The sequence below is a fragment of the Azospirillum rugosum genome (assembly GCF_017876155.1).
Taxonomy (GTDB): domain Bacteria; phylum Pseudomonadota; class Alphaproteobacteria; order Azospirillales; family Azospirillaceae; genus Azospirillum; species Azospirillum rugosum.
Genome location: NZ_JAGINP010000009.1, coordinates 111,498 through 166,388, shown reverse-complemented (window position 1 = coordinate 166,388; position 54,891 = coordinate 111,498). Strand labels below are relative to the sequence as shown.

General features: G+C 69.6%; 59 protein-coding genes (2 of these 59 running past the window's edge). 37 read left to right on the top strand and 22 right to left on the bottom strand.

Annotation, left to right across the window (positions count from 1 at the left end):
- A protein-coding gene (locus tag J2851_RS14355) for an ATP-dependent DNA helicase (protein WP_209766967.1) crosses the window boundary here: on the top strand, positions 1-944 show its 3' end. The gene continues 1,822 nt to the left of window position 1, outside the view; the window shows 944 of its 2,766 coding nt (coding positions 1,823-2,766); the start codon falls outside the window, past its left edge; its stop codon occupies positions 942-944.
- Between the two features lie 90 nt (positions 945-1,034).
- Here J2851_RS14355 and J2851_RS14350 read toward each other — a convergent pair whose 3' ends face one another.
- The gene (locus J2851_RS14350) at positions 1,035-1,982 is read right to left on the bottom strand and encodes an AEC family transporter (protein WP_209766966.1); all 948 of its coding nucleotides are present in this window, start codon (positions 1,980-1,982) and stop codon (positions 1,035-1,037) included.
- 141 nt (positions 1,983-2,123) lie between these two features.
- Here J2851_RS14350 and J2851_RS14345 point away from each other — a divergent pair, with 141 nt between their 5' ends.
- Complete coding sequence (locus J2851_RS14345) at positions 2,124-2,528, top strand: tellurite resistance TerB family protein (protein ID WP_209766965.1); 405 nt, start codon at positions 2,124-2,126, stop codon at positions 2,526-2,528.
- 4 nt (positions 2,529-2,532) lie between these two features.
- Complete coding sequence (locus J2851_RS14340; protein WP_209766964.1) at positions 2,533-3,405, top strand: NAD(P)-dependent oxidoreductase; 873 nt, start codon at positions 2,533-2,535, stop codon at positions 3,403-3,405.
- A gap of 100 nt (positions 3,406-3,505) precedes the next feature.
- On the opposite strand, the gene J2851_RS14335 is transcribed toward J2851_RS14340, so the two are convergent.
- The gene (locus J2851_RS14335) at positions 3,506-4,525 is read right to left on the bottom strand and encodes an aspartate-semialdehyde dehydrogenase (protein WP_209766963.1); all 1,020 of its coding nucleotides are present in this window, start codon (positions 4,523-4,525) and stop codon (positions 3,506-3,508) included.
- Positions 4,526-4,646: 121 nt separating this feature from the next.
- Between J2851_RS14335 and J2851_RS14330 the strand changes: the two genes are divergently transcribed.
- Entirely contained in the window at positions 4,647-4,925 is a 279-nt protein-coding gene (locus J2851_RS14330) for a hypothetical protein (protein ID WP_246500652.1), read from the top strand.
- Positions 4,926-5,004: 79 nt separating this feature from the next.
- On the opposite strand, the gene J2851_RS14325 is transcribed toward J2851_RS14330, so the two are convergent.
- Complete coding sequence (locus tag J2851_RS14325; RefSeq protein ID WP_209766962.1) at positions 5,005-5,442, bottom strand: hypothetical protein; 438 nt, start codon at positions 5,440-5,442, stop codon at positions 5,005-5,007.
- A gap of 577 nt (positions 5,443-6,019) precedes the next feature.
- On the opposite strand from J2851_RS14325, the gene sdhC reads away from it, so the two are divergent.
- From sdhC to J2851_RS14305, 4 genes are read left to right on the top strand one after another with little or no spacing between them, the layout of a single operon-like run.
- Positions 6,020-6,409 carry a succinate dehydrogenase, cytochrome b556 subunit gene (gene sdhC, locus J2851_RS14320; RefSeq protein ID WP_209766961.1) on the top strand — a complete coding sequence of 130 codons (390 nt, stop codon included), beginning with the start codon at positions 6,020-6,022 and terminating at the stop codon, positions 6,407-6,409.
- Between the two features lie 11 nt (positions 6,410-6,420).
- Positions 6,421-6,822 (top strand): succinate dehydrogenase, hydrophobic membrane anchor protein, encoded by a 402-nt coding sequence (gene sdhD / locus J2851_RS14315; RefSeq protein WP_209766960.1) that lies wholly within the window; start codon positions 6,421-6,423, stop codon positions 6,820-6,822.
- Between the two features lie 6 nt (positions 6,823-6,828).
- Positions 6,829-8,610, top strand: coding sequence for a succinate dehydrogenase flavoprotein subunit (gene sdhA / locus J2851_RS14310; protein ID WP_209766959.1), 1,782 nt, complete (start codon positions 6,829-6,831; stop codon positions 8,608-8,610).
- Positions 8,611-8,641: 31 nt separating this feature from the next.
- The gene (locus J2851_RS14305; RefSeq protein WP_209766958.1) at positions 8,642-9,418 is read left to right on the top strand and encodes a succinate dehydrogenase iron-sulfur subunit; all 777 of its coding nucleotides are present in this window, start codon (positions 8,642-8,644) and stop codon (positions 9,416-9,418) included.
- A 180-nt stretch (positions 9,419-9,598) separates the two neighbouring features.
- Here the strand turns inward: J2851_RS14305 and J2851_RS14300 are convergent, their stop codons facing one another.
- Positions 9,599-9,802 carry a hypothetical protein gene (locus J2851_RS14300; protein ID WP_209766957.1) on the bottom strand — a complete coding sequence of 68 codons (204 nt, stop codon included), beginning with the start codon at positions 9,800-9,802 and terminating at the stop codon, positions 9,599-9,601.
- Positions 9,803-9,972: 170 nt separating this feature from the next.
- Between J2851_RS14300 and J2851_RS14295 the strand changes: the two genes are divergently transcribed.
- Together J2851_RS14295 and J2851_RS14290 are read left to right on the top strand one after the other, a co-directional pair.
- The gene (locus tag J2851_RS14295) at positions 9,973-10,821 is read left to right on the top strand and encodes a branched-chain amino acid aminotransferase (RefSeq protein WP_209766956.1); all 849 of its coding nucleotides are present in this window, start codon (positions 9,973-9,975) and stop codon (positions 10,819-10,821) included.
- A gap of 118 nt (positions 10,822-10,939) precedes the next feature.
- On the top strand, positions 10,940-11,638 hold the full coding sequence (locus J2851_RS14290) for a hypothetical protein (protein ID WP_209766955.1): 699 nt from the start codon (positions 10,940-10,942) through the stop codon (positions 11,636-11,638).
- Here the strand turns inward: J2851_RS14290 and J2851_RS14285 are convergent.
- Positions 11,632-11,982, bottom strand: coding sequence for a hypothetical protein (locus tag J2851_RS14285; protein WP_246500651.1), 351 nt, complete (start codon positions 11,980-11,982; stop codon positions 11,632-11,634). The two genes, J2851_RS14290 and J2851_RS14285, sit on opposite strands and share 7 nt — an antisense overlap.
- A 102-nt stretch (positions 11,983-12,084) precedes the next feature.
- A complete protein-coding gene (locus J2851_RS14280; protein WP_209766954.1) occupies positions 12,085-12,717 on the bottom strand; it encodes a S24 family peptidase in 633 nt (210 codons plus the stop codon).
- 198 nt (positions 12,718-12,915) lie between these two features.
- Here J2851_RS14280 and J2851_RS14275 point away from each other — a divergent pair, with 198 nt between their 5' ends.
- From J2851_RS14275 to J2851_RS14200, 16 genes are all read left to right on the top strand, one after another.
- On the top strand, positions 12,916-13,308 hold the full coding sequence (locus J2851_RS14275; RefSeq protein ID WP_307419597.1) for a hypothetical protein: 393 nt from the start codon (positions 12,916-12,918) through the stop codon (positions 13,306-13,308).
- Positions 13,305-13,706 carry a hypothetical protein gene (locus tag J2851_RS14270; RefSeq protein ID WP_209766953.1) on the top strand — a complete coding sequence of 134 codons (402 nt, stop codon included), beginning with the start codon at positions 13,305-13,307 and terminating at the stop codon, positions 13,704-13,706. Before J2851_RS14275 ends, J2851_RS14270 begins: the two co-directional genes overlap by 4 nt.
- Before the next feature lie 48 nt (positions 13,707-13,754).
- Positions 13,755-14,204 carry a hypothetical protein gene (locus J2851_RS14265; RefSeq protein WP_209766952.1) on the top strand — a complete coding sequence of 150 codons (450 nt, stop codon included), beginning with the start codon at positions 13,755-13,757 and terminating at the stop codon, positions 14,202-14,204.
- A 4-nt stretch (positions 14,205-14,208) separates the two neighbouring features.
- The gene (locus J2851_RS14260; protein WP_209766951.1) at positions 14,209-15,747 is read left to right on the top strand and encodes a portal protein; all 1,539 of its coding nucleotides are present in this window, start codon (positions 14,209-14,211) and stop codon (positions 15,745-15,747) included.
- Positions 15,740-16,015: a Bbp19 family protein gene (locus J2851_RS14255; protein WP_246500650.1), complete on the top strand. Its 276-nt coding sequence runs from the start codon at positions 15,740-15,742 to the stop codon at positions 16,013-16,015. The genes J2851_RS14260 and J2851_RS14255 overlap by 8 nt, the downstream gene beginning before the upstream one ends.
- Before the next feature lie 31 nt (positions 16,016-16,046).
- The gene (locus J2851_RS14250) at positions 16,047-16,781 is read left to right on the top strand and encodes a capsid assembly protein (RefSeq protein ID WP_209766950.1); all 735 of its coding nucleotides are present in this window, start codon (positions 16,047-16,049) and stop codon (positions 16,779-16,781) included.
- 213 nt (positions 16,782-16,994) lie between these two features.
- Positions 16,995-19,349, top strand: a complete 2,355-nt coding sequence (locus tag J2851_RS14245) for an EAL domain-containing protein (RefSeq protein WP_209766949.1) — start codon at positions 16,995-16,997, stop codon at positions 19,347-19,349.
- A gap of 391 nt (positions 19,350-19,740) precedes the next feature.
- A complete protein-coding gene (locus tag J2851_RS14240; RefSeq protein ID WP_209766948.1) occupies positions 19,741-20,559 on the top strand; it encodes a phage capsid protein in 819 nt (272 codons plus the stop codon).
- Positions 20,560-20,619: 60 nt separating this feature from the next.
- Positions 20,620-20,889: a hypothetical protein gene (locus tag J2851_RS14235; RefSeq protein ID WP_209766947.1), complete on the top strand. Its 270-nt coding sequence runs from the start codon at positions 20,620-20,622 to the stop codon at positions 20,887-20,889.
- Positions 20,890-20,963: 74 nt separating this feature from the next.
- Positions 20,964-21,533 (top strand): phage connector family protein, encoded by a 570-nt coding sequence (locus tag J2851_RS14230; RefSeq protein ID WP_209766946.1) that lies wholly within the window; start codon positions 20,964-20,966, stop codon positions 21,531-21,533.
- A complete protein-coding gene (locus J2851_RS14225; RefSeq protein WP_209766945.1) occupies positions 21,533-23,431 on the top strand; it encodes a phage tail protein in 1,899 nt (632 codons plus the stop codon). The genes J2851_RS14230 and J2851_RS14225 overlap by 1 nt, the downstream gene beginning before the upstream one ends.
- A complete protein-coding gene (locus tag J2851_RS14220) occupies positions 23,431-24,096 on the top strand; it encodes a hypothetical protein (RefSeq protein ID WP_209766944.1) in 666 nt (221 codons plus the stop codon). The genes J2851_RS14225 and J2851_RS14220 overlap by 1 nt, the downstream gene beginning before the upstream one ends.
- Positions 24,097-24,615: 519 nt before the next feature.
- A complete protein-coding gene (locus J2851_RS14215; protein WP_209766943.1) occupies positions 24,616-26,646 on the top strand; it encodes a glycosyl hydrolase family 28-related protein in 2,031 nt (676 codons plus the stop codon).
- Positions 26,643-28,190: a phage terminase large subunit gene (gene terL, locus J2851_RS14210; RefSeq protein WP_209766942.1), complete on the top strand. Its 1,548-nt coding sequence runs from the start codon at positions 26,643-26,645 to the stop codon at positions 28,188-28,190. Before J2851_RS14215 ends, terL begins: the two co-directional genes overlap by 4 nt.
- A 74-nt stretch (positions 28,191-28,264) precedes the next feature.
- The gene (locus J2851_RS14205) at positions 28,265-28,570 is read left to right on the top strand and encodes a hypothetical protein (RefSeq protein ID WP_209766941.1); all 306 of its coding nucleotides are present in this window, start codon (positions 28,265-28,267) and stop codon (positions 28,568-28,570) included.
- Complete coding sequence (locus tag J2851_RS14200) at positions 28,567-29,031, top strand: cell wall hydrolase (protein WP_209766940.1); 465 nt, start codon at positions 28,567-28,569, stop codon at positions 29,029-29,031. Before J2851_RS14205 ends, J2851_RS14200 begins: the two co-directional genes overlap by 4 nt.
- A gap of 18 nt (positions 29,032-29,049) precedes the next feature.
- On the opposite strand, the gene J2851_RS14195 is transcribed toward J2851_RS14200, so the two are convergent.
- Positions 29,050-29,280: a hypothetical protein gene (locus J2851_RS14195; protein ID WP_209766939.1), complete on the bottom strand. Its 231-nt coding sequence runs from the start codon at positions 29,278-29,280 to the stop codon at positions 29,050-29,052.
- A gap of 277 nt (positions 29,281-29,557) precedes the next feature.
- On the opposite strand from J2851_RS14195, the gene J2851_RS14190 reads away from it, so the two are divergent.
- The 5 genes from J2851_RS14190 (at position 29,558) to infC (ending at position 35,017) form a co-directional block, all read left to right on the top strand.
- Positions 29,558-29,932, top strand: coding sequence for a DUF952 domain-containing protein (locus J2851_RS14190; RefSeq protein ID WP_209766938.1), 375 nt, complete (start codon positions 29,558-29,560; stop codon positions 29,930-29,932).
- On the top strand, positions 29,929-31,002 hold the full coding sequence (locus J2851_RS14185) for a quinone-dependent dihydroorotate dehydrogenase (RefSeq protein WP_209766937.1): 1,074 nt from the start codon (positions 29,929-29,931) through the stop codon (positions 31,000-31,002). Before J2851_RS14190 ends, J2851_RS14185 begins: the two co-directional genes overlap by 4 nt.
- A gap of 17 nt (positions 31,003-31,019) precedes the next feature.
- On the top strand, positions 31,020-32,210 hold the full coding sequence (locus J2851_RS14180; protein ID WP_209766936.1) for an EAL domain-containing protein: 1,191 nt from the start codon (positions 31,020-31,022) through the stop codon (positions 32,208-32,210).
- 230 nt (positions 32,211-32,440) lie between these two features.
- On the top strand, positions 32,441-34,405 hold the full coding sequence (gene thrS / locus J2851_RS14175; protein WP_209766935.1) for a threonine--tRNA ligase: 1,965 nt from the start codon (positions 32,441-32,443) through the stop codon (positions 34,403-34,405).
- Between the two features lie 84 nt (positions 34,406-34,489).
- A complete protein-coding gene (gene infC, locus J2851_RS14170) occupies positions 34,490-35,017 on the top strand; it encodes a translation initiation factor IF-3 (RefSeq protein WP_209767066.1) in 528 nt (175 codons plus the stop codon).
- A gap of 171 nt (positions 35,018-35,188) precedes the next feature.
- Here the strand turns inward: infC and J2851_RS14165 are convergent, their stop codons facing one another.
- Positions 35,189-36,301 carry a CocE/NonD family hydrolase gene (locus tag J2851_RS14165; RefSeq protein WP_209766934.1) on the bottom strand — a complete coding sequence of 371 codons (1,113 nt, stop codon included), beginning with the start codon at positions 36,299-36,301 and terminating at the stop codon, positions 35,189-35,191.
- A gap of 170 nt (positions 36,302-36,471) precedes the next feature.
- On the opposite strand from J2851_RS14165, the gene J2851_RS14160 reads away from it, so the two are divergent.
- Positions 36,472-38,310 (top strand): transglycosylase domain-containing protein, encoded by a 1,839-nt coding sequence (locus J2851_RS14160; protein ID WP_209766933.1) that lies wholly within the window; start codon positions 36,472-36,474, stop codon positions 38,308-38,310.
- A gap of 5 nt (positions 38,311-38,315) precedes the next feature.
- Here J2851_RS14160 and J2851_RS14155 read toward each other — a convergent pair whose 3' ends face one another.
- Positions 38,316-39,251 carry a DMT family transporter gene (locus tag J2851_RS14155; protein WP_209766932.1) on the bottom strand — a complete coding sequence of 312 codons (936 nt, stop codon included), beginning with the start codon at positions 39,249-39,251 and terminating at the stop codon, positions 38,316-38,318.
- 122 nt (positions 39,252-39,373) lie between these two features.
- Positions 39,374-39,559: a hypothetical protein gene (locus tag J2851_RS14150; RefSeq protein WP_209766931.1), complete on the bottom strand. Its 186-nt coding sequence runs from the start codon at positions 39,557-39,559 to the stop codon at positions 39,374-39,376.
- 204 nt (positions 39,560-39,763) lie between these two features.
- Between J2851_RS14150 and leuC the strand changes: the two genes are divergently transcribed.
- Positions 39,764-41,167 (top strand): 3-isopropylmalate dehydratase large subunit, encoded by a 1,404-nt coding sequence (gene leuC / locus J2851_RS14145; protein WP_209766930.1) that lies wholly within the window; start codon positions 39,764-39,766, stop codon positions 41,165-41,167.
- Between the two features lie 161 nt (positions 41,168-41,328).
- On the opposite strand, the gene J2851_RS14140 is transcribed toward leuC, so the two are convergent.
- From J2851_RS14140 to J2851_RS14110, 7 genes are all read right to left on the bottom strand, one after another.
- Positions 41,329-42,657 carry a branched-chain amino acid ABC transporter permease gene (locus tag J2851_RS14140; protein ID WP_246500649.1) on the bottom strand — a complete coding sequence of 443 codons (1,329 nt, stop codon included), beginning with the start codon at positions 42,655-42,657 and terminating at the stop codon, positions 41,329-41,331.
- Positions 42,658-42,719: 62 nt separating this feature from the next.
- Entirely contained in the window at positions 42,720-43,457 is a 738-nt protein-coding gene (gene truA, locus J2851_RS14135) for a tRNA pseudouridine(38-40) synthase TruA (RefSeq protein ID WP_209766929.1), read from the bottom strand.
- The gene (fmt, locus tag J2851_RS14130; protein WP_209766928.1) at positions 43,439-44,392 is read right to left on the bottom strand and encodes a methionyl-tRNA formyltransferase; all 954 of its coding nucleotides are present in this window, start codon (positions 44,390-44,392) and stop codon (positions 43,439-43,441) included. The genes truA and fmt overlap by 19 nt, the downstream gene beginning before the upstream one ends.
- 27 nt (positions 44,393-44,419) lie before the next feature.
- A complete protein-coding gene (def, locus tag J2851_RS14125) occupies positions 44,420-44,932 on the bottom strand; it encodes a peptide deformylase (protein ID WP_209766927.1) in 513 nt (170 codons plus the stop codon).
- A 115-nt stretch (positions 44,933-45,047) separates the two neighbouring features.
- The gene (locus J2851_RS14120) at positions 45,048-45,278 is read right to left on the bottom strand and encodes a hypothetical protein (protein ID WP_209766926.1); all 231 of its coding nucleotides are present in this window, start codon (positions 45,276-45,278) and stop codon (positions 45,048-45,050) included.
- A gap of 97 nt (positions 45,279-45,375) precedes the next feature.
- A complete protein-coding gene (locus J2851_RS14115) occupies positions 45,376-45,585 on the bottom strand; it encodes a cold-shock protein (protein WP_014239340.1) in 210 nt (69 codons plus the stop codon).
- 186 nt (positions 45,586-45,771) lie between these two features.
- The gene (locus J2851_RS14110; protein WP_209766925.1) at positions 45,772-47,190 is read right to left on the bottom strand and encodes a DNA recombination protein RmuC; all 1,419 of its coding nucleotides are present in this window, start codon (positions 47,188-47,190) and stop codon (positions 45,772-45,774) included.
- Between the two features lie 194 nt (positions 47,191-47,384).
- On the opposite strand from J2851_RS14110, the gene J2851_RS14105 reads away from it, so the two are divergent.
- Complete coding sequence (locus tag J2851_RS14105; protein WP_209766924.1) at positions 47,385-47,951, top strand: NUDIX hydrolase; 567 nt, start codon at positions 47,385-47,387, stop codon at positions 47,949-47,951.
- A 92-nt stretch (positions 47,952-48,043) separates the two neighbouring features.
- Here J2851_RS14105 and J2851_RS14100 read toward each other — a convergent pair whose 3' ends face one another.
- Entirely contained in the window at positions 48,044-49,228 is a 1,185-nt protein-coding gene (locus tag J2851_RS14100) for a ChaN family lipoprotein (protein ID WP_307419569.1), read from the bottom strand.
- A gap of 161 nt (positions 49,229-49,389) precedes the next feature.
- Between J2851_RS14100 and J2851_RS14095 the strand changes: the two genes are divergently transcribed.
- Positions 49,390-50,127, top strand: a complete 738-nt coding sequence (locus J2851_RS14095; RefSeq protein ID WP_209766923.1) for an SDR family NAD(P)-dependent oxidoreductase — start codon at positions 49,390-49,392, stop codon at positions 50,125-50,127.
- 208 nt (positions 50,128-50,335) lie between these two features.
- On the opposite strand, the gene J2851_RS14090 is transcribed toward J2851_RS14095, so the two are convergent.
- The gene (locus J2851_RS14090) at positions 50,336-51,112 is read right to left on the bottom strand and encodes an Hpt domain-containing protein (RefSeq protein ID WP_209766922.1); all 777 of its coding nucleotides are present in this window, start codon (positions 51,110-51,112) and stop codon (positions 50,336-50,338) included.
- 140 nt (positions 51,113-51,252) lie between these two features.
- Positions 51,253-51,798, bottom strand: coding sequence for a hypothetical protein (locus J2851_RS14085; protein ID WP_209766921.1), 546 nt, complete (start codon positions 51,796-51,798; stop codon positions 51,253-51,255).
- A gap of 194 nt (positions 51,799-51,992) precedes the next feature.
- On the opposite strand from J2851_RS14085, the gene J2851_RS14080 reads away from it, so the two are divergent.
- Positions 51,993-52,460 (top strand): hypothetical protein, encoded by a 468-nt coding sequence (locus J2851_RS14080; protein ID WP_209766920.1) that lies wholly within the window; start codon positions 51,993-51,995, stop codon positions 52,458-52,460.
- A gap of 225 nt (positions 52,461-52,685) precedes the next feature.
- On the opposite strand, the gene hemA is transcribed toward J2851_RS14080, so the two are convergent.
- Complete coding sequence (gene hemA, locus J2851_RS14075) at positions 52,686-53,900, bottom strand: 5-aminolevulinate synthase (RefSeq protein ID WP_209766919.1); 1,215 nt, start codon at positions 53,898-53,900, stop codon at positions 52,686-52,688.
- A gap of 400 nt (positions 53,901-54,300) precedes the next feature.
- On the opposite strand from hemA, the gene J2851_RS14070 reads away from it, so the two are divergent.
- Positions 54,301-54,651, top strand: coding sequence for a hypothetical protein (locus J2851_RS14070; RefSeq protein WP_209766918.1), 351 nt, complete (start codon positions 54,301-54,303; stop codon positions 54,649-54,651).
- Between the two features lie 63 nt (positions 54,652-54,714).
- Here J2851_RS14070 and J2851_RS14065 read toward each other — a convergent pair whose 3' ends face one another.
- Positions 54,715-54,891, bottom strand: partial view of an aspartate aminotransferase family protein gene (locus J2851_RS14065; protein WP_209766917.1) — the 3' portion only. 1,230 nt of this gene lie beyond the right edge of the window; only the last 177 of its 1,407 coding nucleotides appear in the window; the start codon falls outside the window, past its right edge; its stop codon occupies positions 54,715-54,717.

The window sequence follows — 54,891 nt, the reverse complement described above, 5'->3', positions numbered from 1 at the left end:
GCAGCCTGACCCGGCGCGGCGTGCTGACGGTGGAGGCTTGGCGGTCGATGCTGAAGACGCTGGCCGTGGAGACTCCGCCGCAGTTCGTGGACTGGTTCGCGGTGGAGCGGATCGACGGGCGCGACGTGGACGTGGGGCTCTACCGCCACTGGGTCGACCCGACCGTGCCCTTCGCGGAGGCGCTGGCCGGGCCGGCGCACGGGATGGTCGTGACCTCCGCCACCCTGACCGACGGCACGGGCGATCTGGAGATGGACTGGCAGGCGGCGGCCGACCGGTGCGGCGCCAGCCATTTGCCGAAGCCGGCGCTGCGCGCGCAGGTGCCCTCGCCCTTCGACTACCCCAACCGCACGCGGGTGATGGTGGTCACCGACGTGCGCAAGGATGACCTGGGGCAGGTTGCCGCCGCCTACCGCACGCTGTTCCAGGCGGCGGGGGGCGGGGGCCTGGGGCTGTTCACCGCGATCAGCCGGCTGCGCGCCGTCTATGACCGCATCGTGGAGCCGCTGGACGCCACCGGCCTGCCGCTCTACGCCCAGCATGTGGACCCGCTGGACGTGGCGACCCTGATCGACATCTTCCGGGGGGAGGAGCACGCCTGCCTGCTGGGCACCGACGCGGTGCGCGACGGGGTGGACGTGCCGGGCCGGTCCTTGCGCCTGATCGTCTTCGACCGCGTGCCCTGGCCGCGCCCGGACATCCTGCACCGGGCGCGCCGCGACGCCTTCGGGCGGCGCCGCTACGAGGACATGATCGCGCGCCTGCGGCTGAAGCAGGCCTTCGGGCGGCTGGTGCGGCGGGCCGACGACACGGGCGTCTTCGTCCTGCTCGACCCCATGATGCCGAGCCGCCTGTTCGGCGCCTTCCCGGAAGGCGTGGAGGTGCGCCGGGTGGGCATCAAGGAGGCGGTGGCGGAAACGGCGGAGTTTTTGCGGGGGTGGTGAGTGGGTGCCGTTGGGTTGCGCTGCGCTCCACCCAACCTACGCGAGAGCCTTACGGTAGGTCGGGTGGAGCGCAGCGCAACCCGACGGCGGCTACTGCGCCGGCGCGTAGAGCGCCAATAGGGCCGATAGGGTCACCACGCTGGCGATCGTGGACATCAGGATCGCCGACGAGGTGCGCTCCACGTAGATGCGGTACTGGCTCGCCACCACGAAGGTCAGGGCGCCGGTCGGCAGGCCGGCGAGGATGATGGCGGAGCCGGCCCAGAAGGGGTCCAGCGGGAACAGCGTGCGGATCAGCAGCCAGCACAGCGCCGGCTGGACGACCAGTTTCAGGGCGCTGATCCAGCCGACCTCCAGAAGGTTCGCCTTCATGCTTTGGGTCGCGAGGAACAGGCCGATGGCGAACAGGGCGCAGGGGCCGGCGGCGGCGCCGATCAGCTCGCAATAGGTGGCGATGGGCTTCGGCACCGGCACGCCGGACAGCAGCACCGACCAGGCGAGGCCGAGGACGGTCGAAATAATCAGCGGGTTCTTGGCCAGCGCCCGGCCGACGTCGCGCAGCGCCTTGGACAGGCCGTCGGCGCGGTTGTTGGCGAACTCCAGCCAGATCACCGCGATGCCGACCATGATGGCGCTCATGATCACGGTGGCGAGGATGGCGGGGGCGAGGTGGTCCGGGCCGAAGGCGGCCAGGAACAGCGGGATGCCCATGTAGCCGGTGTTGGAGAAGCAGGCGTTCAGCCCCTGCATGCACTGGATCTGCGTCCGCTCCCGGTGGATCACCCGGCCGAGGATGGCGCCCAGCGCGTAGACCGCGAGCATGGAGCCCAGGAAGGCGCCGATGAAGGGGCCGTTGAAGATCTCCGGCAGCGACCGCCGCGCCGTGCCCAGGAACAGCACCGGCGGCAGGGCCATGAAGTAGACGAACTTGTTCAGCGCCTCCGACGACGCCGGGCCGAGGATCTTCGCCTTGCCGGAAAGGACACCCGCCAGGATGATGGCGAAGACGGGGAGCGCCACGTTGAAGACAACCGACATGGGCCCGACCTTAAGGGGGAGGATGCCCCCTGTCGAGCGCCCCCTGTCGAATGATGAAGACCTCCACCTTGGGCATGGCTCCCTTGACGCCGGGGAAGGCACGGGCAAGATTGGCAGTGCCCCAAACCCGCAGGAGTTCCGATGATCAACCACCACAGCGCCCTCATCTACGTCATGGTGCTGGTGTCGGCGTGCGACGGCGACATGACGGACGCGGAGCTTGAGGCCATCGGCGAGAACGTCCGCTATCTGCCGGTCTTCAAGGACTTCGACATCGACCGGCTGACCGACGTCACGCGCGAATGCTCCGGCCTGCTGGCCGACCAGGATGGGCTGGAGACGACGCTCCAGATCATCAAGGACGCGACCCCGCACAAGCTCGTGGAGACGGCCTACGCGCTGGCCTGCGACATCGCCGCGGCCGACCCCTCCGCCTCGCAGGAGGAGCTGCGCATGCTGGAGATGATCCGGCACAAGCTGGGCGTCGACCGGCTCTGCGCCGCCGCCATCGAACGCGGCGCCCGCGCCCGCCACGCGCGTCCCTGACCGGATGAGCGTCGACTTGAAGGACCGGACGGTCGGCGTCATCGGGCTCGGCCTGATGGGCCGGCCGATGGCGCGCAACCTGGCGAAGGCCGGGGCGTCGCTGGTCGTCCACAGCCGCAGCCCCGGCCCGGTCGAGGAACTGGCCGCGGAGGGCATGAGCCCCGCGGCCAGCCCGGCCGAGGTCACCGCCCGCGCCGACACCGTCGTGCTGATGCTGTCCGACACCGTAGCGGTGGAGGCGGTCGCGGCCGGCCTGATGGAGGCCCTGCGGCCCGGCCATCTCGTCATCGACATGGGCACCACGGCGGTGGAGCCGACCCGCCGCCTCGCCGAGGCCGTCCGCGCCAAGGGGGCCGAGTGGGTGGACGCCCCGGTCAGCGGCGGGACGGTGGCGGCGGAGGCCGGCAGCCTGACCATCATGGCCGGAGGCTCGGCGGAGGCTTTCGCGAAAGCCCTGCCGCTGTTCCAGGTCATGGGCCAGCGCATCACCCATGTGGGGGACAGCGGGGCCGGGCAGGTCGCGAAGATGGCCAACCAGGTCATCGTCGCCCTGTCCATCGGCGCGGTGGCGGAGGCCCTGGCGCTCGCCAAGGCGGCGGGCGTGGAGCCGGCCAAGGTGCGCGACGCCATCCGCGGCGGCTTCGCCGAGTCGCGGATCCTCGACCTGCACGGCCAGCGCATGGTGACCGGCGACTTCACCCCCGGCGGCCGCGTGGTCACACAGATCAAGGACCTGAAACAGGCGGAGGAACTGGCCGAACAGTCCGGCATCCAGCTGCCCGCCCTGGGCCTGAGCCTGGAGCTGTTCGAGATGCTGGCCGACCAGGGCGACGGCGGCCTGGACCACGCCGCGCTGTATCGCCTGTTCGTGAAGTAAGTCTTTTGAAATCCGTAGGTTGGGTGGAGCACAGCGCAACCCAACACCCGCTGCACCGCGGACCTGTTGGGTTCCGCTGCGCTCCACCCAACCTACAAGCTCACTCCGGCAGGTAGTCCTTCACCAGAAGTTCGGCGATCTGCACGGCGTTGAGCGCGGCGCCCTTGCGCAGGTTGTCGGACACGCACCAGAAGGACAGGCCGTTGTCCACCGTGTAGTCCTCGCGGATGCGGCTGATGAAGACCGGATCGTCGCCGGCGACGTCCACGGGGGTGATGTAGCCCTCGTTGTCGCGCTGGTCGATCACCTGGACGCCCGGCGCCTTGCGCAGGATCTGGCGGGCCTCCTCCGCGGTGATCGGCTCCTCGCACTCGATGTTGATCGCCTCGGAGTGGCCGATGAAGACCGGGACGCGCACGCAGGTGGCGGTCACCTTGATCCGGGGGTCGAGAATCTTCTTGGTCTCGACGTTCATCTTCCACTCTTCCTTCGTGTAGCCGTCGTCCATGAACTGGTCGATGTGCGGGATGACGTTGAAGGCGATCTGCTTGGTGAAGGTGGACTTCTGCACCGGGTCGTTCACGAAGATGGCGCGGGTCTGGCTGAACAGCTCGTCCATGCCCTCCTTCCCGGCCCCGGACACCGACTGGTAGGTGGATACCACCACGCGGCGGATCGTGAAGCGGTCGTGCAGCGGCTTCAGCGCCACCACCATTTGGATCGTCGAGCAGTTGGGGTTGGCGATGATGCCCTTCTTGCGATAGCCGATCATCGCCTCCGGGTTCACCTCCGGCACCACCAGCGGCACGTCCGGGTCCATGCGGAAGTGCGACGTGTTGTCGATGACGATGGCCCCGGCCGCCGCGGCGCGCGGGCTGTGCACCGCCGACACCTTCGCCCCCGGCGAGGACAGGACGATGTCCACGCCATTGAAGTCGAACTTGGCGAGGTCATGGACCTTCAGGACCTCGTCCTCGCCGTAGGAGACCTCCTTGCCGGTCGAGTTCTCCGACGCCAGAGCGATCACCTCGTCGGCCGGGAACTTCCGGTCGGCGAGCGTGGTCAGCATTTCCCGTCCGACGTTGCCGGTGGCGCCGACGACCGCGACTTTGTAGCCCATGGCGGTGGATCCCTGTGATGAAAAGCGGTGCAAAGAGGGCTTGAGGTATGCGGTTCCCGACGGAATTGCAACAGCGCCCGCGTTGTGAGACGGTGCACGAACAGCTTCCAACGACCGCGACTTGACCCGCCGGCTCATGACCACGCCGCTCGAAGACATCATCGCCAAGGCGATCAAGGACGCGGACAAGTCCTTCTTCAACGAGGACTACACCAAGCAGGCGCGTTCCGTGATGACCGCGCTGAAGAAGGCCGGCTATCAGGTCGCCCCCATCAAGCCGCCGGACGGGCTGGTGGAGTGGGCCAAGGAGAACATCCCCTTCGGCCGCCTGCGCCCCGCCGAGCTGATCACCCAGATGTATTCGATGATGCTGGAGAACGTGCGGCGGTTCGACAAGTAGAGGGGACCGGCGCGGTCGCCCGGCCGGTCCCTCCCGTCCCCCCGCCCGCAGGGCGGGCGTCTCCCGTCCGGCAAAGCCGTCAGAGCGCGATGTGGTCGAAGTTCGGGACGGTCGCGAAGACGGCCGGCGGCGTCTTGTCCGCCGAGGTCATGGTGACGATCTTGCTGGTGCCGGCGGTGTAGTAGATGATGGCGGGCACCGGCGCCTTGCCCTGGGTGAAGCCGTGCTCGGCGCCGTAGCCGCCCTGGTCGCCGGTCACCTTCAGGATGACGTTCAGGCCGCCGCGGGACTTCTCGATGAAATACTGGTGGCAGCCCGTCTTGTTGCCCTTCCCGGTGCAGGGGTAGGCGTTCTGCACGATGAGGCCGGGCTTGCCGCCCAGGTTCCCCAGGTTCGCCTCCAGCAGCGCGCGTTCCGCGTGGTTGAGGAGGTTGTCGCCCCGTTCGGCGCTGCTTTCGGCCTTCTTGCGCCATTCGTTGGCGGGGGTGATGGTGTAGAGCGCGGCGTTGACCGGCATTGGACTGTCCTTTTTCTGAATTGGCTTCGGATTTTTGGCGCCATTGGAAGGAGAATGCGCCGGTATGACTTGCTGTGGCGGCGTATTCCCTGGCGCCGGTCATCGACGATAATGGATTTGAAAAGTCCTGCTTTCTGCCTGATCTCAGAATCATTGTTCGCCGATGTCCGGGACACCGCCCGCGACGGCGCCCGGAATGCCGTTGAATGTACGGCCCCGATTGCCCATCTTGGATTGCGACAGCGGACGCAGGCGTCACCCCCGCGTTGCGGGTGGGATGGCGACCGTGCCCCGCATAGCGTGGCCGGAGCGGGTTTGCAGTCACCGCAAGGGAAGCGCGGGCATCGAAAGAAATGCTGGTAATACCACGCCCAAGCAATCGGCCTTTGTTTTCAGGCACTTCCCGCGGTGCGCCATTTTGATCACGGCTAAGTCCCCGCCGTTGACTCGGGTGCGCGAGAAGCGTAATTCAATGCGCCAATCACAGCAGGGCCTAAAACTTTCGGTCTCGCACCACCCGCCGTCGCGGCAAAAAGCCCTCCTTGCCGCGACCGGCCGCCGAACAGAGGACGACGCAATGGCAAACGGCAGCGGTCGGCCGCTTTCCCCGCATCTTCAAGTCTATAAATTCGAATGGACCATGGCGCTGTCGATCACGCACCGCATCACGGGCGTGGGGCTGGCCGTGGGCACGCTGCTGCTGACCTGGTGGCTGGTCGCCGCCGCGGCCGGCCCGGAGTCGTTCGCGCGCGCGCAGAAGTTCATCGGCTCGGGCCTCGGCCTGCTGCTGATGTTCGGCTGGACCTGGGCTCTGTTCTACCACCTGGCCTCCGGCATCCGCCACCTGGTGTGGGACGCCGGCTATTCGTTCGAGCTGAAGGAAGCGGAGCTGGGCGGCAAGATCGTCGCCGGCGCGTCGCTGGGCCTGACCATCCTGGCCTGGATCATCGGCCTGGCCGTGTGGTGAGGAGACTGACAATGGCAGCCAATCTTTCCAAGAAGTCCCTGCGCAGCCCGCTGGCCGAGGCGCGCGGCCTGGGCTCCGCCAAGCACGGCACCGAGCACTGGTGGCACCAGCGCGTGACCGCCATCGCGCTGGTCCCGCTGACCATCTGGTTCGTGTTCGGCGTCATCCGCCACCTGGGCGCCGACCACGCCGCCTTCGTCGCCTGGATGAAGTCGCCCTTCTCGGCGGTGATGATGGCCCTGACCGCCGCGGTCACCTTCCACCACGCGCAGAGCGGCCTGCAGGTCGTGATCGAGGACTATGTGCACAACGAACTGGCCAAGGTGCTGAGCATCCTCGCCGTCAAGTTCGTGTGCTACGCGCTGGCCGCGGCCTGCGTGTTCTCCGTCCTCAAGATTTCGTTCGGAGCCTGACGAGCCATGGCCGCCTACGATATTATCGATCATTCCTATGACGTCGTCGTCGTCGGTGCCGGCGGTGCGGGCCTGCGCGCCACCTTCGGCATGGCCGAGAAGGGCCTGAAGACGGCGTGCATCACCAAGGTCTTCCCGACCCGCTCGCACACCGTGGCCGCCCAGGGCGGCATCTCGGCGGCGCTGGGCAACATGAGCGAGGACGACTGGCGCTTCCACATGTACGACACCGTCAAGGGGTCGGACTGGCTGGGCGACCAGGACGCCATCGAGTACATGTGCCGCGAGGCCATCCCGGCGATCATCGAGCTGGAGCACTACGGCGTGCCCTTCTCGCGCACGCCGGAAGGCAAGATCTACCAGCGCGCCTTCGGCGGCATGACCGCCCATTACGGCAAGCAGCAGGCCTACCGCACCTGCGCCGCCGCCGACCGCACCGGCCACGCCATCCTGCACACGCTGTACCAGCAGTCGCTGAAGCACGAGGCGGAGTTCTTCGTCGAGTATTTCGCGCTCGACCTGATCATGGAAGACGGCGTCTGCAAGGGCGTGGTCGCCTGGAACCTGGACGACGGCACCATCCACCGCTTCCGCGCCCAGCTGGTCGTGCTGGCCACGGGCGGCTACGGCCGCGCCTACTTCTCGGCCACCTCGGCCCACACCTGCACGGGCGACGGCGGCGGCATGGTGCTGCGCGCCGGCCTGCCGCTGCAGGACATGGAGTTCGTGCAGTTCCACCCGACCGGCATCTACGGCTCCGGCTGCCTCATCACCGAGGGCGTGCGCGGTGAGGGCGGCTACCTGACCAACTCCAACGGCGAGCGCTTCATGGAGCGCTATGCCCCGTCGGCCAAGGACCTCGCGTCCCGCGACGTCGTGTCGCGCTCGATGACCATCGAGATTCGCGAGGGCCGCGGCGTCGGCGCGCACAAGGACCACATCCACCTGCACCTGGAGCACCTGCCGCCGGAGATCATCCACCAGCGCCTGCCCGGCATCGCCGAGACGGCCAAGATCTTCGCCGGCGTGGACGTCACCAAGGAGCCGATCCCGGTTCTGCCGACGGTGCACTACAACATGGGCGGCATCCCCACCAACTTCCGCTGCGAGGTGGTCAACCCGACCGCCGACGATCCGGACCGCGTGGTGCCCGGCCTGATGGCCATCGGCGAGGCCGCCTGCGTGTCGGTGCACGGCGCCAACCGCCTGGGCTCCAACTCGCTGCTCGACCTCGTGGTGTTCGGCCGTTCGGCCGCCATCCGCGCCGCCGAGATCGTCGAGAAGGGCAAGTCGGTGTCGGCCTCGGCCGCCGGGACGGAGTTCGCGCTGGAGCGGTTCGACCGCATCCGCAACGCGAAGGGCTCCATCAAGTCGTCGGAACTGCGCCTGGAAATGCAGCGCACCATGCAGAACAACTGCGCGGTGTTCCGCACCGGCGAGGTGCTGGAGGAGGGCGTGAAGCTCATCGACCAGACCTTCGCCAAGAAGGGCGACATGGCGATTTCCGACCGCTCGCTGGTCTGGAACTCGGACCTGGTCGAGGCGATCGAACTCGACAACCTGCTGTACCAGGCCGTCGCCACGCTGCATTCGGCGAAGAACCGTCCGGAAAGCCGCGGCGCCCACGCCCGCGAGGACTATCCGGACCGCGACGACGAGAACTGGATGAAGCACACCGTCATCGGGGTGTCGGACAAGGGCGAGACGAAGATCGGCTACCGCCCGGTCCACATGTACACCCTGACCGACGAGGTGCAGGTGTTCCCGCCCAAGGCCCGCGTCTACTAAGGCGGCCACGAGCAAGGCAAGGATACGAACCATGGTCGAATTCAACCTGCCCGCCAATTCCAAGGTCGGCGTCGGCAAGACCATCAACGCCGCCAACGGCGCCAAGCGGGCCAAGAGCTTCAAGATCTACCGCTGGACGCCGGACGACGGGCAGAACCCGCGGGTCGACACCTACATCGTCGACCTGGACAAGTTCGGGCCGATGGTCCTGGACGCGATCATCTACATCAAGAACAACATCGACTCGACCCTGACCTTCCGGCGCTCCTGCCGCGAGGGCATCTGCGGGTCCTGCGCGATGAACATCGACGGGCTGAACACGCTGGCCTGCCTGAAGGCCATCGAGGACATCAAGGGCGATGTCAAGATCTACCCGCTGCCGCACATGCCGGTGGTGAAGGATCTCGTCCCCGACCTGAAGCACATCTACGCCCAGTTGGCCTCGATCAAGCCGTGGCTGCAGACGCAGTCCCCGGCCCCGAGCCGCGAGCGCCTGCAGTCGCCGGAGGACCGCGCCAAGCTGGACGGCCTCTACGAGTGCATCCTGTGCTTCTGCTGCTCGACCTCCTGCCCCAGCTACTGGTGGAACGGCGACCGCTACCTCGGCCCGTCGATCCTCCTGCAGGCCTACCGCTGGATCGTCGACAGCCGCGACGAGATGACGGGCGAGCGCCTCGACAACCTCGAGGACCCGTTCCGCCTCTACCGCTGCCACACGATCATGAACTGCACCAAGGCGTGCCCGAAGGGCCTGAACCCGGCCAAGGCCATCGCCGAGATCAAGAAGCTGATGGTCCAGCGCCGCTGATCCGACGCTTCACGGTTCGTGTCGACAAACGGCGAGGCGCTCCCGAGAGGGGGCGCCTCGTTCGTTTTCACGCCATCTGCAATGTTCGCCGCAGAAACAAACTTTCACCACAGAGACACGGAGACACAGAGGGTGATTTCTCTGTGTCTCCGTGTCTCTGTGGTGAAAATTTTCCGGCGCTTACGCGAAGTCCGGGTCGGTCGGCCGGGACGGCGGCAGGTCGTCGTTGGGGATCGGGGACAGGCCGCCGTCCTGCGGGCCGGGGGTCGGAAGGTCCGGGTTGTCGGTGATCGGGGCCGGCGCGGGGGCGTCCTGGCCCGGCGGCGGATTCGGCGGTGCGGAGCGCAGCGGCTGCGGCGTTGCGGTCGGTGACGTCCAGCCCATGGTCGAAATCTCCCTGAAGTGATCGGCGGGTCAGGGACTCAACCGTTCAACTGGCCCGTCTGCGCCCGTTGACCGATGGCGATGAGGGGGTATCCTTTTCGGAGGAGAGAAAGATTCGATCATCCATGGGCCCGATATCGAAAGGGCCGAATCAAGGAAGGGAGAAAATCATGGGAAACACGGCGGGTCAGGCGCTGAGCTACATCAACGGAGAATGGGTTGCGGGCAATCCCGCGATCGTCGGCCCGATGACTCACGCGCTCTGGCTTTCCTCGGTCGTCTTCGACGGCGCACGGGCCTTCCAGGGCGTCGCCCCGGATCTGGACCGGCACTGCGCGCGCGTCGTCCGCTCGGCGCAGGCGATGGGCCTGTCCCCCATGCTGACCGCGGGCGAGATCGAGGAGCTGTGCTGGGACGGCATCCGCCGCTTTCCCAAGGAAGCGGAACTCTACATCCGCCCCATGTTCTATGCCGAGGAGGGCTTCGTGGCGCCCGACCCGGAGAGCACGCGTTTCGTGCTGTCGGTCTATGAGGCGCCGCTGCCCAGCGTGTCCGGCTTCACCGCCTGCCTCTCCACGCGCTGCCGCCCGGCCCCGGCCATGGCGCCGACGGAGGCCAAGGCCGCCTGCCTCTACCCCAACGCCGGGCTGGCCCTGAAGGAGGCGCGGGAGCGCGGCTTCGACAACGCGATCATGACCGACCCCATCGGCAACGTCGCCGAGTTCGCCACCGCCAACCTGTTCATCGCCAAGGACGGGGTGGTGCGCACGCCGGTGCCGAACGGCACCTTCCTGAACGGCATCACGCGGCAGCGCGTGATCGGGCTGCTGCGCGACGACGGCGTCGCGGTGGAGGAGGCGACCCTGTCCACCCGCGACGTGCTGGAGGCGGACGAGGTCTTCTCCACCGGCAATTACGCCAAGGTGGTTCCGGTTACGCGGGTGGAGGACCGCAACCTGGCGGCCGGACCGCTCGCGGCGCGGGCCCGCGCCTTGTACTGGGAGTTCGCCTTCCGCTGACGCGCGGTATGCGGCCCAGAGGCCGGCTTGATAGACGGCCCGGAAACGGGCATGATTCCGGTTGACGGTGGGGCGTCGGGCTTGCTGGCGCCGCCACGATTGGGGGGATCACCACATCATGCAATTCCGTGAACGGCGCCGCGTCATCCAGGTCATCCGCACCACCTACGACCCGGAGGTGAAGCGCGGGCGCTCCGAAGTGCTGGGCAAGATCGACAAGGCGGCGCCCGCCGTCACCGACAAGCTGAACAAGGCCTGCACGCCGGAGGAACTGGCGGAAATCGCCAGCTACCTTGCCAACCGGCAGAACCTGCTGCGCAACGAGGCCGTGCGCGCCGGGGCCGAGACGCTGCCCGCCCAGATGCGCGCCGCCGCCGAGTATTTCCGGACCCACCGCGACGAGGAGGCCAAGGACTTCGCGGTGGACATCCGCGCCGCCTGGGACGAGCTGAAGTCCGCCCTGCGCAAGGCCGGCTTCGCCAAGGGCAAGGCGCTGAAGAAGGCGGCCCAGAAGAGCGCGGAGAAGGCCGCGGTGGCGGAAACGCCGGCCGTGGAGTCCGTTCCGGTGGAGGAACCGGCCGCGAAGGCGGTGGTCGAGAAGACGGTAACCGGGAAGGCCACTGCCGCGAAGAAGGCCGCTCCGGCCAAGAAGCCGGCCACCACGAAGAAGGCGCCCACGGCGCGCAAGGCGGCGGTGCCGAAGCGGACGGAGACGGCGGCCGTCGCCTTGATGGCGTCCAATCCGGAGGTCGCTCCGGAACCGGTGGTGACCGTCCCGCCGGTGGTGGCGGACGTCAAGTCGGACGCCGCTCAGTAAGCGCTGTCGAAAGCGGCGGCCGCCAGGGCGCAGGCCGCGTGGCGGTGGTGCGCCAGGGTGCGGGAGAGACGCGACAGCCACGCGTCGGCCGCCGCACCGGCGGCGGGCAAGGCGGCGCGGCGGCGGGCGGCGCCCTGCCGCGCCTCGGCGGCCAAGCGGTCGTGCAGCGAACGCGCCGCGGAGAGGGCGAGGGCGGTGTGGCGCTCGCCGCCGCCCAGCAGGGCGATCTTCAGGGCGTGTCGGGGCGGGGGGCCGTCATGGCTCCGCTCCAGCGCAGCGAGGCCCGGCCCGTCGGGGCTGTCGGAGTGGGCGCTTGCGGACGGCGGCGGGGCGTCGCGGAACATGGTCGCGTATGCTGCGCGCGCCGCGACGCCCTGTCAAGCCAAATAAAGGAAAAATAACCTAGGATCAGCTGCCCTTGATGGACTGTCCCTGTCTGGCGGCCCTTACTGGCTGGCCCAGATGATCCGCGCCATCCAGGCGACGTCCGCGCGCGGGATGTTGCGGTCCGGGTGGGCGCGGTTGATGGACATCAGCTCCACCTTCGTTGCCGTTTCCCGCATCAGCTGCTTGGCCATCACCTCGCCGCCCTTGGTGCGCACCACCACGCGGTCGTTGCGGCGGATCTGCGCCGCCGGGGACACGATGATGGTGTCGCCGTCGCGGTAGACCGGGTCCATGCTGTCGCCGGCGATCTCCAGCGCGTAGGCGTGCGGGTCGCCGATGCTGGGGAAGAGAAGCTCGTCCCAGCCCACGCCCGAGGGAAAGCCCGCGTCGTCGAAGAAGCCGGCGTTGCCCGCCTGGGCGTAGCCGATCACCGGCACCCGCTGCAGCGAACCGGAACCGGCGGCCTCGCCGACCAGGCTCACGAACTCCGTCAGGGACGCGCCGGTCGCCTCCAGCACCTTGGAGACACTTTCCGTCGAGGGCCAGCGGAGCTTCCCGTCGCCGGTGGTCCGCTTGCTCTTGTTGAAGGTCGTCGGATCGAGCCCGGCGCGCCGCGCGAGCCCGGAGGCCGACAGCCCGTTCTGGGCTGCAAGGCGGTCGATGGCCCGCCAGATGTCCGCGTGTTTCAGCATGGGACGATAATCTCATAATCCCCGCGCGACGTCCCTAGGAACCTTTTCATATTTTCCTTGACGAAGGAATAAAGTCAGTACATAACGTGAACAGACGTTCGCGCCTGCCGCGCAACAGCGCGCCCAGCCGGTCCGAATCGCGAGTGAATCGGAACCCGCGAACGCAAAGCGTGCATTTCAACCGGAAGGCTTCGACGCATGGATCTTCACCGCAGCACCCTCCGCAGCCCGCCCGCGATGGTCTCTCCATCGGCCGCGTTCGACGTCGGCGGCGTTCCGTTCGGCAGCGCCGAGGAGGCGTGGTTCTGGTCGGTCCAGGCGCAGGAGGCCAAGGCGGCCGGTGCCCGCATCACCGCCGGAAAGGGGCTGGTGCAGCGCCCGTGCGAGCCGTCCGACGTGCTGCGCGCGGTGGACCGGCTGTACCGCCGGCGCCTGCTGCTGCGCGACCACCTGCATGTGCTGGTCCATTACGGCCGCCGGCTGATGGCCCCCGATCCGGAGCGCCGCCGCGAGCAGCGCGCCCATGCCCTGTGGCGGGAGGCCTTCGCCCAGCTCGCCCCGGTGCTGCGCGAGAAGGGCATCGTGCAATGAGTTTCGAATCTTCGGACCTTGGGAACACGACCCGCCGTGCCTGGGTGGTGTTCCGCGGCGATGCGGAGCTGTGGTGGCTGCGCCTGCTGCGGCCGGGATTCCGCCACTGCTTCGCGATCCTGAACGACGGCCGGCACTGGGTGCTGATCGACCCCCTGGCGCCCTTCACCGACGTGGAGGTGCTGGACCTGCCCGCCGCCTACGACCTGCCGGGCTGGTTCCGCGAAAAGGGCATGGCGGTCGCCCCGGCGCCGCTGCGCCGCGGCCTGACCCGCCCGGCGCCGTGGGGGCCCTTCACCTGCGTCGAGGCCGTCAAGCGCCTGCTCGGCCTGCACGCGCCCGGCGTGCTGACGCCCTGGCAGCTGTACCGCCGGCTGACCGGCGCCGCCGCGGCCTGACCACCCGCTTTCCCCGCACACCCGCTTCCCAGCAGGAGAAAACCGCCCATGGCGAACCTGTTCAAGGCCCCGCGGCCGTCCGCGACCGCGGTCGTCGCCACCCCGGCACCGGCGCCGGTCCCCGCTCCCGCACCGGTCGCCGAAATGCCGGCCCCCACGCCGGCTCCCCCGCCGGCCCCTGCGCCGGTGGTCGAGACGCCGGCTCCGGCCCCCACGTCGCCCTGGTGGGCGTCGACGCCGCCGGCCGCGGAGGCGCAGCCGGCACCGGCCGCAGCCCCCGCGCCCGCACCGGCCGCCACCCCGGCGGCCGACGCGCAGACCCCGACGGCGCCGGACGCGCCCGCCGCGACACCGGCGGAGAAGGACCCGGCGAAGGCCGCGGAGGAGCTGCTGCAACGGCGCGCGCGCAGCCTGATCGGCACGGTGCAGACCTCCTGGCGCGGCGTGCTCGACACCAACGCGCTGCAGCCGCTGCGCAAGCGCCTGCTGGGGGAATGAGCGCATGAGCGACACCACGATCCGGTCGAAAGGGACACCCGGCGCAACGCCCGCGGCAAAGACGGAGACGGAGGCGCAGGCCCTGCTGGACCGCTACCGCGCGGCGCGGGAGCGCCGGTCGGTGTGGGAAGGCCACTGGCAGGACTGCTACGACCACGCGCTGCCCAACGGGCAGCCCTTCCGCGGCACCGGCACGCCGGGCGAGCGGCGCGTCGACCGGCTGTTCGACGGCACCGCGCCGGACGCGGTGGAGCAGCTGGCCTCCAGCCTGCTGGCGGAGCTGACCCCGCCCTGGTCGCGCTGGTTCGGGCTGGTGCCCGGCCCGACCCTGTCGGACGCGGAGCGCGACCGCGTCGCCCCGATGCTGGACCGCGCCGCGGGCATCGTCCAGGCGCACCTGGACCGCTCCAACTTCGCGGTGGAGATCCATCAGGCCTTCCTCGACCTCGTCACCGTCGGCACCGCCTCCCTGCTGATGGAGGAGGCGGCGCCCGGCGCGCCCTCCAGTCTGCGCTTCACCGCGGTGCCGCTGGCCGAGGTGGTGCTGGAGGAGGGGGCGGACGGTCGGCTGGACGGCACCTACCGCCGCAGCGAGCCGACGCTGGCCCAGCTGGAGCGCCGCTTTCCCGGCGCCGACCTGCCGGACGAGGTGCGCCGGCGCGGCACCGACGAGCCCGACAGCCGCTTCCCCCTGGTGGAGGCGGTGCTGCCCGACGGGCTCGCCTACCGCTGGAGCGTGGTGCTGGACAGCGGGCTGGCTGAGCCCCGCCGGCTGGCCGAGGGGCGGTTCGCCCAGTCGCCCTTCATCAACTTCCGCTGGCTGAAGGCGCCCGGCGAGACCTATGGCCGGTCGCCGGTCATGAAGGCGCTGCCGGACATCAAGACGGCGAACAAGGTGGTGGAGCTGGTCCTGAAGAACGCCTCGGTCGCCGTCACCGGCATCTGGCAGGCGGACGACGACGGGGTGCTGAACCCGGCGACGATCCGGCTGGTGCCGGGGACCATCATCCCCAAGGCGGTGGGCTCCGCCGGGCTGACCCCGCTCGCCAACCCCGGCCGGTTCGACGTGTCGCAGCTGGTGCTGGACGACCTGCGCGCCCGCATCCGCCACGCCCTGCTGACCGACCGGCTGGCGCCGCTCGACCAGCCGCGCATGACCGCGACGGAGGTGCTGGAGCGCTCCTCCGAGATGGCGCGGCTGCTCGGCGCGACCTTCGGGCGGTTGCAGGCGGAACTGCTGAACCCGCTGCTGCTGCGCGCGGTCGCCATCCTGCGCCGGCGCGGCGAGATCCCGGACCTTGCGGTGGATGGGCGCATCGTCGCCCTGCAACAGCGCTCCCCGCTCGCCCAGGCGCAGGCGCAGCGCGACGTTCAGGCGACGCTGCACTGGCTGGAGACGGCGCAGCAGCTCGGCCCCGAGGCGATGGCCACGGTGGACGCGGCGGCCACCGCGCGCTGGCTGGGCGAGGCGTTCGGCGTGCCGGCCCCGCTGATCCGCGCCGAGGTGCCGCCGGCCGCCGCGCCGGGGGGCGCCCATGGTTGAGCGCGATGGATGGGGCGCGCTCGATGCCGTTCCCGCGGCGGCTTCGCCCGACGACCCGGCGCCCGCCTTCGCCCGCTGCTTCGCCGGGCCGGACGGGGAGCGCGTGCTCAACACCCTGCGGGCGATGACGCTGGGCCGCGCGCTGGGTCCCGACGCGCCCGACGCGGCGCTGCGCCACCTCGAAGGCCAGCGGCAGCTGGTCGCCGTCATCCTCGCCCTCGTCGCCCGTGGGTCCGCGCGCGGAACCGTGCACGGGCAGGGCGCCTGATCTCCCATTTATCCACCAACTGGAGTCTCCCATGGCCGAAAACCTGCTGACCTCCTCCGTTCCGGACTCCGCGTCCGCTCCGCCGGTCCCGGAGAAGTTCCGCGACCCGCAGACCGGGGCCGTGCGCGTGGACGCGCTGCTGAAGTCCTACCTGGAGCTGGAGCGCCGCCTGTCGGCTCCCCCCGCGGCTGCCGTTCCCGCCGCTCCCGCGGCCGAGCCCGACCGGCCGAGCCTGCTGAAGATGCTGGGCGTGCCGGACGGGCCGGAGGGCTATTGCATCGCCTGCGACCACGGGCTGTTCCACCCCGACGCGGCGATCAACGGCCGCCTGCACGAGGCCGGCTTCACGCCGGAGCAGGCGCAGCTCGTCTACGACCTCGCCGCCGAGCGGCTGGTCCCGCTGATCCAGGAGGTGGCCGCGGAGTTCCAGGCGGAACGCGAGGTCGAGCGGCTGACCGCCCAGTTCGGCGGCGAGGAGCGCTGGCGGGACGTGTCGCGCCAGCTGCTCGCCTGGGCCGGCAAGAACCTGCCGCGGGCGGCGGTGGAGGGGCTGTCCACGACCTATGAAGGGGTCATGGCGATGTACCGCATGATGTCGGGGACCGAGCCGTCGGCCCTGTCGATGCCCTCTGCACCGGCGCCCGGCGGCGGCGAGGCGGAGCTTCAGGCGCTGATGCGCGACCCCCGCTATTGGCGGGAGCGCGACCCGGCGGTCGTCGCGCGCGTGACGGAAGGCTTCCAGCGCCTGTACCCCAACGCGGGCTGACGTCCGTGCGCCTGCCCCCGGAGTGGCCGCCGCTCCGGGGGCGCTGTGGCGAATGTGTCAAAATGCCGCGGAATTGAGCAAATTAATGGCGCGGTCCTTCGCGGCCGCCACTTGGTTGTTGCGCGTATGACATAAAAAAGCGAGGCTCCGTTACGCAAAGACAACCGGCCGGACGCAACCGGCCGTACGCGTGGACGGGCTGCCGGACTTCCCATGACGTTGCGCCGCAAGATCCGCTGGCTGACCTGGATCGGGCTGATCGGCTGCCTGATGGCGGCCATCCCGGCCCTGTACATGCTGCGCAGCGGCCTGATCTCCGAACGCGGGCGCCTCACCACCGCGCTGGTCGACTCGGCCCACGCGATGCTCGCCGAGATGAACGCCGCCGTGGAGGCGGGCTCGCTCCGGCGGGAGGAGGCCCAGGCCCAGGCGCGGCTGGCCCTGCGCGCGCTCGGGCGCGACCCGTTCCACGTCAGCGTCTTCACCGACGGGAACGTGCCGGCGCACTGGTCCCCGGACGGCCGGAGCGAGCCCGCCATCCTCAGCAGCGTGGTGTTCACCCCCTGGGGCTGGGCCGTCGCGGCCATGTCCGAGACGGAGGACATCGACCGCGAGTTCGCGGTGGAGGCGCTGGCCTTCACGCTGTTCCTGGCGGTTCTGCTGGTGCTGAGCTGGCCGCTGTCCGTCTTCCTGTCGGAGCAGGTGCTGGGCCCGGTGGAGGCCCTGTCGGCGCGCATGGAGCAGCTGACCCAGGGCAACACCGCCATCGACATCCCCGGCCGCGAGCGCGCCGACGAGTTCGGCGCCATGGCCCGCGCCATGGAGTTCTTCCGACGGGCTGCCGGCGCGCTGATCGAGCGCGACGAGCGCCTGTTCGGCATCATGAACAACGTCGGCGAAGCCATCGTGCTGGTCGGCGAGGACGGTCTGGTGGAGGAGCACAACCCGGCCGCCGTGGCGCTGTTCGGCGTGCCGGGGGCGCAGCTGCTGGGCCGCCGCTTCACCGACCTGTTCACCGAGGAGGACCGCGAGCGTGTTGCTTCGCTGCTGGGCGGGCAAGGCGGTGGTGGCGGCGGGGGCTGTGGCCGGACCGAGCGGGCCGAGGAGCTGGGCATCGAGCGCGCGGACCTGGAATCAGGCGGCCAGAGTCAGGGTGGACGGGCCGAGGTCTCGCTGACCGTCTCCTGCCTGGACGTGCACGGGCGACGCAGCTACGTCTGCGCGCTGGCCGACATGACGCAGCGCCTGCGCCACGAGCGGGAGCTGCTGCGGCTGGCGACGCGCGACCGGCTGACCGGGCTGCCGAACCGGGCGCTGGTCGAGTCGCTGCTGGAATCGGCGATCGAGCGGGCGCGCCGCCACGCGCGCTGCTTCGCCGTGCTGTGCCTGGACCTGTCGCGCTTCAAGCTGATCACCGACACCATGGGACACCACGCCGGCGACCTGCTGCTGCAGGAAGTCGCGGCCCGCATTTCCGTGATGGTTCGGGCCAGCGACACGGTCGGCCGCATCGGCACCGACGATTTCGCGGTGATTCTGGAGGAGGTTCGCGACGGCGAGGAGGCGGCGATGATCGCCGGGCGCATCCTGGCCGCCTTCGACGACCCCGTCCTGCTGATGGGGACGGAGCATTACGTCACCCCCTCCATCGGCATCGCGCTCTACCCCGACCACGCCGACAGCGCGCAGGAGCTGATCCGCGCCGCCGACACCGCGCTGTACGCCGCCAAGCGGCTGGGCGGGCGGCGCCACGCCTTCTTCCGCAAGGAGCTGGCCGACCAGGCGCACCGCCATTTGGCGCTCGACCGCGACCTGCGCACGGCGCTGGCCGGCGGGCAGTTCCAGCTGCACTACCAGCCCAAGGTCTCGCTGATCGACTTCTCGCTGGAGGGGTTCGAGGCGCTGCTGCGCTGGGAGAAGCCGGGCCACGGCATGATCTCCCCCGGCGAGTTCATCCCGGTGGCCGAGGACACCGGCTTCATCGTGCCGCTGGGCGACTGGGTGCTGGACGAGGCCTGCCGGCAGCTGCGCGCCTGGCTGGACGACGGGCTGGACCCGGTGCCGGTGGCCGTCAACATCTCCCCCCGCCACCTGCGGCACCATTCGGCGGAGGATTTCCGCCGCATCATCGACCGCCACGGCCTGTCGCCCGACCTCGTGGAGCTGGAGATCACCGAGGGTGCCGTGATGCAGGACATGGACCACGCGCTTGAGGTGCTGGCGGCGCTGAAGGCCATGGGAATCCGCGTGGCCGTGGACGACTTCGGCACCGGCCATTCCTCGCTCAGCTACCTGAAGCGGCTGCCGGTGACGACGCTGAAGATCGACCGGTCCTTCGTCAACGGCGTGCCGTCCGTGCGGGAGGACAACGGCATCGTCTCCACCATCATCGCCATGGCCGACATGCTGGGCCTGGACGTGGTGGCCGAAGGGGTGGAGAAGCCGGAGCAGGCCAATTTCCTGCGCCACCACAACTGCACGCTCGTCCAGGGCTGGCTGACCGGCCGCCCGGTCCCCGCCGTCCAGGCCGCCGACCTGCTGGTGAAGCGGATCAAGCAGCGGGCGTGATTTGACGGGTGGGGCCGTAGGTTGGGTGGAGCGCCAGCGGAACCCAACACACCCCGCGTCGCGACGATGTTGGGTTTCGCTTCGCTGCACCCAACCTACGTTGTTTGTTTTCTACAGGAAAAAAATCTTGACATGGGCGGCGCAAAGTCCTAGAAACGGACTTGCCAACGCCCGAAGTGTCTCCCCTCTCACGACGGGCGGCGGCATCTCCCGAACTCCCCTCACGCCTGTCCTGGAAAGGGCTGGCCGGACAACCGAAAGGCCCGGCCAGCCCTTTTCTTTTTCGCGCTTCGCCCGCGGCCGGGCATGCCCCCGGGCATGGCCGACAACCGGGTGGCGGACTGCTTCCCGCCGGACGGGATCCCGCTGAACGCGAAAGGATCAAAGTCACATGTCCACCTCGATCGCCCAGGCTTTCGTCAAGCAGTTCGAACGCGAAGTGCACGAAGCCTACCAGCGCATGGGCTCCAAGCTGCGCAACACGGTGCGCACCAAGAACAACGTCCAGGGCGCCTCCACCGTCTTCCAGAAGGTCGGCAAGGGCACGGCCTCGACCAAGGCGCGCCACGGCGCGGTGCCGGTCATGAACCTGGACCACACGCCGGTGGAATGCACGCTCTACGACTTCTACGCCGGCGACTGGGTCGACCGGCTGGACGAGCTGAAGACCAACATCGACGAGCGCCAGATCATCGCCAACGCCGGCGCCTATGCGCTCGGCCGCAAGACCGACGAGCTGATCATCGCCGAGCTGGACAAGTCCACCAACTACGCCGGCTCCGCCAGCGACGGCCTGACCAAGGGCAAGGTGCTGGAGGCCTTCGAGCTGCTGGGCGAGGCCGACGTGCCGGACGATGGCCAGCGCTACGCCGTCGTCGGCTGGAAGCAGTGGAGCCAGCTCCTCGGCATCGAGGAGTTCGCCAACACCCAGTATGTGGGGCCCGACGAGCTGCCCTGGCGCGGCACCCAGGCCAAGCGCTGGCTGGGCACGCTGTGGATGCCGCATTCCGGCCTGAAGGCCGCGGGCGGCGTGCGGCTGTGCCACTGGTTCCACAAGACGGCGGTCGGCCACGCCTCCGGCGCCGACGTGAAGACCGACATCAGCTGGCACGGCGACCGCGCCGCGCATTTCGTCAACAACATGATGAGCCAGGGTGCCGCGCTGATCGACGCGGCCGGCGTGGTCACGCTGCGCTGCCTGGAGAGCTGACGGCGCCGCGCGCTTTGCGCTTTCGCGCACCAATCCCCTGACTTCCCTGGAGTTCTTCCCATGGCCTACTCCTCGAAGGACCTGAGCGTGCTCGCCTACGCGAACGGGTTCACGCTCTGGCACTACACCACCGTCGATCTCGCCACCGAGGTCGACACCCGCGGCTATTTCAACGGCGCCGCCGACCTGCTGCGGGTCGGCGACATGATCCTCGCCAACACCGACACCGACGGCGCGCCGGTCACCGGCGTGTTCGTGGTCGGCTCCAACGCGGCCGGCGTGGTGGACGCCACCAACATCACGCCCTTCGGCGCCAGCAACGCCGACTGATCGCGCGGGGGGCGGTTCCGTCCCCGGCGGGCCGTCCCCTGTCCATCCCTTCATTCCTTCGAAGGATCGAACCCATGGCACTGACCGCGGTCGGGCTGTGCAGCCGCGCCCTGATCAAGATCGGGGCGACGGCGATCACCGCCTTCGACGAGGGCACCGCCGAGGCGGAGGTGGCCGCCGCCCTCTACGAGCCGGCGCGCGACGCGCTGCTGTCGGCCAACCCCTGGAGTTTCGCCACGCGGCAGGCCACGCTGCCGCGCCTCGCCGATATTCCGGTCGCGGATTTCTCCGCCGCCTTCCAGCTGCCGGCCGATTTCCTGCGCGCGCTGGGCGCTGGGCCGAGTGGGCGGGGGCGGGGCCTCGACTATCGCATCGCCGGGCGGGCGCTGCACGCGGACTCCGACACGGTGACCCTCACCTACATCGGCCGCCCGGCGGAGGAGGACTTCCCGCCCTTCTTCGACCAGGCGCTGATCGCGCGGCTGGCCGCGGAGTTCTGCATTCCCCTGACCGAGAATTCCAGCCGCGCCGACCTGCTGCAACGGCTGGCGGAGGCGGAGTTCCGCCGCGCCCGCCAGATCGACGGGCAGCAGGACAGCCAGCCGGGCTTCCAGGACTTCACCCTGATCGACGCGAGGGGCTGATGCCGCGGGTCACCCAGATCAAGACCAACTTCACGGCGGGCGAGGTGTCGCGCCGGCTGCTCGGGCGCGGCGACCTGCGCGCCTACGACAACGGGGCGCTGTCCTTGCGCAACCTGTTCATCCACCCCACGGGCGGGATCACCCGCCGCTCCGGCCTCGCCTTCGTGGACGGGGTGCGGGGCGACGGGCGGCTCGTCGCCTTCGAGTTCAACACGGAGCAGACCTATCTGCTGGTCTTCTCCGACGGCAAGATCGACGTCTACGAGGACGACGTCCGCGCCGCCACGGTGGACGCCCCCTGGACCGCGGCGCAGCTCGCCCAGATCACCTGGACGCAGTCCGCCGACACGCTGCTGGTCTGCCACCCGGACGTGCCGCCGCGCAAGCTGACGCGCGGCGGCGCGGATGGGCACTGGACGCTGTCGGACTGGTCCTACGTCACGGACGGCGAGAAGGTCCTGATGCCCTTCTACCGCTTCGCCGACGCGGCCGTGACGGTGACCCCGTCCGGCACGACGGGCGCCATCACGGTGACCGCCTCGGCCCCCGTCTTCGATCCGAAGCACGACGGCACGCGGCTGCGCATCCAGGGCAAGCAGCTGCGGGTCACGGGTGTGGTGTCGGCCACCCAGGTCAACGCCACGGTGGTGGAGGCGCTGCCGAACGCCAACGCGACCACGGTGTGGGACGAGCAGTCCTTCTCCCCCTTGCGCGGCTGGCCGGTGTCGGCGGCCTTCCACCAGGACCGGCTGGTCATCGGTGGGTCGCGCGACCTGCCGAACCGGCTGTGGCTGTCACGCTCCGCCGACCTGTGGAACTTCGACCTCGGCACCGGCAAGGACGACGAGGCCATCGAGTTCGGCATTCTGTCCGACCAGGTGAACGCCATCCGCGCCGTCTTCTCCGGCCGGCACCTCCAGCTCTTCACCTCGGGGGCGGAGTACATGGTGTCGGGCGACCCGCTGACGCCGCAGAACATCCAGGTGACGCGGCAGACGCGCATCGGCTCGCCGGTCGACCGCTCCGTCCCGCCGCGGGATGTGGACGGCGCGACGCTGTTCGTGTCGCGCAACGGCAAGGAAATCCGCGAGTTCCTCTACACCGACACGGAGGCCGCCTACCAGGCCAACGACCTCGCGCTGCTGGCGCGGCACCTTGTGGTGAACCCGCGCGACCAGGATTACGACCAGAGCCGCCGGCTGATGTTCGTGGCGATGGAGGACGGCTCGCTCGGCGCGCTGACCGTCTACCGGCTGGAGCAGGTGACCGCCTGGACCCGGCTGGAGACGGACGGGGCGGTGCGCTCCGTCGCCGTGGTCGGGGACGAGGTCTACGCGCTGGTCGACCGCGCCGGGCGCTGGAGCGTCGAACGCTTCGACGACGACCTGAACCTGGACGCGGCGCTGGTCGGCGAGCACGACACGCCGACCGCGGTGTGGAGCGGGCTCGACCACCTGGAAGGGCGGACCCTGTCGGTGGTCGCCGATGGGGTGGTGCGCGGCTCCACCACCGTCGCCGCCGGTAAGATCGTGCTCGACCCGCCGGCCCGCCGCGTGGAGGCGGGGCTGCCCTATACGCACCTGGTGGAGCCGCTGCCGGTCAGCCTGCTCGGCCAGGCGGGGGTGCCGGATCCCGTGCGGCTCGTCTCCGTCACCTTCCGGCTGGAGGAGACGGCGGCGCTCAGCGCCGACCTGGGGCGGGGGGTGCAGGAGCTGCCGCTGCACCGGACGGGGCCGCAGCCGGCCGGCGGCGTGCCGGCCCGCATCTCCGGCGACCGCAAGCTGCGCACGCTCGGCTGGCGGCGCGACTTCGACCGGCCGCTGTGGCGCATCCGCCAGGACGCGCCGCTGCCCTTCACCCTGCTGTCCGTGACCATGGAATTGAAGGTGAACGACTGATGGGTGGCATCACATCCCTGATGACGACGGCCCTGCCGGCGGTGAACGCTGTCGCCGGCACGGTGGCCAAGTTCAGCGACGGCTCGTCGACTGCCCAGGCGCAGCAGGCGGCCGACGAACGCAAGTACGCCTACGAGGCGCAGAAGCAGCAGCTGGAGTGGCAGCGCGAGGACGCGTTGCGCCGCCAGGACCAGGAGCTTCAACGCCAGAAGGAGGAGCAGGCCCGCCGCGACGCGGAAGCCCAGCGCGCCCGCGAGATGGACTGGCTGGCGCAGAGCCAGAACCAGGCCGCCGACCAGCTGCGCTCCAACCAGGCCGCTGATATGGCGGACAGGCAGGCGGGCGCGCAGACGCAGCTCGCCCAGATCAGCGCAAACGCCGCGGCGGAGGAGCGGCGCCGGGTGGACGCCCTGCGCCGGACCATGGCCCGCACCCGCGCGACGCTGGGGGCCAGCGGGGTCAGCGCCGCGGACGGGTCGGGCGAGGCGATCCTGCTCGGCGCCGTCAACGACAGCGCGGTCGAGCGGCAGGACGCCGACCAGATCGACCAGATCAAGCGCCAGGCGATCCAGCAGGAGCTGGACAACGCCCGCCGCCGCAACCTGCTCGAACAGGCGCAGCTCGCCGACCGCCAGCGCCTGGAATTCATGAGCAAGTTCTACTGACCGCCGTTCGGTTCGGCCACTCTCTTCGCCGTCATCCCAGCGAAGGCTCTACGGTATGCACACATCTCGCGGATGCGATAATGCATTGAGCAGCAAGGAAAAAGCCCCTCTTCCCTTGGGGGAGAGGGGTTGGGGTGAGGGGTCGTTACGGGCGGCAGCCCGGAGAAAATCTCAAACCCGGCCGCGGTGGATGGTTCCGGCCGGCCTGTGGCCGGCGCCACCCTCACCCCAAACCCCTCTCCCCTCAAGGGAGAGGGGCTTTTCCTCCACTGTATCAGGCACTTACCGCAATGGCGAAACGTGTGCATACCGTAGAGCGAAGGCTGGGATCCAGGAAACTCCGCCGTCAAGTGGCTGATGTGCCCTGGATTCCCGCCTTCGCGGGAATGACGATGGGAAAGTGCAGTTTCGTAGGTTGGGTGGTGGCGCAGCCGCAACCCAACATCGTTGCAATGGCGCGTGTGTTGGGTTGCGCTGGCGCTCCACCCAACCTACGGCCCTCGCCTTAGGGGCCCATTCATGCCCACGACCATCCAAGTTCCGCGCGGGACTCCGCGCGTGCAGTATCTTGCCGACGGGGCGCAGACGGATTTTCCCTTTCCGTTCCCGATCTTTGCGGCGGGCGACCTTCAGGTCTTCCTGGGGGCGGCGCTGCAAGCGACCGGCTACGCGGTTGACGGCGCCGGGAGCAGCGACGGCGGAACGGTGACCTTCGCGGCCGCGCCCGCCGCCGGCACGCCGGTTCTGCTGCGCCGCCGCCTGCCCATCGAGCGCACCAGCGATTTCCTGGAAAGCGGGCCGTTGCCGGCCTCGACCCTGAACCGGGAGTTCGACCAGCTCACCGCCGCGCTCCAGCAGGTGGCCGGCGACCAGGAGCTGATGCTGCGCTACACCGACACCGACCTGCCGGCCTCCAACCTGCTGCCGGAGCGCGCGCTGCGCGCCGGCCGGCTGCTCGCCTTCGACAGCGTGGGCAACCCCACCACCCGTGCGCCGGTGGACGAGGAGGCACTGTCCACCTATCAAGGCCCGGGGGCCGGCGCCGTCCGCCGCCCGATCCGCGAGAAGCTGGCCGATGCGGTGTCGGTGAAGGATTTCGGTGCGGTCGGCGACGGCGTGGTGGACGACACCATCGCCATCCAGGCGGCCTTGACCAGCGCGACCGCGGTCCATGTGCCGCCGGGCACCTACCGGATCACCAACACGCTGACCGTCGCCTATGGCAAGACGCTGGTCGGGGCCGGGCAGTCGTCGATCATCCGCGGGGCGTCGAACGCCTTCGACCTGATCCACCTGCCGGACGGCTACGCGACCCTGTCGGGGCTGCGGCTGGAGCAGGGGGACGCCGGCGTCCGGCTGTTCGGGCGTGACGGTCCCTGCGTGCACAACAGCGTGAGCGACCTGACGCTGTGGGAGCCGCGGGTCGGGCTGCTGTTCGACGGCTACACCGACCCGAACTGGCCCTGCTACTGGAACATGGTGTCGCGGGTGCTGGTGGCGCGGCCGGCGGTGCACGGCGTCTGGCTGACGCGCAGCGGCGACGGCGACACGCCGAACGCCAACCGCTTTTCCATGGTGCGCGTCTATTCGCTGTCCGCCCCGATCAGCGGCTGCGGCTTCTATGTGGAGCAGGGCAAGTACAACAACACGTTCCAGGACTGCGAGGCCAACCTGTCGACCATGGCGCTGGCCTGCTTCCGCGTCGGCGCCAACACGGACAAGACGCTGATCCTGAACTTCTACGCCGAGTCGCTGGGCGGCGTGCCGAACGTGCAGCTCGACGCCGGATCGGTGGAGACGGCCATCGTCAACCTGCTGTCCATGTCGGCCGGGCCGGCCATCTACGACCTGTCGGGCGGCCAGTACACCGCGGTCAACGCCGGCTATCCGGAGAAGAACCGCCTGATGCGCAGCCGCGTCCGCGAGCTGGTGGTGGAGGCTCTGCGCTACGACACGGAGTATGTGGAGCCGGTCACCGGCGGGCTGGTGCAGCCGGACCTGTCCAGCTCCGTCTATCTGGTCAGCGCCTATGGCGGTGACGTGGAGTTCCGTCTGCCCGCGGCGGGCTCGGCCAACGGGAACGCGGTGACGGTCAAGCGCACCGACGCGTCGGCCCACGTCCTGACCATCACCGAATCCGGCGGACCGGGGCCGGACGGGCGCCGCGTGGCGCTGGGCAACCGGTACGACTTCGTGACGCTGGTCTCCAACGGGGCCGGCTGGTGGATCGTCGCCGGCAACAGCCTGCCGGGCAACGCCGGCTTCCGCGACCAGCCGGGCGTGTTCGAGCCGGACCTGAACCAGTCGCTGTATCTGGTCAGCGCCTACGGCGGGGCGGTGACGGTGCAGCTGCCGGCGCCCAGCGCCACGCACGCGGTGGGGCGCACGGTGACGATCAAGAAGTCCGACGTGTCCGGCAATCCCGTCACCGTCACCAAGGCGGGCGGCGGCGGGCCGGACAACGCGGTGGTGACCCTGGCCTCCACCGGCAGTGCGGTGACGGTCATGTCCAACGGGGCGGCCTGGCACATCCTGGGGCGGCTGCCATGACGGACGGGCCAGAGAAGGAGAAGCTTGAGAAGAAGAAGGGCTTCTTCGCCTTCGTCCACGACTGGAACAAGCTGTCCGACCTCGTCACGCCGCGCCACCACCGCCGCATCGCCGTCTGGCTGGAGCAGCAATGCGCCGGCCCGGACCGGCGGATGCTGCTGATGGCCTTCCGCGGGGCGGGCAAGTCGTCGCTGGTCGGGCTGTTCGCCGCCTGGATGCTGTACCAGGACCCGAACCGGCGCCTGCTGGTGCTGGCCGCCGACCTGAAGCTGGCCAAGAAGATGGTGCGCAACGTCAAGCGCATCATCGAGCGGCACCCGGACACCAAGCACTTGAAGCCCCCCGCGAAGGAGCGCGACCAGTGGGCGGCCGACCAGTTCACCGTGGTCCGCCCGCAGGAGCTGCGCGACGCCTCCATGGTCGCGGCGGGCATCGGCGGCAACGTCACGGGAAGCCGCGCCGACGTGGTGATCTGCGACGACGTGGAGGTGCCGCGCACCTCCGGCAGCCCGGGCAAGCGCGCCGACCTGCGGGAGAAGCTGGCGGAGATCGAATACCTGCTGGTGCCGGGCGGCGTGCAGCTCTATGTCGGGACGCCGCACAGCTACTACTCCATCTACGCCGACGAACCGCGGCCGGAGGCGGGGGAGGCGCGGCCCTTCCTGGACGGCTTCGCCCGGCTGGTCCTGCCCGTCTACACGGACGGGCCGGACGGCAAGCGCGTCTACGCTTGGCCGCGGCGCTTCGACGAGGCGCACGTCAACCGCATCCGCAAGGCGACGGGCCCCAACAAGTTCACCAGCCAGATGCTGCTGCGCCCGGTGAACGAGGCGGAGGGCTTCCTCGACCTCGACAAGCTCGGCCGCTACGACGGGGTGCTGGACTATCGGGAATCGCTGGGCCGCGCGGTGCTGACGCTGAACGGGGTGCGGCTGGCCTCGGCCTCCTGCTGGTGGGACCCGGCCTTCGCGCGGCCGGCGGCCGAGGGCGGCAAGCCCGGCGATTCCAGCGTCGTCGCCGCGGTCTTCGGCGGGGAGGACGGTCGCTTCTACCTGCACCGGGTGCTCTACCTGACGGTGAACCCCGGCAACCCGGAGACCGAGGCCGAGCAGCAGTGCGCCCAGGTCGTGCGCTTCCTGGAGGAGCATCACCTGCCGTCGATCCATGTGGAGACCAACGGCATCGGCCGCTTCCTGCCCGGCCTGCTGCGCAAGGCGCTGGAGAAGGCCAGGGTCGCGGCGTCGGTCGTGGAGCGGAGCAGCACCCGCAACAAGGCCGCCCGCATCCAGGAGGCGTTCGACGCGCTGCTCGCCGACCGCCGCCTGCTCGCCCACGCCCGCGTCTGGGAGACCGCTTTCGTCCGCGAGATGCGCGATTGGTCGCCGGACGTCCGCTACAAGGGGAGGGACGACGGTCTCGACGCGGTCGCCGGAGCCCTGTCCTGCGAACCCTTCCGCTTCGACCGCTCCACCTTGCCCGACCGCCGCCCGGACTGGCGCGGCACCGCCCCGGTGGTGGCGCCGTCGTCGGGGTGGGAGGTGTGATGCGCCCCGACACCGCAAGGCCGCTTCCCACCCGGGACGCGGCCTTTTTCTTTTCCTTGCACCGGAGAAACCCAATGCATGAGACCGTCGACCTGGTCTGGTGGATCTCGGCCGTGGAGCTGCCCGTGATGGGCGGGCTGTTCTGGCTGATCACCCGGCTGCGCAACGATTCCGAATCCGCGCTGGAGGACCTGCGCGTGCGCGCCGAATCGGCCCAGGCGCAGGTGCGCGAGAGCCTGGCCGCCTACAAGCTGGAGGTCGCCAAGACCTACGTCTCCTTCGCCACGCTGAAGGATGTGGAGCAGCGCCTGACCGACCACCTGCTGCGCATCGAGACCAAGCTGGAAAGCGGCTGCTTCTCCGACGGGGGCCGCCGATGAGCGCGCGTTCGCTGAGGCCGGAGCCGACGATCTCCGCTGCCAGCGTCCTTCAGGACAACAGCCGGTCCGGTGAGGCCGTGGACACGCTGGCCCGCACCCTGTGGAGCGACGCGCGCGGCGAGCCCGTGCGGGCCATGGAGGCGCTGGCGGCGCTGGTCATGAACCGCGTCCGCCGCGCGCGGGAACGCGGCGGCTGGTGGTGGGGCGGCGATGTCGTCGCGGTCTGCCGCAAGCCCGGCCAGTTTGGTGGCTGGAATGGCGGCCGGGACGCCGTCACGTCCGACGATCCGGCCTTCGCCGCCTGCCGGCGCATCGCGCGCCGGGCGGTGGCCGGGCAACTGGCCGACCCGACCTTTGGTGCGACCCATGTCCACCGGGCCGGCGAAAGCCCCGACTGGGCGCACGGCCGAAGCGCCTGCGCCGAGTTCGGGACCCTGCTGTTCTACAACGATGTCGAGTGACTGAGACCGGGATGGGCCTCAGGCCGCTTCCTTGATCATCGCGAGATAGATCTTCCAGGCGGTCTCCACCGAAACGCCGCCGGCGCGCGACCCCGCGGCCAGCATCGCCGCCGTCGGCTTCAGCGGGACCGGCGTGTGGCTCGCCTCGGCCATCGGGCCGAGGGGGGCGGCACCCAGCATGTTCACGGACGAGTCGAGCGCGCCGTCGGCGTGCCGGTCCTTCATCACGGTCAGTGCGATAGCGTTCATGGCGACCTCCATTTATTGCCGCCATCACAGCAAACCCGATGCCAACCCGCCGAAGTCCCGGGCATTTTAGGAAATCTGTAGCTTTTCCGCCGTTCCGTGCGGATTCCGCGGGGTCAGGCGGGGGCTGGGGCCGCGCTCATCCGCAAATTGCCGCTGCGCTTCCGCTGCGGCGTTTGCAAATTGCAACGCAGACGGAAAGGCAGCCTCCCGCACCGGGCTCCGCCATCGCCGATTTGCTTTTTGGCCCGATGCGCTTTGGGGTAATGTCCCCGCCGCCATGACCGATCGGATCATCTATCATATGTGCCGGGCCGACGAGTGGGAGCGGGCGCTCTCCTCCGGCTCCTACCCCGGCTCCTCGCAGGACGCGGCGGACGGCTTCATCCACTTCTCCACCGCGTCGCAGGTGCGGGAGAGTGCCGCCAAGCACCGTGCCGGGCAGGACGGGCTCGTCCTGCTGACCGTGGACGGCGACGCGCTGGCTGCTGCCCTGCGTTGGGAGCCGTCGCGCGGCGGCCAGCTGTTCCCGCACCTCTACGCCGCCCTGCCGGTGCCGGCGGTGCTGCGCGCCGACCCGTTGCCGCTGGGGCCGGACGGCGTCCACCTCTTCCCGCCGAGCTTCCCCACTTCTCCCGAGGACATCGTCCCGTGATCGACCTGTTTCCCATCGTCGGCCCGATCCTGCGCAGCTTCGATCCGGAGACGGCGCACAGCCTGACCATCAAGGGCCTGTCCACCGGCCTGATGCCGGCGGTCCGGGGAACGGACGACCCCATCCTGCGCAGCACGGTCTTCGGGCTGGACTTCGCCAACCCGGTCGGGCTCGCCGCCGGCTTCGACAAGAACGCCGAGGTGGTGGACCCGATGTTGCGGCTCGGCTTCGGCTTCGTGGAGGCCGGCAGCGTCACGCCGCGCCCGCAGCCCGGCAACCCGAAGCCGCGCCTGTTCCGCATCCCGGAGCAGGGTGCGGTCATCAACCGCATGGGCTTCAACAACGAGGGGCTGGAGCCCTTCGCCCAGCGGCTGGAGCGCCGTCTGACGAACGGGCGCAAGGCGCCGGGCATCGTCGGCGCCAACCTGGGCAAGAACAAGGACACGGTTGAGGCCGCGGATGACTACGTCCTGGGCGTCAAGCGCGTCGCGGCACTGGCCGATTACCTGGTCGTCAACGTGTCGTCCCCCAACACGCCGGGCCTGCGCGCGCTCCAGGGGCGCGGGCCGCTGCGCACGCTGCTCGGTCGCGTGCTCGACGCGCGGGCGTCCTGCAACCTCGCCAAGGCGCCGCCGGTCCTGCTGAAGATCGCCCCCGACCTGACCGACGAGGACAAGGCCGACATCGCCGCGGTGTCGCTGGAGTCGGGCATCGACGGGCTGATCGTCTCCAACACCACCATCGCCCGTCCGGTGTCGATCCCGGAACCGCTGCGCTCGGAGGCCGGCGGCCTGTCCGGCAAGCCGCTGTTCGCGCCCTCCACCAAGGTGCTGGGGGAGATGTACCGGCTGACCGGCGGCAAATTGCCGCTGGTCGGGGTGGGCGGCATCGCGTCGGCCGCCGACGCCTACGCCAAGGTGCGCGCGGGCGCGTCGCTGCTCCAGCTCTACTCCGCGCTGGTCTACGCCGGGCCGGCGCTGGTGCCGGTCATCAACGCCGGGCTGGCCGACCTGCTGCGCCGCGACGGCTTCGCCCGGCTGGCGGACGCCGTGGGGGCGGACCACCGCTGATCAGGAGGGACGGGCGCATGCGGACCGTCATCCTTCATGGAGTCGCCACGCTGGCCGCCGGAGTCGCGGCCGGGGTGGCGGTCGCCGTCCTGCGGCCGGACGCCGGCCCGGAGGTGGCGGGGCTGGCCGGGGCCGTGGTCGTCCTGGCCGGCGCGCTGGCCCACGAGATGGCGGCGCGCCGGCGCGCCGAGCGGACCACGGCCAGCCGCCTCGACATCCTGGAGCATGTGGTCGGCACCCTGGCCGAGGACCACGGCCGGCGGCTCGCCCAGTTGGAGGAGGCGCGGGGTTCGGGCGACGGCGGCCAGTACGAGACGGTGATCCAGGAGGTGAAGCTCCTGCAATCGCTGGTCACCCGCCTGACCGAAAAGCGCCGTTCCGATCCGCCGCCCGCGCCCCTACTGACCCCGCAGGCGCCACAGCCGCGCGCCGAGGAGCCCCCGATCGCATCCATCGTCGAGGCGCCGCCGATGGACGACGCGCTGGTGCTGGAAGCGGTGCGCGACGCGTTGCAGGCCGACCGCATCGACATCCACCTCCAGCCGGTGGTCAGCCTGCCGCAACGCAAGCACCGCTTCTACGAGGCCTTCTCCCGCGTGCGGGAGCCGGACGGCGCGCTGATCCTGCCCGACCGCTACCTCGACATCGCGCAGCGCGAGGGGCTGATCGCCACCATCGACAACCTGCTGCTGGTCCGCTGCGTCCAGCTGATCCGCGAGACGGAGAAGCGCCAGCACGCCATCGGCTTCTTCTCCAACATCTCTGCCGCCACGCTCAGCGACGCCGACTTCATGAAGGAGTTCCTGCAGCTGATGGCGCAGAACCAGGCGCTGGTGCCCAAGCTGGTGTTCGAGCTGAGCCAGGAGCAGCTGCGCGCCGGCGGGGCGGTGACCCTGGGCATCTTGTCGCAGTTGGCGCGGATCGGCTTCCGCTTCTCCATGGACCAGGTGACCGACCCGGACATCGACGTGGAGACGCTGGTGCGGCACGAGTTCCGCTATTTGAAGCTCGACCGCGCGCTGCTGCTCGACCCCGCCCTGGCGCCGCGCGTTGAGGCGCTGCGCCGCCGCCTGGACGGGGAGGCCATCGACGTCATCGTCGAGAAGATCGAAACCGAGGAGCAGATGGCCGAGCTGGCCGGCGCCGGCTTCGATTTCGGCCAGGGCTACCTGTTCGGCGAGCCGCGCCCGGCGCGCAGACCGGCGTGAGAGGGTCAATCACCACCAAGGCACCAAGACACCAAGTCCGCGGCGGGTAACCGCCGGCGATTTCGGCGAATCAGCCATGCGCAGGCCCCTTTTGTCTCATAACCTTGGTGTCTTGGTGCCTTGGTGGTGAAAATCCCCCGTAATGCGCCGCCCCCGCGCTTGACAGGGGCTGCTTTCCCATTAGAAGTTTCGCCTCCCGGCATGCGCCGGGTGTGATGCAACACAGTCAAATGGTGACTTCGGTGACGTCCAACATCGCCATCACGCTGCCCGACGGCAGCGTGCGGGAGTTCGACCGGCCGGTGACGGGGCTTGAGATCGCCTCCTCCATCGGGCCGCGCCTTGCCAAGGATGCGCTTGCCGTCAAGATCGACGGCGAGGTGAAGGACGTTACCACCACCGTCACCACCAACGCCAAGATCGAGATCGTCACGCGCAATCATCCCGACGCGCTTGAGGTCATCCGCCACGACGCCGCCCACGTGCTGGCCGACGCCGTTCAGAAGCTGTATCCCGGCACGCAGGTGACCATCGGTCCCGCGATCGCCAACGGCTTCTACTACGACTTCGCGCGCGAGGAGCCCTTCACGCCCGACGATCTGGAGAAGATCGAGGCGAAGATGCGCGAGATCGTGGCCAAGGACATCCCGATCGTCCGCGAGGTCTGGACCCGCGACGACGCGGTCGCCTACTTCAAGAAGCTCGGCGAGCACTACAAGGCGGAGCTGATCGAGGCGATCCCGGCGGACCAGGACATCAGCATCTACCGGCAGGACGACTGGCTCGACCTGTGCCGCGGCCCGCACGCGCCCACCACGGGCAAGGTCGGGCAGGGCTTCAAGCTGATGAAGGTGGCCGGCGCCTACTGGCGCGGCGACAGCCGGAACCCCATGCTCCAGCGCATCTACGGCACCGCCTGGCGCGACGAGAAGGAGCTGAAGGCCTACCTGCACCAGCTGGAGGAGGCGGAGAAGCGCGACCACCGCCGCCTGGGTAAGGAGCTGGACCTGTTCCACGTGCAGGAGGAGGCCGTCGGCTCGGTCTTCTGGCACCCGAAGGGCTGGACGCTGTTCCGCACGCTGGAGACCTACATCCGCACAAAGCTCCAGCAGGCCGACTATGTCGAGGTGAAGACGCCGCAGCTGATCGACAGCTCGCTGTTCAAGGCGTCAGGCCACTGGGACATGTACGGCGACAACATGTTCAAGGTCTCCGCCGACGACGGCGAGAAGATGCTGGGCATCAAGCCAATGAACTGCCCGGGCCACGTGCAGATCTTCAAGCACGGCCTGCGCTCCTACCGCGACCTGCCGATCCGCATGGCGGAGTTCGGGGCCTGCCACCGCAACGAGCCGTCGGGCGCGCTGCACGGCATCCTGCGCGTGCGGGCCTTCACCCAGGACGACGCCCATATCTTCTGCACGGAAGACCAGGTGCCGACCGAGGCGGCGGAGTATTTCAAGCTCCAGCTCGGCGTCTACCGGGATCTGGGCTTCGACAAGATCGCGGTGAAGCTGGCCCTGCGCCCGGACGTCCGCGCCGGTTCCAACGACACCTGGGACCGCGCGGAGGAGGGGCTGCGCACCGCGCTCCGCTCCGCCGGGCTGGAGTTCGAGGAACTGCCGGGCGAGGGCGCCTTCTACGGCCCGAAGGTGGAGTTCCACCTGACCGACGCCATCGGCCGCACCTGGCAGTGCGGCACGCTGCAGCTCGACTTCGTGCTGCCCGAACGGCTGGACGCGACCTACATCGGCGAGGACGGGGCCAAGCACCGTCCGGTGATGCTGCACCGGGCCATCCTGGGCTCCCTGGAGCGCTTCATCGGCATGCTCATCGAGCATTACGCCGGCAAGTTCCCGATGTGGCTGACCCCCGTCCAGGCGGTGGTCTGCACCATCACCAGCGACGCGGACGGCTACGGCCAGGAGGTGCTGAACCTCCTGAAACGCCGGGGCATCCGCGCCGAACTCGACACCCGGAACGAGAAAATCAACCTGAAGGTCCGCGAACACAGCCTTCAGAAGGTTCCCGTCCTGGTGGTCGTGGGCAAGCGCGAGGCGGAAGAACGGACGGTCGCCCTCCGTACTCTCGGTGGTAAGGATCAGGAAGTTCTTGCCCTCGACGCCGCGCTCAATAAACTAGCGGAGGAGGCGAGGTCCCCCGCGGGCGCCGCCGCTTTCGATTCGCCGTTTTAACAGACCGCGCCGTTCGGGCGGGCCTCCCTCCGGGGGGTCGCGCCCCGGCGGGTTATCAGTCATGGAGAAGCGTCCATAGCCAGGATACCGTCCGAAGCCGCTCCCACCCGCGATGGACCGCGGGTCAACCGGGAGATCACGGCACGCTCCGTCCGTCTCGTCGGCGCCGATGGCGAGATGGTGGGCGTCGTTTCGTTGCGCGATGCGCTGATGGCCGCCGAAGATGCGGGTCTCGACCTCGTCGAGATCGCCCCGCAGGCGGAGCCGCCTGTCTGCAAGATCCTCGACTATGGCAAGTACAAGTACGAGGCGCAGAAGAAGGCCGCCGAGGCGCGTAAGAAGCAGAAGATCATCGAGGTCAAGGAGATCAAGCTCCGGCCGAACATCGATGACAACGACTACGACGTGAAGATGCGTTCGGCCCGTCGCTTCCTTGAGGAAGGCGACAAGGTCAAGGTGACCATGCGCTTCCGCGGACGCGAGATGGCCCACCAGGACCTGGGCATGAACGTTCTCGTTCGCGTCCGTGACGAGTTGGACGAACTGGCGAAGGTCGAGCAGATGCCGAAGCTCGAAGGCCGCCAGATGGTGATGGTGCTCGCCCCGAGGTGACGCTTCGGTGCCGCTCCCCCCACGAGTCTCAAAAGAGCCCGCCGGTTACGGCGGGCTTTTTTGTTGTCAATTTTCGTAGGTTGGGTGGAGCGTAGCGCAACCCAACATCCTTCCCGTGGCGAGCGCTGTTGGGTTGCGCTGACGCTCCACCCAACCTACGCGACTTGCGATCTACTCCGCCGCCTCGTTGACGTACACCACCCGGCACGTGCGTTTGGCGTTCTTGGCGCAGTTCTCCAGGGCGCCGTCGCGGGCCTCCTCCTCGCTGCGGCGGGCGGTGCGCCAGCCGAAGGCGCCGTCGGTGGAGACGGCGAAAGCCTTGTTGGGTGCGGCCGCCAGATAATCCTGGAAGCTGGCGCGGCCGCGCTCCGACAGGCCCGGCGGGGGCGGTAGGGCGGCCGTGGGCAGGTCGATCAGGGTCTTGCGCGGGGTGAGCTTCTGCTCCGCCAGGAAGCGGTCGAGGGCGGGCGTCCACTGCGGGATGCCGGGGCCGGAGAACAGCGAATGCCCGTCCTTGCCGAAGGCCGGCGCGGCGACGAAGTCGGCCCGCCCGCCGGCACCGGTGAAGGCGGCGTGGAAGTCTCGCGCCAAGCGCGGCCCGAAGAAATGGTCGTTCTCCGCATACACCCACAGCATGGGCACGCGGGACGTCCGGCCGAAGGCGCGGAAGGCGTCCACCAGACGCTCCGGCGCGCAGACCTCGTCGTCGGCGCGCGATCCGCGGCCGCCCGCGAAGCTGACCGCGGCGACGAGTCCCGGCGGCGGGTCGGCGGTCAGCGCCACGGTGGCGAAACCGCCCGCCGACACGCCGACGCTGATGATGCGCTTTGCGTCGACGTAGGGCTGCTGCACCAGGAAGCGGATCGCCTGCCGGATGTCGTCGGCCCCCTGTTCCCCGGCGGTCTTGTAGTCGGGGGACTTGCAGGGCCCGTTGGTCTCCGCCCAGTCACCTTCGGATCCGCCGTAGCCGCGTCGCATCACCACCACCGCGGCCCAGCCGCGCCGGGCGAGTTCGCGGGCCTGCGGCAGCATGCCGTTGGGCGACATCCGGCCGCGGACCGCCGGGTCGCGCGGCGAGCCGTGGTTGATGACGGCGAGCGGGAAGGGGCCGGGGCCGTCCGGCCGGACCACCAGAGCCTCCAGCACCACCTTGCCGGCGCCGAGCAGGCCTGGGACGCTTGCGGGAATGCGGATCGGGTCCTGGCGCAACGCCTCCGCATAGCCGGGAAGCGGCAGCACGGCCGCGCACAGCAGGACCAGCACCGCAAGGAGACGCGCCACCATCGAAGACCCCGTTCACAGCGTGACGTCCCCCTGTGGTAGTCGCGCAATCGGCACTGTGCAAAGGTCGTCGGCGCCGTTTTGAAATTAGGGGGTAGGAGGATTGTGGAATCCGGGTCGCGGGCCGACCTGTGGCGCCTCACGTGCCTTTATGAAAGGCCCACACGCGGTCCATGCCACGACCAATTCCCCGGCCATCCTTTCTTCGCCGCGCCGCCCTGTCGCTGGCTCTGGCGATTCCCCTGCTCGCCGGCCTTCCCTCCGCACCCGCCCGCGCCTTCGACCTGTTCGGGGAGCAGTACCGCTCCGTGAACGACGTGCTGGCGCACAACCGCGGGCAGGGGGTGCGCTTTCTCGACCGGCAGGGGCGGTTCCTCGGCTCGGCCGGCGAGTCCTACGGCGACACGCTGCCGCTGGAAAAGCTGCCCAAGCACCTGATCCAGGGCCTGATCGCCAAGGAGGACCGGCGCTTCCTGGAGCATGACGGCATCGACTTCCAGGGCCTCGCCCGCGCGCTGGCCGTGGCGGTGACGTCCGGGCGTTTCAGCCAGGGCGGCAGCACGCTGACGCAGCAGACGATGAAGATCATCTTCCTCAACGACTACGACCGCTGGTCGCGCAAGGCGTACGAGATCTACAGCGCCAACGACTTCGAAGAGCAGCTGGGCAAGAAGAACGTCCTTTACCTCTATTTGAACCGCGCCTATTTCGGCTTCGGCGCCTATGGCGTGGACGCCGCCGCGCGCGTCTATTTCGGCAAGCCGGCGACGCAGCTGTCGCTGAAGGAGTCGGCGATGCTCATCGGGTTGCTGCCCGCCCCGTCGCGGCTCAACCCCTTCGCCGACCCGGAGAAGGCGGACGCCAAGGCCGGCATCGTGCTCGACGCCATGGCCGACGTCGGCTTCATCACCAAGCGCACGGCCGAGACGGCCAAGCGCCAGCGCGTGATGCTGGCCGCGGCGAACAAGACGGCGGCGCTCTCGACCGGCCATTTCCGCGGCACGGCGAAGGCGCGCTTCGACCGCTTCGCCAAGGAACGCTACGCCGACGCGGCGCGCCCCGGCCCGACCTTCACCGCGCGCACGACGCTCGACCGCGACCTGCAGATCGCCGCCGCGCGCAGCGTGGAGACGGTGCTGGCGCGCCGCGCCAAGGCGGTCGGCGACGCGGAGGTGGGGCTGGTCGCGCTGGACGGCGACGGGGAGATCCTGGCGATGATCGGCGGCCGCGACTCCTCGGCCCGGCGCGACCACTTCAACCGCGCGGTCCAGGCGCAGCGCCAGCCGGGCTCCGCCTTCAAGCTGTTCGTCTATCTGGCGGCGCTGGAGCGCGGGATGACGCCGGCCTCCACCGTGGACGGCTCGCGCATGGAGTTCACCGACGGCCGCGCCATCCGCAACGTCGACGGCCGTTATCCGGAGCAGCTGACCCTGGCCGAGGCCTTCGCCCATTCCAGCAACACCGCCTCGGCCCGCCTGACCCGCGGCCATGCGGTGGAGGTCGCGGCGGTGGCCCGCCGGCTGGGCGTCGAATCGCCGCTGGACGCCGACCTCGGCCTGGCGCTCGGCGTCAGCGAGGTGTCGCTGATGGAGCTGACCCAGGCCTACGCCACGGTCGCCAATGGCGGCTTCAAGGTGGACGGCCACCTGTTCCAGCGCATCGCCGATCCCCGCGGGCGCGAGATCTACGCCTATGGCAAGCGCCAGCCGGAGCGGGTCATCGACGCCGACACCACGGCGGCCATGCGGACCTTGCTGGCCGGCGTGCTGCGCAACGGCACCGGCAAAGCCGCGCGGGTGTCCAACGCGGTGGCCGGGGGAATGGCCGGCGGCAAGACCGGCACCACCAACGACGACCGCGACGCCTGGTTCGTCGGCTTCGCCAACGGCATGACCGTGGGCGTCTGGGTCGGCAACGACGACAACCGGCCCATGAAGGGCGTCACCGGCGGCACCGTGCCCGCGGAGATCTGGCGCAGCTTCGTGACGGAGGCGGCCAAGCTGAAGCGCTGAAACCTTTAACGCGGGGCCCGCATGGTGGTGACGATGCCGGCCCCGATCAGCGCGACCGCCGCCAGCACGCCGACGCTCAACGGCTCGCCCATGAACAGGGCGCTCAGCACCAGCGCGGTGATGGGGACGAGGCAGACGATCTGCCCGGCCTGCGCCGCGGGCATCGCCGTCAGCGACTTCGACCACCACCAATAGCAGAGCCCCGTGGCGACCAGCCAGTTGAAGGCCAGCACGGTGCCCAGCGCCGGCGTCCAGTGGATCGGCCGCGCGTTCTCCGCCGCCAGCGCCAGCGGCGCCGTCGCCAACCCGCTGACCGCGATCTGCCAGAAGGTCTGCGTCCAGAAGGGCGTCCGCCAGCCGCCCGCGCGGCGGCGGTAGAGCGTCGCCCCCAGCGCCCAGCAGAAGGCGCAGGTCAGCAGCAATCCGTTGCCGACCAGCGCCGCCCCGTCGCTCCAGTCGACCAGCGCCGGGTTGAAGAAGACCAGCACCCCGCCGAAGGCCAGCAGGGCGCCGGCCACGCGCTGGCCGGTGAAGCGCTCCCCCGCCAGCAGCACGCCCAGCGGCAGTGCCCACATCTGCATGGTGTAGGCGAGGACCGAGGCCCGTCCCGGCGGCACGACCCGCAGGCCCACGGCGCTGAAGTCCATCATGGCCGCGACCTGCAACAGCCCGACGAGGGCGAGCGGCCAGCGCTCCCCCCGCTTGGGCAGCAGCGGGAACTTCAGCAGCCGCGACAGCACGGCCAGCACCGCGGCGGCGCCGACCAGGCGGATGGCGCAGAAGGTCAGCGGCCCGATGTCGGACAGGGCCGTCTTCATCAGGGGCCAGTTGGCGCCCCAGAACAGCACGATTCCCGCAAGCTGCATGTAGACCACCGCGCCGGGGCCTGTAACTTCGGGTCTGCGACCCTGCGCGCTGCTCGGCACGGCCTGATCGGCCATGAATGTCCCTCCCGCCTCTTGTTTTGCCGCATCCTAGGGCGGACGGCGACGGGGGAGGGTTGCGTTCGTGCGACGGCTGCCGCGCGTTCCTTCAATCCGGCGAGATGGGCGTCAAAGCGTCTTCATAGGGAAAATCCGGTCAGGACCTGCACGCCGAACCAGCCCGCGATGGCCAGGACCACCAGCAGGATCAGCGTGGTGGCGATGGCGATGTTGGTCTGGCGGATGCGCCGGCAGTTTGGGCAGCCGGGCAGGTCGGCGGTGTAGGACGTGTCGCAGCGCTCACAGCGGACAGTGCGGTCCGTCACGGGAAGACCCTTCATGCGTTGGGGACGGGACCGGACGCTAGCACAAGGGGCGGGGACGGTTCCAGCCACGCGGCCACGCGGAACGCCGCGCAGCCGCGGCTTGTCCTGACGGTAAGAGATCGCTATTGTGCGGCCCTCTTACCGCACGCTTCGTTCGTCCGGTCAGTGGTCCGCGAGAGAGAATTGCCGCAAGAGAGAATTGCTATGTCCAAGCCGCGCACCCTGTTCGACAAGATTTGGGACAGCCATGTCGTCCACCGCCAGGACGACGGCACCTGCATCCTCTACATCGACCGCCATCTGGTCCATGAAGTGACCAGCCCGCAGGCGTTCGAGGGGCTGCGCCTTGCCGGACGTCAGGTGCGCCGCCCGGAGGCCACGCTCGCCGTGCCGGACCACAACGTGCCGACCACCGACCGCTCCAAGGGGATCGAGGAGGAGGAGAGCCGCATCCAGGTCGAGACGCTGGACAAGAACGCGCGCGACTTCGGCATCCGCTACTTCCCCATGGACGACGTCCGCCAGGGCATCGTGCACATCGTCGGGCCGGAGCAGGGCTTCACGCTGCCGGGCACGACCATCGTCTGCGGCGACAGCCACACCGCCACCCACGGCGCGTTCGGCGCGCTGGCCTTCGGCATCGGCACGTCGGAGGTGGAGCATGTGCTGGCCACCCAGACCCTGCTGCAGAAGCCGGCCAAGAACATGCTGGTTCGCGTCGACGGCGAACTGCCGGCGGGCGTGACCGCCAAGGACATCGTGCTGGCGATCATCGGCAAGATCGGCACCGCCGGCGGCACCGGCCACGTCATCGAGTTCGCCGGCGAGGCGATCCGCGGCCTGTCCATGGAAGGCCGCATGACCGTCTGCAACATGGCCATCGAGGGCGGCGCCCGCGCCGGCCTGATCGCCCCGGACGAGAAGACCTTCGAGTATGTGAAGGGCCGCGCGCTCGCCCCGAAGGCCGGCGCCTGGGAGCAGGCGGTGGAGTATTGGAAGACGCTGCCGTCGGACGAGGGTGCCGTCTACGACAAGACCGTCGTGCTGAACGCCGCCGACATCGTCCCGCAGGTCACCTGGGGCACCAGCCCGGAGGACGTGCTGCCGATCACCGCGACCGTGCCGAACCCGGCCGACGTGGCCGACGCCGGCAAGCGCGCCGCCGTGGAACGCTCGCTGGCCTACATGGGCCTGACGCCCGGCCAGAAGCTGACCGAGGTGAAGGTGGACACCGTCTTCATCGGCTCCTGCACCAACGGCCGCATCGAGGACCTGCGCGCCGCCGCGGTGATCGCCGAGGGCCGCAAGGTGGCGGACGGCGTGCGCGCGCTGGTCGTCCCCGGCTCCGGCCTCGTCAAGGAGCAGGCGGAGGAGGAGGGTCTGGACAAGATCTTCACCGCGGCTGGCTTCGAGTGGCGCGAGCCCGGCTGTTCCATGTGCCTGGCGATGAACGCCGACCGCCTGTCGCCGGGCGAGCGCAGCGCCTCCACCTCCAACCGCAACTTCGAAGGCCGCCAGGGCCGCGGCGGCCGCACCCACCTCGTCAGCCCGGCCATGGCCGCGGCGGCGGCGCTGACCGGTTACCTGACGGACGTGCGCAGCCTGTAAGCGTCGCATCCGTACCGGCATCGACACGCGGGGGAGGCCATCGGCCTCCCCCTTGCTGTTCGGGCGTAGGTTGGGTGAAGCGCCAGCGCAACCCAACAAGGTTCGCTACGCCGCGTGTGTTGGGTTGCGCTGGCGCTCCACCCAACCTACGGCCGTGACGCTCAATCCCCCCGGCTTCGGTCCTTGCCCAGCAGGCCGTGCGGGCGGTAGATCAGGAACAGGGTGAGCAGGCCGAAGGCCACGATGTCCTTGTAGGCGATGGCGAAATAGGCCGACCAGAAGGTCTCCACCAGCCCCAGCAGCGCGCCGCCCAGCATGGCCCCGGGGACGGAGCCGATGCCGCCCACCACCGCGGCGGCCAGCGCCTTGAAGCCCACCAGATAGCCCGTATAGAAGTTCACCCCGCCGTAATAGAGCGCGATCACCGCCCCCGCCGCTGCGGCCAGCGCGCCGCCGACGGCGAAGGTGGTGGACACCGTGCGGTCCACGTCCACCCCGACCAGCTCCGCCGCCTCCACGTCGTCGGCGCAGGCGCGGTGGGCGCGGCCAAAGGCGGTGCGCTGCATGATCGCCCACAGCAGCGCGTAGAGCCCCGCGGTCATCAGCAGGATCACCCCCTGCGAGGTCAGCGCGGTGACCGTAAAGGTGCCGTCGCTGAACAACTCGTGCCGGTCGGCCAGGATCGGGGCGGGCCACCAGTCGCGGGCGCCGTGCAGCAGCCGCATTCCCTCCTGGTAGGCGACGGACAGCCCCACCGCGGCGATCAGCGGCGTGTGGCTGTGCACGCGGCGCAGGCGCTGGAAGACCAGCTTGTCCATGGTCCAGCCCTGCACGGCGGTGAAGGCCATCACGGTGGCGAGCACCCCCAGCACCGCCAACGGCATGCTGCCCAGCCCCGCCATGCCCAGCGCCGCCACCCCCATGGCGGTCACCATGGCGCCGATCATCGTCAGCTCCCCCATGGCGAGGTTGATCTGGCCGAGGATGCCGTAGACCAGCGTGTAGCCGAGCGCCAGCAGGCCGTAGACGCAGGCCACCGTGGCGGCGTTGATCACCTGCTGCAGGAAGAACAGCAGCGGCCCCCAGTCCCTTGGCCCGGCGGCGGGCCGCGGTGCCGTGCTGTCCGGCGGCAGGCCGATGCGGGCGTAGGGCAGGCGGGCCCAGACGCGGAGCATGGTGAACTGCGTGTCCGTCAGCGTTCCGGTTCGGTCGGTCGCCACCGCCACCAGCTCGTGCCGGCGCTCGTCGAAGAAGCGGCCGCCGAAGCGGCAGTCGATCCAGTGCACCACGCCGTCGGCTTGGTAGGTTAGCCGGACGGAGGGCTCGTCGCCGGAGGTCTCCGCCGCGTCGACCTGGGTGATCGGGCCGGAGTCGAAGGCCGGGATCAGCTTCCGGCACAGCGCCGCCTGCTCGCTGTCCACACCGCAGCCGGTCAGCAGCAGCAGGACACAGGCGAGCAGAGCGAAAGACGGCAGGGCAGGGCGGGGCAAGGCTTGCGGCTACCGGCCGGTTGTTCGTTGCCCCAAGAATCTATCGGGAAAACAGACGCGTGTCAGTACCGGGCGGCGACGAAATACAGCCCGTCCGGCGGGGCGGTCGGGCCGGCGGCGGAGCGGTCGCGCGCCTCCAGCGCCCGGCGCAGGTCGTCGGCCGTCCATTTGCCGGCGCCGACCAGCTCCAGCGTGCCGACCATGTTGCGCACCTGGTGGTGCAGGAAGGAGCGGGCCGCCGCGTGCACGCGCACCTCCTCGCCGACCCGCTCCACCGCCAGCCGCTCCAGCGTCTTGACCGGGGAGTTCGCCTGGCAGAGCGAGGCGCGGAAGCTGCTGAAGTCGTGGCGCCCGACCAGAACCTGCGCCGCGTCGTGCATCGCCTCGGCGTCGAGCGGGCGCATGACGTGCCAGGCGCGACCGGCGTCCAGCGTCAGCGGGGCGCGGCGGTTGACGATGCGGTAGACGTAGCTGCGCCCCAGGCAGGTCATGCGGGCGTGGAAGTCCTCCGGCACCGCCTCGGCCAGCAGCACGGCGATGGGGGCGGGCTTCAGGTGGAAGTTCAACGCGTCGCGCAGCTTCAGCCCGGTGAAGGGCTTGTCCAGGTCGAAGTGGCAGACCTGCCCCAGCCCGTGCACGCCCGCGTCCGTGCGGCCGGAGGTGTGGACGCGCACGGTCTCGCCGGACAGGCGCTCGATCGCCTCCTCCAGCGATTGCTGGACGGAGGGGCCGTTGTCCTGGCGCTGCCAGCCGACGAAGGGCCGGCCGTCATACTCGACGGTCAGTTTCCAGCGCTGCATGCGGCGTTTTCGAGAACAGTCCCAACCGGGAGCGCGAAGCCGCGCAGGAAGGCGGCGCCGTCCACCGGCGCCTTGCCCGGACGCTGCACCAGCGTCAGGCGGACGGCGCCGTCGGCGCAGGCGATGGTCAGCCGGTCGTCCAGAAGGGTGCCGGGGGTGGCGCGCCTGGCCTCCGGCGCGGGCTCCGCCTTCAGCACCTTGATGCGCTCGCCCTTGATGTCGAACCAGCAGCCGGGCCAGGGGGTCAGGGCGCGCACCTGCCGCTCCACATAGGCGGCGTCGCGCGTCCAGTCGAGTCGGCCGTCCTCGCGGGTCAGCTTGGCGGCGTAGGTCACGCCGTCGTCGGGCTGCGGCACGGCGGTCAGGCGCCCGGCGGCAAGGCCGTCCAGCGCCTCCACGATCAGCCGCGCGCCCATGGCGGCGAGGTCGTCGTGCAGGGTGCTGGCGGTGGTCGCGCCCGTGATCGGCACGGAATCCTTCAGCAGCATGGCGCCGGTGTCCAGCCCGATGTCCATCTGCATGATGGTGATGCCGGTCTCCGCGTCGCCGGCCAGAAGGGAGCGCTGGATGGGCGCCGCCCCGCGCCAGCGCGGCAGCAACGATCCGTGCACGTTCAGGCAGCCCAGACGCGGCGCGTCCAGGATAGGCTGCGGCAGGATCAGGCCATAGGCGGCGACCACCGCGGCGTCGGCCTTCAGGTCGGCGAACTCCGCCTGGGCCTCCGCGTTGCGCAGCGACTTCGGCGTGCGCACGGGGATGCCGTGTTCCTCGGCGAAGCGGTGGACCGGGGACTTCTGCACCTGCTGGCCGCGCCCGGCGGGCCGGGGCGGTTGGCTGTAGACGCAGGCGACCTCATGCCCGGCCTCGACCAGCGCGCGCAGGCTGGGCACGGCGAAGTCCGGCGTGCCCATGAAGACGAGGCGAAGCTTGGGCATGGGAAGGCAGTCCAGGAAAGAGGTCGGTCAGGCGCCCGCGCGCTGCATCTTCTGCACCTTGCGCAGGATCATGTTGCGCTTCAGCATCGACAGGTAATCCACGAACAGCACGCCGTTCAGGTGGTCGATCTCGTGCTGGATGCAGGTGGCCAGCATGCCGTCGGCCTCCATCTCGCGCACCTCGTTCTTTTCGTCGAGGTAGCGGACGCGGATCGCGGAGGGGCGGGTCACCTCGGCGAACTGGTCGGGCACGGACAGGCAGCCTTCCTCGCAGACGGAGGTCTCGTCCGACTTCCAGACGATCTCCGGGTTGGCGAGCCGGATCGGGTTCGGCTCCTCATCCTTTTCGTGCACGTCCACGACGATGACGCGCTCCAGCACGCCGATCTGCGGGGCGGCGAGGCCGATGCCCTTCGCGGCGTACATGGTCTCGACCATGTCGTCCATCAGCTTGGCGACGCGCGCGTCGACCTTCTCGACGGGCTTCGCCTTCTGCTTCAGGACCGGGTGCGGGGCGACGAGGATATCCAGAACGGCCATGGGGACTCGGCAACGGTGCAAGGGGTGAGTTACAAAATTCCAAAATATGGAGGGCGGGCCGTCAGGTCAAGGAACGCCGACACCCCCTCTGCAAACAGCCCGCCGGAGCTGCGGATCACACCGCCGACCGGGTGATGGTCTTGATGGGGCCGCGGGGGTTGCCGGACATTTCGGCGATCTTGTTGTCCTGCTCCTCAAGGAAGGCGCGGGCCGGCTCGTCGCCGTCCAGGCCGCCGACCAGCGCGCTGGGGACCTTGCGGTTGGAGGTGCGGGCGCCGTCCTCGTAGAACACGTCGAACAGGACGAAGCCGTTGTCCGCCTGCTGCTTCTTCTTGACCTTGGCCATGTGGAAAACTCCGAAATCGGGTGACGGGAAAACAGGCGCGCAACGGAAAGGGGCACCGGTCGCCCGGTGCCCCTTCAGACGCGCGACATGAGGTCGCTTAGACGGCCTTCAGGTTCTCCGCCGAGGTCTTGCCGCGCTTCGGGTCGCGCTGTTCCTCGTAGGAAACCTTCTGGCCCTCGTTCAGGCTGCGGAGGCCGGCGCGCTCGACGGCGGAGATGTGGACGAACACGTCCGCGCCGCCGTTGTCCGGCTGAATGAATCCGTAACCCTTGGTGCTGTTGAACCACTTGACGGTGCCAACGGGCATGGTTTGTCCCCCATGGAATGAGTGGCGCCGCATCGACCGGTGCGACGCATCAGACTGTGTCCAGGCATAGCGACGATCTGGGCACCCGAAGGCGTAGCAGGCCGGCAGTCCGAAGCAGAATGACATCAGGGATGTTGGAACCGCCCTCCGCGTTTGCAAGGCAAAAGACGGTTGCGGGACTCTCCCTTACGTTCCCACTTTTGCGCGCAGCTCCGGTGCCTGAAGCTGGCGGGGGGCGTGGTCCAGCGGTTCCAGCAGGGGTATGTCCTCTGCGCCGTCCGGCGTGACGTGCAGGTCGCGGAAGCGGCGGGCGCTGACCAGCACGCGGGATTCCAGGCTGCCGACGGCGCCGTTGTAGCAGCCGACGGCCTTTTCCAGCTGCAGGCCCAGACGCTCCATGTGGCCGCCCAGGTCGTGCAGGCGCTTGTAGAGTTCGGCGCCCAGGCCGCTGATCTCCCGCGCGTTGTCGGCCAGCCGCTCCTGCCGCCAGCCGTAGGCGACGGCGCGCAGCAGCGCGATCAGCGTCGTCGGGGTGGCCAGGATCACCCGGTGGTCGATGCCCGCCTCGATCAGCGCCGGGTCGTGCTCCAGCGCCGCGGAGAAGAAGTTCTCGCCGGGCAGGAACAGCACGACGAACTCCGGCGTGTCCTCGAACTGGTCCCAATAGGCCTTGGCGCCCAGCTGCTTCATGTGCTCCCGCACGTGGCGGGCGTGGCGCGACAGGCCGTCGTGCCGCGCGCCGTCGCTGTCGGCCTGCACCCCGTCGAGATAGCCTTCCAGCGGGGTCTTGGCGTCCACCACGATGGTCTTCCCGCCTGGCAGCTTCACCACGAGGTCGGGGCGCAGCTTGCCGGCCACGCTGTCGACGGTCGCCTGCTCCACGAAGTCGCAGTGGTCGAGCATCCCGGCCATCTCGCAGACCCGGCGCAGCTGGATTTCGCCCCAGCGCCCGCGCGCCACCGGCGTGCGCAGGGCGCGGACGAGATTGCCGGTCTCCGCGCGCAGCTGCGCCTGCGTGTCCAGCATCGACAGCACCTGCTGCTTCAGCCCCTCGTAGGCGCCGGCGCGGGTGCGCTCCATCTCCTGGATCTGGCCGTCCATCTTCTCCAGCGACTGGCGCACCGGGGCGACGATGTCGGAGATGGCCGCCTGCCGCTTCTCCAGGTCGCCTTTGGCCTGCTCCTGGAAGGTCGCCAGCGTCTCCTTGGCGAGGTCGAGGAAGCTCTGGTTGTTGGAGCGCAGCGCCTCCGCCGACAGGGCCTTGAAGCTGTCGGACAGTGTCGCCTGCGCCCGCTCCAGCAGGGCCAGCTTCTCCGCCGACGCGGCGCGCTCCTTGGCGAGCGTGGTGGACAGTTCGGCCGATCGCTCGCGCGATGCCGCCAGCTCGCCGTTCAGCCGGGCGATCTGGTGGTCGCGCGCCTCCACCTCCTCGCGCAGGTCGTCCTCGATCCGCTCGGCCATGTCGAGGCGGGTGATCAGCTCGGCGTGGAGGGCGTTGGCCTCGGCCTCCGTCCGCGCGGCGAACAGCCGCACGGCCGCCCCGGCGAGCACGGCCCCCAGCAGGAGCCCGAGCGCCACCGACGCCCCGTCGAACGCGAACTGCATGGACGTCACCGATCCGGCCCCCAAAACCCTTCCTTCTCCCGCGGCAGCCTACAGGAAGCCCGGCCGGAACGAAACGCGAAAGGGAACGTGTGATGAACGTAAGCGCGGCCGTGTATGGGGGCTGTGTATGGCGGCTGTAAGGCGCGACCATCGGCGGGCTTGCCCCGCTTGCCCGTTCGCGCCATATCCGACGCATGTCCGATCCGACCCCTCCGACCGCTCCCCAGGGCCCCCGCGTCCGCGCCATCCCCGCCGGTGAAGACCGCGAGCGGCTGATGTGTCCCGACTGCGGCTACATCGCCTATCAGAACCCGCTGATCGTCGTGGGGTCGGTGGCGGTGTGGGAGGACCGCATCCTGCTGTGCCGCCGCGCCATCGAGCCGCGCAAGGGCTTCTGGACCCTGCCCGCCGGCTTCATGGAGGAGCGCGAGAGCACCATGGAGGGTGCGGCCCGCGAGGCGTGGGAGGAGGCGCGGGCGCGAATCGAGATCGACTCGCTGCTCGCCGTCTACGACATCCCGCGCATCAGCCAGGTGCAGATGATCTTCCGCGCCCGCCTGCTGTCGCCGGACGTCTCCGCCGGCCCGGAAAGCCAGGAGGTCGGCCTGTTCCGCTGGGACGAAATCCCCTGGGGCGATCTGGCCTTCCCGACGGTGCACTGGGCCCTGCGCGAGCATCAGGCACGCCTCGGCCGCACCGACTACGCCCCCGCCGTCAACCCCGCCCCCGACGTTCTGGCGCAGTGGGAGCGGATGCTCTGACAAAGCGTGCCCCGTAGCCCCGTAGGTTGGGTGGAGCGTCAGCGCAACCCAACAGGTGCGCTTGTTGGGTTGCGGCTGCGCCTCCACCCAACCTACGGCTGCTGTTCCACCGGGAACTTCGCCACCAGTTCCTTGGTGCCCTGGTCGCGCTTGATCGTCAGGGGCAGCCAGGTCCCGGGCGCTTGGCGCTGCACCACCGCGGTCAGGTCGGAGGCGTCGCGCACCGGCGTGCCGGCCGCCGCGACCACTATGTCCCCGGGGGCGAGGCCCGCGGCGGCGGCGACGCTGCCGTCCATCACCGACCGCACCTGGGGGCCGCCGTTGCCGGGTTCCAGCATCACGCCCAGGCGCGGGCGGGGCGGCTCGTCGGCGTCGGACGGGTCGGCGTCGCGCAGGCCGTAGACCGCGTCGGCGATCCGCCCGTCCAGCGCGTCGCAGGGCCGCTCGGGGTCCCAGGGCAGCAGGACGAGGGAATTGCCGATGCCGAGGTCGGCCAGCTGGTACGGCACGCCGTCGTGCCCCTCCACATGGCCCATGCCGAGGATGGCGACCACGCTGCGGTTGGTGTCGCGGCGCGTCTCGGCGATGCGCTCCGCCATGGCGCGGTCCCAGACCGACTGCGCCTCGACGAAGCGCTGGAAGCTGTCGGCGCTGCGCTCGCCTGGGCCATGGGAGTCCATGGCCTCGCGCAGGCGCTTCACGTAGGCGGAACTGGGCGGCGCCGGGTTGCCGACGCCCTGGCGGTCGGGCGGGGGGATGGCCGCCCAGCCCTCCCGCGCGGTGCGGGTGACCAGCCCGCGCTCCACGTTCAGCGCGACCAGCGGCAGCCGGTTCATCCGCGCGAAGTTCAGGATGGGCAGGTAGAACTGCGCGTCGTAGCCCCAGGCCTTGCGCCAGTTGGTCTCCTTCAGCAGCTCGGCCTCGGTGATCGTGCCGGCGGTCCAGCGGTCGAGCGCCGGCTGGGCGCTGCGCGGCAGCATCTCCAGCCCGATGGCGAGGTTCGGGTTCATGGTGTAGAGCGCAATCAGCGTGTGCAGCTGCCAGCGGTGGTGGTCGGCGCTGTCGTGCCGCTCCCCCAGCAGGACGACCGGCGCGTCGGCGGCGCGGCGCAGCAGGTCGCCGGTGTCCATGGGGCGGGCCTGGGCGTCCGACCAGCCGCCGGGCTTGACGCAGGCGGCGGGCGGCAGGTCGGACCCCGCCGGGGCGGCCGCGCGGCCGGAGGAGGGCAGGGCGGCCGTGCCGGCGACCAGAATCGCGGCGATCAGACGGGACAGCACGTGACCAACCCTCCTCGATTCATGACCACGACCTGATGAATGGTCTGGCCTGAAGGTTGGGCGTGACCGGACAGCCGTCAACCGTGGCCGTCAACCGCCGCAATGCTGATGACGAATGGCCCCGCTGGCGCCCTGCGGCGAAGCGCGCTATCGTATGCGCCATGCCGCACCGTAAAACCGTCATTCTCACCGGCGCGAGCCGGGGCATCGGCCACGCCACCGTGCAGCGCTTCAGCGCCGAGGGCTGGCGCGTCATCTCCTGCTCGCGCGAGGAGGTGCCGGACCATTGCCGCCGGGATCCCAACTGGACCCACCACATCGCGACCGACCTGTCCGACCCGGACAGCCGCGCCCGCTTCGTGGAGGAGGCCAACCGCGCGCTGGACGGGGAGCCGCTGCACGCGCTGGTCAACAACGCCGGCATCTCGCCCAAGACGCCGATCAAGGAGCGCCTCGGCTGCCTGAACGGCGCCATCGAGGGCTGGCACCGGGTGTTCGAGCTGAACTTCTTCGCGCCCCTGGTGCTCGCCCGCGGCTTCGCGGCCCCGCTGTCGCGGGCCAAGGGGGCGATCGTCAACGTGACCTCCATCGCCGGGCATTCGGTGCACCCCTTCGCGGGCTCCGCCTATTCCACCTCCAAGGCGGCGCTGTCGGGCCTGACCCGCGAGATGGCCGTGGAGTTTGCGGAGATCGGCGTGCGCGTCAACGCCGTGGCGCCGGGCGAGATCGAGACCTCCATGACCGGCCCCGAATACGACGTGCTGATCCCGCGCATCCCCCTGAAGCGCATGGGCACGCCGGAGGACGTCGCGTCGGTGATCTTCTACCTGTGCGGCCCGGATTCGGGCTACGTCACCGGGACGGAGATGTTCATCACCGGCGGTCAGCATCTGTATTGATGGGCGTGGTTGCCCGTTGGGGGACAACAGGGTTTCCACGGATTTCACGGATTTAAGCACGGATTATACGGATTTTCTTTGATGCTTGGCGGGTCGCGGCTTCTCGATAGGCCCGTACTGAGCAAGCAATAACGAAATCCGTGTAATCCGTGCTTCAAATCCGCGCAATCCGTGAAGCCCCTGTTGCCCCCGAGAATCCAACCACCCCTCAACCGAGGTTGTGCTTCGCCACCACCGCCGCGAAGTCCTCGCCGAAATGCTCGCCGACGCGGATGACCGACACGCCGTGCGGGATTTCCTTCAGCGCCGGGTTGTCGAGCTGGAGCGAGGTCAGGAGCGCCATCGGCACGTCGCGGGTGACGCTCATGGCGCGCAGGCCGCGGATCAGGTCCAGGCCCGACAGGCCGTCCATCACCATCGACGCGATCACCATGTCCGGCGGCACGCGCACGGCGAGGCTGATCGACTCGATGGGGTCGCCGACCGTCACGGTGCGGAAGCCGCAGGCCGCCAGTTCCGTTCCCACTTTCTTGGACACGACCTTGGACGGGGTGACCAGCATGATCTCGACGTCGCGGACCTCCACGTCGGTGATCTCGAACTGGTAGCGCACGGGCAGGGCGCGGATGATCCGGTTGGTCTCCGCGACCATCGGCTGCTCGGCGCGGTCGACCAGCTCGGCGATGCGGTCCACGAAGGTCTGCGAATCGGACAGCTGCCGCAGGTCCAGCTCCTTCAGCCCGGCCAGGTAATCCTCCAGCCGGTGCGCCACCAGGCTGACCGTCGGGTAGCCGAAGCTGGTCCCCATGCCCTTGAAGTTGTGTGCCTCCAGCCGCAGCACGCCGATGGCGTCTGGGTGGGCGCGCGTGCCCTTGCGGACGCCGTCGATGGCGGCGTTCATCACCTCCAGCCGGTCGCGGGCGTCGTCGATGAATTCGAGGCGCAGGCGGTCTTCAAGATCGTCGGGCGACAGGTTGGCGGCCATGGCTCGTTTCCGGGTTGGGACTCTGGGGCGGTCTTGCAATCCCAAAGTTACACCAGAACCCGAACGCGAAACAAACGCTCGCGTATGACGCGGCCAAAACGCCGCGCCGTTTCGTCATAGCCGTTTGGGTGTGGGGATCGTTACAGGCGCGCCAGCAGCGCGTTGAACCAGGCGAGCCGCTCCTCGGCCTGGGCAATGTCCAGGTCGAGCCACGCGTCGAAGTGGCCCTCGGTGCCGGCGCTGGCCCGTTTCAGGTCGCCCAGCCGCGCCAGCTCCGTCTCGCACAGGGACGCGAGGTGGTCGATCTGGTCGCGCTGCGCCTCGGCATCCAGCAGATGCAGGAAGCGCAGCTTCAGCGCGATGACCAGCTTGTTCAGCCCGTCGGCGGACGGCGCGCGGACGTTGGCGCGCATCAGCGTGTCGAACTCCGTCCGGCCGGCGGCGGTGGCGCCGAGCAGGGCGTTGTCCTCCATGCCGGTGCCGTCCAGGGCCTCGACCAGCCCCTCGTAGCGCAGCATCTCCAGCGAGGTGCCCATCAGGTCGAGCGACGGCCCGACGATGCGGTCCAGGAAATGGCGGAGCGCTCCGGCGAGCTCGGCGTAGCGCTTCGGACCATCCTGGATCAGCGTGCCCAGGACGGCGAGGCGCACGGCCTCCTTCGGCATCAGCGAGTTGTCACGGTACATGGCGACCCCCTGGGCGTTGATGGGTGGGCGTCGCCGACGTTCGGCAGCCGCCACCCTCCAACGTAAGGCGGAGGGCACGCCAAGTCCAGTGCGCTGAGGGTGCTCATATGGAACATCGTGGGAAGGAACGGCGGCGGTGGACCTCCTGTTGGTCGGGGAACGATGGGATGTGATCAACCAGGGGAAACGCAATCGTGACCAAACTTGCCGCAATCGCCGCCGTGCTGGTGCTGGCAGCATCGCCGGCCGCGCTGGCGCAGAGCCAGGGACAGCTGGAGACGCAGAAGGGGCCGATGCAGAGGGCCACGCCCCAGGACACCGACGATCCCGGCCGCAGCTACGGGCAGGGCGAGAAGGGCGTGGGCGAGCAGTCCGGCCAGCCGTCCGGCAACCGCCTCGCCCGCCCGGCCGATCCGTCGACGCCGACTCGGGGCGACGCCATGCAGCCCGACGCCAAGCGCGGCGACAGCACGGCCACCAACGCCAAGCCGGGCGAAACCCTGACGGACGAAAGCCGCAAACGCCCGCAGACCGCGGAGCAGCCGCCGTCGGCGGGCCAGCCGACGCTCGACCGCAGCATGAAGACCGACCCCGGCGGCCGCACCCCGATCAAGCGGGCCGACGACGCGAAGAACAACCCGAAGCCGGATCCGGGCAAGTAGGGTTGGTTGATTGGGGAGTGGTTGCGCTGGGCCCCCACCCTAACCACGGTCGCTCGCAAGCCTCGCGACCGCGCGCCGCCTATGATCGCCTTCGGCGCTCATCCGGCCTTCGGCCGTCGGCTCTGCGCCCCCATCTTCGGCGGGGGAGGGCTTTATGGACGGGCAGCGGAGTTCCCTCCCCCGCGAAGTGGGGGAGGGCTAGGGTGGGGGCCCAGCGCCCGGACCTTACGCCGCCAGCCGCAGGTCCAGGCGGCTCCACACGTCGAGCATGGCCTCGACCAGGCGCTCCATGTCGGCGTCGCTGTGCAGCGGGGTCGGGGTGAAGCGCAGGCGCTCCGCCCCGCGCGGCACGGTCGGGTAGTTGATGGGCTGCACATAGATGTCGTGCCGCTCCATCAGTTCGTCCGACGCGCGCTTGCAGCGGTGGGCGTCGCCCACCATCACCGGGACGATGTGGCTGGCCGACGGCATCACCGGCAGGCCGGCGTCGCCCAGCAGGCGCTTCAGCGTGGCCGCGCGCTCCTGGTGGCGGTCGCGCTCCACCTGGCTCCGCTTCAGGTAGCGGATGCTGGCGAGCGCACCGGCGGCCAGCACCGGCGACAGCGAGGTGGAGAAGATGAAGCCGGCGGCGAAGCTGCGGATGCAGTCGACCAGCGCGGTCGACCCGGTGATGTAGCCGCCCTGCACGCCGAAAGCCTTGCCCAGCGTGCCCTCGATGATGGTCAGCCGGTCCATGGCGCCGTCGCGCTCCGCCACGCCGGCGCCGCGCGGGCCGTACATGCCGACCGCGTGCACCTCGTCCAGGTAGGTCATCGCCCCGTGCTTCTCCGCGACGTCGCAGAGGTCGTGGATGGGGGCGACGTCACCGTCCATGGAATAGACGCTCTCGAAGGCCACGACCTTGGGCCGGCCCGGCGCGATCTGCGACAGCAGTTCGTCCAGGTGCTTGGGGTCGTTGTGGCGGAAGATGTGCTTCTCGGCCCCACTGTTGCGGATGCCGGTGATCATCGAGTTGTGGTTCAGCGCGTCCGACAGGATCACGCAGTTCGGCAGCAGCTTGCCCAGCGTGCCCAGCGTCGCGTCGTTCGACACGTAGCCCGACGTGAACAGCAGCGCCGCCTCTTTGGCATGGAGGTCGGCCAGCTCGCGCTCCAGCAGCACGTGGTAGACGTTGGTGCCGGAGATGTTGCGCGTGCCGCCGGCGCCGGCGCCGACCCCGTCGATCGCCTCGTGCATGGCCTGCAGCACCACCGGGTTCTGGCCCATGCCGAGATAGTCGTTGGAGCACCAGACCGTCACCTCGCGCTCGCGACCGGCGTCGTCGCGGAACGTCGCCTTCGGAAAGCTCCCCGCGTGGCGCTCCAGGTTGGCGAAAACCCGATAGCGGCCGTCCTGCTTGAGGGTGCCGATCTGGTTGCGGAAGAAGCTCTCGTAGTCCATCGCGCGTGTCCGTTCACGGTCGTCCGGGAAGGCTGGGGCTCGGCCGGTGGTCCAATAAGTCATCTGACCTGGCACCTTGGCCTAGCACCTTGTGAAGATGGCATGATCGTTGCCGACTTGCCACCCGGCATTGACCGAAGTCAAAAGCTTTGCCCGTCGGACGATGGAATCCGTCCCTTCCCGCGCGCCGGCACCGGCCCCATTCCCATGTCGCTGGTGCAAAAAACATTTCCTAGATGACGCAAATGTTGCCGGACGCGAAGGACGTGCAGGCTGTGTTTGGCTTCTGCAACACGGCAATTCTTAGACTTCTATCTTTTGTCCGATACGCGCATCGGCTTATGGACGGCCAGAAATGATCGATGCCACGATACCCACAATTCGAGTGTGGAGGCGTGCCATGGCTTCGATCACACGGGCGAGCGGGCGGCCTGCTTGGCAAACGACCAATGCGATGCACGACACCGGCATGAACAGCGAAAAGAACCGCGGAATGGGCCACGGCCGGCCGCAATCCTGGCGCGTGATCCAGGGCGGCAGCGGGCAGCCGCCGGCCGAACCAGCCCCCACGGAACGTTTGGCCCGGGTCATCTACATGGCCAGCGTCGGCGGCTACATGGCCGTCCACCATGGCCGTTTCGTCGAGGTGAACGGGCGGATGATCTGGCCGACGCCTGAGTCCCTAACGGCCGACGCGCTGACTCGGGGCATCGTCGCCTCGACCATGGTCATCAACACCGCGCGGAGCTGATACCGCGGGAAGGGCCGCCTCCGCCGGGGCGGACGGCGGCCTTTGGGGACGTTCCCGGACCGCTTACCCGCGCAGGACCGGCACCGCCGCGTCGAGCGCCGCGGCCAGGCGGTCGAACATCGTGTTGATGTCCTCCTCCCCGATGACCAGCGGCGGGCAGAGTGCCACGCTGTCGCCCATGGCGCGCAGGATCAGGCCGTTCTCCTGCGCCAGCGCGTTGAGCGTGGCGCCGGCGCGGCC

Bases quoted from the DNA above. Each gene is read 5' to 3' on its own strand.
- J2851_RS14350 (WP_209766966.1), bottom strand. From the start codon at position 1,982: ATGTCGGTTGTCTTCAACGTGGCGCTCCCCGTCTTCGCCATCATCCTG.
- J2851_RS14345 (WP_209766965.1), top strand. From the start codon at position 2,124: ATGATCAACCACCACAGCGCCCTCATCTACGTCATGGTGCTGGTGTCG.
- J2851_RS14340 (WP_209766964.1), top strand. From the start codon at position 2,533: ATGAGCGTCGACTTGAAGGACCGGACGGTCGGCGTCATCGGGCTCGGC.
- J2851_RS14335 (WP_209766963.1), bottom strand. From the start codon at position 4,525: ATGGGCTACAAAGTCGCGGTCGTCGGCGCCACCGGCAACGTCGGACGG.
- J2851_RS14325 (WP_209766962.1), bottom strand. From the start codon at position 5,442: ATGCCGGTCAACGCCGCGCTCTACACCATCACCCCCGCCAACGAATGG.
- sdhC (WP_209766961.1), top strand. From the start codon at position 6,020: ATGGCAAACGGCAGCGGTCGGCCGCTTTCCCCGCATCTTCAAGTCTAT.
- sdhD (WP_209766960.1), top strand. From the start codon at position 6,421: ATGGCAGCCAATCTTTCCAAGAAGTCCCTGCGCAGCCCGCTGGCCGAG.
- sdhA (WP_209766959.1), top strand. From the start codon at position 6,829: ATGGCCGCCTACGATATTATCGATCATTCCTATGACGTCGTCGTCGTC.
- J2851_RS14305 (WP_209766958.1), top strand. From the start codon at position 8,642: ATGGTCGAATTCAACCTGCCCGCCAATTCCAAGGTCGGCGTCGGCAAG.
- J2851_RS14300 (WP_209766957.1), bottom strand. From the start codon at position 9,802: ATGGGCTGGACGTCACCGACCGCAACGCCGCAGCCGCTGCGCTCCGCA.
- J2851_RS14295 (WP_209766956.1), top strand. From the start codon at position 9,973: ATGGGAAACACGGCGGGTCAGGCGCTGAGCTACATCAACGGAGAATGG.
- J2851_RS14290 (WP_209766955.1), top strand. From the start codon at position 10,940: ATGCAATTCCGTGAACGGCGCCGCGTCATCCAGGTCATCCGCACCACC.
- J2851_RS14285 (WP_246500651.1), bottom strand. From the start codon at position 11,982: ATGTTCCGCGACGCCCCGCCGCCGTCCGCAAGCGCCCACTCCGACAGC.
- J2851_RS14280 (WP_209766954.1), bottom strand. From the start codon at position 12,717: ATGCTGAAACACGCGGACATCTGGCGGGCCATCGACCGCCTTGCAGCC.
- J2851_RS14275 (WP_307419597.1), top strand. From the start codon at position 12,916: ATGGATCTTCACCGCAGCACCCTCCGCAGCCCGCCCGCGATGGTCTCT.
- J2851_RS14270 (WP_209766953.1), top strand. From the start codon at position 13,305: ATGAGTTTCGAATCTTCGGACCTTGGGAACACGACCCGCCGTGCCTGG.
- J2851_RS14265 (WP_209766952.1), top strand. From the start codon at position 13,755: ATGGCGAACCTGTTCAAGGCCCCGCGGCCGTCCGCGACCGCGGTCGTC.
- J2851_RS14260 (WP_209766951.1), top strand. From the start codon at position 14,209: ATGAGCGACACCACGATCCGGTCGAAAGGGACACCCGGCGCAACGCCC.
- J2851_RS14255 (WP_246500650.1), top strand. From the start codon at position 15,740: ATGGTTGAGCGCGATGGATGGGGCGCGCTCGATGCCGTTCCCGCGGCG.
- J2851_RS14250 (WP_209766950.1), top strand. From the start codon at position 16,047: ATGGCCGAAAACCTGCTGACCTCCTCCGTTCCGGACTCCGCGTCCGCT.
- J2851_RS14245 (WP_209766949.1), top strand. From the start codon at position 16,995: ATGACGTTGCGCCGCAAGATCCGCTGGCTGACCTGGATCGGGCTGATC.
- J2851_RS14240 (WP_209766948.1), top strand. From the start codon at position 19,741: ATGTCCACCTCGATCGCCCAGGCTTTCGTCAAGCAGTTCGAACGCGAA.
- J2851_RS14235 (WP_209766947.1), top strand. From the start codon at position 20,620: ATGGCCTACTCCTCGAAGGACCTGAGCGTGCTCGCCTACGCGAACGGG.
- J2851_RS14230 (WP_209766946.1), top strand. From the start codon at position 20,964: ATGGCACTGACCGCGGTCGGGCTGTGCAGCCGCGCCCTGATCAAGATC.
- J2851_RS14225 (WP_209766945.1), top strand. From the start codon at position 21,533: ATGCCGCGGGTCACCCAGATCAAGACCAACTTCACGGCGGGCGAGGTG.
- J2851_RS14220 (WP_209766944.1), top strand. From the start codon at position 23,431: ATGGGTGGCATCACATCCCTGATGACGACGGCCCTGCCGGCGGTGAAC.
- J2851_RS14215 (WP_209766943.1), top strand. From the start codon at position 24,616: ATGCCCACGACCATCCAAGTTCCGCGCGGGACTCCGCGCGTGCAGTAT.
- terL (WP_209766942.1), top strand. From the start codon at position 26,643: ATGACGGACGGGCCAGAGAAGGAGAAGCTTGAGAAGAAGAAGGGCTTC.
- J2851_RS14205 (WP_209766941.1), top strand. From the start codon at position 28,265: ATGCATGAGACCGTCGACCTGGTCTGGTGGATCTCGGCCGTGGAGCTG.
- J2851_RS14200 (WP_209766940.1), top strand. From the start codon at position 28,567: ATGAGCGCGCGTTCGCTGAGGCCGGAGCCGACGATCTCCGCTGCCAGC.
- J2851_RS14195 (WP_209766939.1), bottom strand. From the start codon at position 29,280: ATGAACGCTATCGCACTGACCGTGATGAAGGACCGGCACGCCGACGGC.
- J2851_RS14190 (WP_209766938.1), top strand. From the start codon at position 29,558: ATGACCGATCGGATCATCTATCATATGTGCCGGGCCGACGAGTGGGAG.
- J2851_RS14180 (WP_209766936.1), top strand. From the start codon at position 31,020: ATGCGGACCGTCATCCTTCATGGAGTCGCCACGCTGGCCGCCGGAGTC.
- thrS (WP_209766935.1), top strand. From the start codon at position 32,441: ATGGTGACTTCGGTGACGTCCAACATCGCCATCACGCTGCCCGACGGC.
- J2851_RS14165 (WP_209766934.1), bottom strand. From the start codon at position 36,301: ATGGTGGCGCGTCTCCTTGCGGTGCTGGTCCTGCTGTGCGCGGCCGTG.
- J2851_RS14160 (WP_209766933.1), top strand. From the start codon at position 36,472: ATGCCACGACCAATTCCCCGGCCATCCTTTCTTCGCCGCGCCGCCCTG.
- J2851_RS14155 (WP_209766932.1), bottom strand. From the start codon at position 39,251: ATGGCCGATCAGGCCGTGCCGAGCAGCGCGCAGGGTCGCAGACCCGAA.
- leuC (WP_209766930.1), top strand. From the start codon at position 39,764: ATGTCCAAGCCGCGCACCCTGTTCGACAAGATTTGGGACAGCCATGTC.
- truA (WP_209766929.1), bottom strand. From the start codon at position 43,457: ATGCAGCGCTGGAAACTGACCGTCGAGTATGACGGCCGGCCCTTCGTC.
- fmt (WP_209766928.1), bottom strand. From the start codon at position 44,392: ATGCCCAAGCTTCGCCTCGTCTTCATGGGCACGCCGGACTTCGCCGTG.
- def (WP_209766927.1), bottom strand. From the start codon at position 44,932: ATGGCCGTTCTGGATATCCTCGTCGCCCCGCACCCGGTCCTGAAGCAG.
- J2851_RS14120 (WP_209766926.1), bottom strand. From the start codon at position 45,278: ATGGCCAAGGTCAAGAAGAAGCAGCAGGCGGACAACGGCTTCGTCCTG.
- J2851_RS14115 (WP_014239340.1), bottom strand. From the start codon at position 45,585: ATGCCCGTTGGCACCGTCAAGTGGTTCAACAGCACCAAGGGTTACGGA.
- J2851_RS14110 (WP_209766925.1), bottom strand. From the start codon at position 47,190: ATGCAGTTCGCGTTCGACGGGGCGTCGGTGGCGCTCGGGCTCCTGCTG.
- J2851_RS14105 (WP_209766924.1), top strand. From the start codon at position 47,385: ATGTCCGATCCGACCCCTCCGACCGCTCCCCAGGGCCCCCGCGTCCGC.
- J2851_RS14095 (WP_209766923.1), top strand. From the start codon at position 49,390: ATGCCGCACCGTAAAACCGTCATTCTCACCGGCGCGAGCCGGGGCATC.
- J2851_RS14090 (WP_209766922.1), bottom strand. From the start codon at position 51,112: ATGGCCGCCAACCTGTCGCCCGACGATCTTGAAGACCGCCTGCGCCTC.
- J2851_RS14085 (WP_209766921.1), bottom strand. From the start codon at position 51,798: ATGTACCGTGACAACTCGCTGATGCCGAAGGAGGCCGTGCGCCTCGCC.
- hemA (WP_209766919.1), bottom strand. From the start codon at position 53,900: ATGGACTACGAGAGCTTCTTCCGCAACCAGATCGGCACCCTCAAGCAG.
- J2851_RS14070 (WP_209766918.1), top strand. From the start codon at position 54,301: ATGGCTTCGATCACACGGGCGAGCGGGCGGCCTGCTTGGCAAACGACC.